Source organism: Mesorhizobium waitakense (genome assembly GCF_056431085.1).
The window spans coordinates 1-54908 of sequence record NZ_JBWKME010000076.1 but is presented as its reverse complement, the minus strand read 5'-3'; the positions used below and the strand labels follow the sequence as shown (position 1 = coordinate 54908).

Here is a 54908-nt window from a genome sequence, read left to right as displayed (position 1 = left end):
GGTATGCGGTTCTTACCGATGGCAGCCCGTCCTGCGGCAGTAGTTTCATCTATGACGGGCGTTTTTCGGGTAACCGGGTGGCTGGCCATGGCACGACCACCGCGCTGCTGGAAGCGAACGGCATTCGCGTCTTTTCGGAAGACGGCATTGGCGAGCTTGATGACCTTCTGACCGGACCGGGCCCGGCCGGCGCCGCGGCCTGACCCATGGCAGAGAAAGCCCAAGCCAGGACCACCGACACCGTTATCCGGCCCGGCCGCATCGACGATGTCGACGCCATCCATGCGGCGATCCTGAAACTCGGGACACACATCGGCGCGCCCGACGAGATCATCTCGACCGCAGACGACCTCAGAACCTACGGCTTTGGCGAGAAACCCGCCTTTTCCACCCTGATTGCCGAAGTGGACGGCGAATTCGCCGGCCTCTGCCTGCATTTCCCGATCTTTTCGACCTGGATGGGCCGGCCTGGCGTGTATGTGCAGGACCTCTACGTCGAGGACCGGTTTCGCGGCCGCAAGATTGGCGAGCGCCTGCTGCGGCACGTCGCGGCACAGTGCCGGAAAGAAGGCGGCGTCTATCTCCGGCTGTCCGTCGACACCGAGAATGAGGTCGCCAAGGCATTTTATGAAAGGCTGGGCATCGCCTGGTCGAGCTACGAGCAGACGCAGAAGATCATTGGCAAGGCCTTCTTTGCCTTTGCCGACGCGCCGCAGAATGGGGAGCAGGAATGAAAGCCTTCTATGCCGAGGAACAGAAGCGCCACGACCCCAAGGCCTTTCTTTCGAGCGGTGCCGCGAAGCCCAATCCGGAAATGCCCGAACGGGTCGAACGATTGTTAGCCGGCGCATTATCTGCCGGCTGCACGATCGAGCGGCCGCGCAATCACGGGCTCGGCCCGGTCTCGGCGGTGCACACGCCGGAATATCTCGACTTCCTCGAGCACATTTTCGAGCGCTGGCAGCGCATCGAGGGCGCTTCTGCCGAAGTGATCCCCAACATCCACCCGATCGCGCGGTCAGGCAGCTATCCGGCCTCGGCGGTCGGCCAGGCCGGCTATCACATGGCCGACACCGCTTGCCCGATCTCGGGCGAGACATGGCAGAGCGCGCTGTGGAGTGCATGGAGCGCCGTCGAAGCCGCTGAAGCCGTGACATCAGGCGCGCCGGCCGCCTATGCGCTGTGCCGCCCGCCCGGCCACCATGCCTTTGCCGATGTCGCCGGCGGCTTCTGCTTCGTCAACAATTCGGCGGTCGCCGCACAGACCTTGCGCAAGCAGGCTGCGCGGGTGGCGATCCTCGATGTCGACCTGCATCACGGCAATGGCACGCAAGGCATCTTCTATGCGCGGCCGGATGTGCTCACCGTCTCGCTGCACGCCGATCCGGTGCGCTTCTATCCATTCTTCTGGGGCCATGCCGACGAGCGCGGCGAAGGCCCGGGCCTCGGCTACAATTTCAACCTTCCGCTGCCGCGCAAATCCGCCGATACGGCGTTTCTCGAAGCGCTTGCGGTGGCGTTCCAGCGTATCCGCGCCTTTTCGCCGGACGCGCTGGTCGTGGCGCTTGGCCTCGACGCGTTCGAGGGCGACCCGTTCGGCGGGCTTTCGGTGACGACACCGGGCTTCTCACGCATTGGCGAGGCCATCGCCAGGCTCGGCCTGCCGACCGTCATCGTCCAGGAAGGCGGCTACCTCTGCGACGAACTCGGCGACAATTTGACGGCCTTCCTCACCGGTTTCGGTGGCAAGACGTCGTGATTGGTCAAGCTGGCGTCAGGAACGCTGCTGCCTGAGCATGGCGATGGCCCGGTGCACGCTCTCCAGCGTTTCGTCGATTTCGGCCGCCGTGTTGTAATGCGCGATGCCGATGCGCACGACCCCATGTTCGGCCGGAATGCCGAGCTGGTGGACGATCTCCCAAGCGTAGTTGTGGCCGGACCACAGGAAGATGTTTTCGGCGTTCATCTGCCGAACGATCGTCTCCGGCACAATGCCGTCGACGGTGAAGGACACTGTCGGCACACGTTCGGCGAGCCGCTTGGGATCGGTGATGCCGTGAATGGTCAGGCCTGAAATGTCCGACAGCCCTTCGATCAGCCTTTGCGCCAGCGGGTTTTCGTAGGCGATCGACACCTCGAACGCCTTGGCGATCTTGCGCCTTCGCGACCCACCCTCGCCCGCTGCCGCACCCAATCCTGAGAAATAATCGACCGCGGCCGTGAGGCCCGCCATCAGCTCGATCTGCGGCGTGCCGAGTTCGAACCGCTCCGGCAGGCCATCCGACGAACAGCGGCATTTGTAGGGTTGCAGGCCATCGATGACATCACGCCGGCCCCACAATATGCCCATGTGCGGACCGAAGAATTTGTAGGCCGAGCAGATCAGGAAATCGCAACCGAGATCTTTGACGTCGATCAGGCCATGCGGCGCAAACTGCACGGCATCGACGTAGACCAGGGCGCCGGCATTCCTGGCGATGGCGGTCAACGCCTTCACCCGGTTGATCGAGCCGGTCAGGTTGCTGGCGTAGTTCAGCGCAACCAGCCGGGTCTTCTCCGAAAGCAGATCCGCCAGCGTCGCCTCTTCGACCTGCCAGCTCTTTTCATCGAACGGCAGCCAGCGCACCACCAGGCCAAGGTCCTCGGCCAGTTGCAGCCAGGGCGAGACATTGCCCTCATGGTCCATGCGGGTGAGGATGATCTCGTCGCCGGGCCTCATCGTGCGGCCGAGCGTGCGCGACATGTGATAGGTCAACGTCGTCATGTTGGCGCCGATGATAATTTCCTCAGGGGTTTCCGCACCGAGGAAATCGGCCATCGCCTGATGCGCCTCGTCGACGACGGCCTGCGCTGCGACAGTCGTTTCGAAATAGCCGCCAAGGTTGGCGTTGGTGGTCAGAAGGCAGCGCGACACGGCGTCGGCGACTGCCTGTGGCACCTGCGTGCCGGCAGGATTGTCGAGATAGATGCGCCGCCGCCCCTTGTCGGTCAGGGAGAGCGCCGGAAACCTTCCACGCACTGCCTCGATCGGAAAATCCACCATTGTCTCCACCCCCCTCTGACATTCCTGGATAATTCTGTCCCCTATCAAGGACAGGGATTGCCGACGCGCTGATGGATCGCGTCCACCGCCTTCTGCATCTCTTCGGTCCAGACGACGTCGACCGAAGACAACGCCATGTCGAGCTGCGCAAGGGTGGTCGCGCCGACGATGTTCGAGGTGACGAAGGGCCGGCTCGATACATAGGCATTGGCAAACAGCGCCGGTTCGAGGCCAAAGGAGCGCGCCAGCTCATTGTATTCGAGCTGTGCCTCGGCCGCATTGGGTGTCTCGTAGCGCTGGCCGCGGTTGAAGAGCTGCGTGCGCGACCCCTGAGGGCGAGCGCCATGGTCGTATTTGCCGGTCAGATATCCCTGTGCCAGCGGCGAATAGGGAAGCAGCGACACCTGTTCGCGCTCGCAGACCTCGGCGAGGTTCACTTCGAAGGTGCGGTTGACGAGATTGTAGGCGTTCTGGATCGACGCGACGCGGGGACCGACGCCTTTGTCCGCCTCCGCCAGGAACCGCATCACGCCCCAGGAACTTTCGTTCGACAGGCCGAAATGGCGGATCTTGCCGACCTTCACCAGTTCGTCGAACACCGCAAGGGTCTCGGCGATCGGTGTTTCGTTGGTTGGTGCGCCCACGGAATCGGCGCGGCGCGGTACGGCGCCGACGCGCGTCGGGTTGGCGCCCCAGGGTATGTCCCGTTCCGGCCAGTGGATCTGGTAGAGGTCGAGATAGTCAGTGCCGAGCTTGGCCAGCGATTTGTCGATAGCGTCAAAGATATCGGCGCGTACCAGTTGCGACGGCCTGTCGCCGCGAAACCAGCCGTTGGCGGTGCGGCCGACGACTTTCGAGGCCAGGATCACCTTGTCGCGGTTGCCGTTGGCCTTCATCCAGCTGCCGATGATCTTCTCGGTCCGCCCTTGCGTCTCCGCCTTGGGCGGGATCGGGTAGAGCTCGGCGGTGTCGATGAAATTGACGCCGCGCGAGAAAGCCAGATCCATCTGGGCGTGGCCATCTGCCTCGGTGTTCTGCTGGCCCCAGGTCATGGAGCCCAGGCAGATCTGGCTAACAAGAAGATCGGTCCGACCGAGACGGCGTTTGTGCATGGAATTCTGCTCCGGAGGGAAAGCTTGCGTGGCGGCGTGGGAAGGAAGCCGCATCTATAGGGAAAGCAGAGGCGCTCTCCAAGCCTCGCCAGCCCGACTTTTGGGTGAACAAGTGGCGTTTAGCGGCGAGCGCCGGCCAGCGCGCGGCGCTTGGCCTCGTCGATCAGCATATTGGCCACCTGCATGCGGATCATGGCGCGCTGGCGCAGGTGCGGAGCGACACGGTCCGGATGGTTGGCAAAGGCGAAGCTGCGGCGCATGCGGCCAAAATCGGCGACCTGCTTGGGCTGATTGAGGCCAAGTTCGACTGCAATGGATTCCGGATCGATCGGCGGCAGGCTTTCCTCGGGCTTCAGCTCTTCGCCGGCGAGTGCCAGTCTGGCATGCTCGAGCAAGGCGGCGAATTCGGTCGCCAGATCGGCGCCGGCCTCGCGGTATTCAGTGGAAAAGCTGCTGCCCGAAACCTTGATGCGGCCGGAATGGAGTTCATCGGCCACCGAGAGATAGTCGAACGGGATGGATGGGCGAGCGCCGGACTCCTCGCCCTCGATCCCGTCGAGCTTGTCTGAAGCGACGAAGAGGTCGTCGAGCAACGAAGCGAAATCCCGCTTGGCGCCAGTAGCGATGTCAGCCTCCCCCTTGCTCGACTATCCAAGCTTCAGACCATAAAACCGGCTCGTTAAAAATGCATGCCACCGATGTTAACGAATTTAGCCGTTGCCGGGACCAAAGCTGCGGTGTCTGCCGTCCCAAAACGAAAAGCCGGACTGCAATTTCGTGCAGTCCGGAATTCGCCAGGAGTGGCGAGGAAAAGCCGGCCATGTGCCGGCGTTCAGCGTACGGTGCGCATCGGGAAAAGGTTTCACCCGCTCGCAAAACTATGCTCTGAAAAATCATCAGGACATGGCAGGCATGCAAATGCTGCACTGCACAATTGTCACGATTCACCTATATTAGGAGCCGTGGAGGAATCAACCAGGAGCCTGAACCATGGGTTTCTTCACTGAAATGTTCGCCCGGCCGCGGCCGCAGGAACATCTGAGATACCGCTCCGCACTCGCACTGCTTCATTCGATGAGCAATGCCGACCGCGCCGACATCGGCATGAAGCCCGCCGACTTTCCGCGCATCGCCCGCGAAATGTCCATTTGCTAAACACATACGCTCGCGAGATGTCCCGGATCCGTCCAGGACATCTCAAAAACCTCAAGTCCTCAGCGCGCGCCGAGGAACGTCGCCTTGCCCAATGGCACGCCATTGTGGCGAAGGATGTCGTAGGCGGTGGTGAGGTGGAAATAGAAGTTGGGCATGGCCACATGCAGGAGATACTGCAGGCCGGGCATCGAGCGTTCGCGCCCGCCAAGCTTCAACTCGATCACCTTGTCGTCCGACCCGTCGAACTCCGCGGCTGAAAATGTCGCCAGCAGGTCCAGGGTCTTGGTGATGCGCGCCTGGATATCGGCAAAACTCGCCTCGTTGTCCTCGTAACTCGGCACTTCGCGACCGGCGAGCCGCGACGGCGCACCCTTGGCATGGTCGGTGGCGATCTGCACCTGCCTGGTCAGCGCAAACATGTCGGGCGCCAGCCTGGAGGTCAGGAACACCTGCGGGTCGATCTTGCGCTCAAGCGCATTCTGTTCGGCTGCCGCCAGTATGGTGGAAAGGGCTTTCAGCCTCTCCGTAAACACAGGCACGGATACCTCATACATCGATATCGTCACGTCAAATCTCCTTGTCCGGCCGGAACGCCGGCGGATGGACGTAGCGCCTTCAGGCACGATTCTTCAAGCACCACCAGCGCCGCGTCACCACGATGCCGCAATCGCCATAGTAGAATCTCCCCATCGAGCGGAGATTCCCGATGAGACGCGCCCTTTTCGCAGCGACTGCCTTTCTCTCCCTTGCTACAGCAGGCCAAACAGTACTGGCCGCCGACGATACACCCGAAGCGCCGTATGTCGACGATCGATCAAGCGCCGACGCCGTCGTCCGCTCACTTTACAGCGCGATCAACCGGCATGAATTCGCTCGCGCCTGGGGTTATTTCGGAGATACAAAGCCGGCAAAGGACTTCGACAGTTTCGTCAAGGGCTATGACGGCACCGAGAAGGTCGAGGTCGAGACCGGTGCAATTTCAGACGAAGGCGCTGCCGGCAGCATTTTCTACAATGTCCCTGTCGCCATTCGCGCCACCGACAAGACCGGCGGCGAAAAGGTCTTTGCCGGCTGCTATACGCTGCGCCAGGTCAATGCACAGATCCAGGCGGCGCCGCCCTTCGATCCCATCCACATCGAAAAAGGTGCGCTGAAACCCTCCACCGCCGATTTCGAGGAGGCGCTGCCGCCAAGCTGCGGCGACGGGCCGCCACCTCCGAAGAAGGACACGGCACTGGAGCAGGCCAAGAAGGCCTTCCTGGCGACTTATGGCGACCAGTGCGACAAGCAGTTCCTGGCCGGTGAGCCGACCGTTTTTTCGATCAAATACAAGGACAAGGATGCAGCGCCCGGCGACCCCGACAAGGAAACACGGCTGTTCCATTTTTCCTGCTCCGCCGCTGCCTACAATGAAAGCTCGGTCTACTACATGACCGACGAGCTATCGGCCGTGCAGCAATTGCAGTTCGCCGAACCCAAGATGGATATCCGCTACGAGAACAATAACAGCGACGGCAAATTGCTGGGCATGAGCATCGTCGGCTTCCAGACGACCGGCTGGGCGGTCAATTCCGACTATGACGAGGAAGCCCACACGATCACCACCTTCAACAAGTGGCGCGGCGTCGGCGACGCATCCGACTCGGGGACCTATCTGTTTCGCAACGGCAGTTTCTCGCTGGTCCAGTTCGACGTCGACGCATCCTATGACGGCGAGGAAAATCCGCAGACGGTTGTCGACTACAATACCGCGCCCTGAGGGTTAGCCCGGCTTCCCGCAGCGTCGATCAAGGTGCCTTCGACAGCATCCAGTTGAGGGTGCCGCGCCAATCGGTCATGCGGATCGGCGTGCCGTGGGTGCCTGTCTCGAAACGGACGAAGCGGGTCGGATATGCCTTTGATTTGGCGATGATGGAGCGGAAGAAGGCTTCCTGCTTTTCCACCGGGAAAACCACGTCATGGCTGCCCTGGCCGAAAAAAACCGGGACATGACGCTTGAAAGCGGGACTGGCGAAAAAACTCTCATCCCACAGCGAGCCGAGCAGCAGCAGCCCGTTGACGCGCCGGCCGGTGTCGTTGCGGGCGGCAAGCTTCCAGCACAGCGCGCCTCCCATCGAGCCGCAAGCGACAAAGATTTTCGCGCCTGGCGATTGTTCGGCGTAGTGGTCGATCAGCGCCGCCACCTGGGCCGCGCCCTTGTCGCCGAAATCGGGAAAGTCAGGGCTGAGATAAAGGCCGCCATTGCCGGCCATCAGGTTCTTGAGGCGGTTGAAATTGCCGCCGAAGGTAAAGTCGTCGACGCCTTGCTTGCGACTGCCGCCCTGCCCGTGCAGGTAAAGCACGATGATGCCCGCGCCCTCGGTCTTGCCAACGGCTACGTGCCTGACGTCGCCGGCATCGGTCTTCAGCAGCAGATCCTGCTGGACCTTGCGCACGCTGGTGTCCGTGTATTGGGCGCGCACCCTGCGCTCCGGCACCTCGTCACGCTGGTTTATGTCGCGTAGCTCATGGTAGTCGAGGACCCTGTAGGCGCCGCTGGTGTCGGACGACAGCACGGCCGGATAGGCGAAGAGATCGTCCTTGAAGGGTTTGAGTTCGAGAGCATTGGCATGGGCGGCGACACAAAAAACCAGCGCTGCAGTCAGAAAGGCGTAGAGATTTACGAAGACCCCCCTCTGGCCTGCCGGCCATCTCCCCCTCAAGGGGGGAGATTGGAGGTCATTTCGGCCTTCGCCAATCTCCAGGATTGCTGAATGTGCACTGTCGGCGAAACTGCTGATCTCCCCCCTTGAGGGGGAGATGGCCGGCAGGCCAGAGGGGGGTGCAACGGTACGAGTAGCCATGCCAGCAGGCATGCGTTTTTCAGCTTCCGTTTGTCAATCCTGCAATACGCCGCCGGCGCCTTCCAGCGCTTCGCGGGTGTCGACATCGACGGACGCCCCTGCGCCGATCTCGACATCGATGACATCGAGCCCTTCGGCCTCGACCAGATGACGTGCACCGGTGTCGCCTTCCAGATGGGCGATCGCCGGAAACAGCGAGCGCGGCAAAAGCACCGGGTTGCCGCGTTTGCCGTCATGCGAGGCGCGCACCACCGAATTGCCGCCGGCCTTGCGGAATGCATCGATCAACCTGTCGAGGTCATCAGACGAGACACCCGGCATGTCGCCGAGAACGATCATCACGCCGGCGGAGTCTTCGGGCAGATAGGCAATGCCGGCCTTTAGCGAGGTGGACAGGCCGTCGGCGAAATCGGGATTGTCGGCGAAAGCCACATCCAGCCCCGCCAACGCCGCCTGCACCCGCTCGCGCTGGTGGCCGGTGACGACAATCGTGCCCGACGCCTTCGAGCCGAGCGCGCGTTCGGCGGTGCGGCGCACCAGCGGCTTGCCGTCGAACAGGGCCAAGAGCTTGTTCGGCCCGCCCATGCGGCTCGACCGGCCCGCCGCCAGAAGCACGATGCCAACCTTGAGCTTGTTTTTGGGCGGCAGCGGTTCGCGCGGCTGCGGCCGGGTCGGGATTTCCATCAACAGCCCGCCGACGCCCATGCCGGCGATATCCTTGGCGGTCACGTCAAGGCCAGCGATCAACCGGTCCAGCACCCAGTCGAAGCCATTTTCCTTGGGGCTGCGGGCGCAGCCGGGTGCACCGATGACACGCTTGCCGCCGAGCGTACCGAGCACCAGCAGATTGCCGGGATCGACCGGCATGCCCGCGCGGATAACAGTACCACCCGCCCTCTCGATCGCCGCCGGAATGACATCGGCGAAATCACTCATCGCCGACGCGCCGAAGATCACCACCATGTCGTTGTCGCGCGCCAGCAAGGCCGCGGCCTCCGCCACCGGAGCGATCTCGTGCGGGGTGCGACGCTCCGCTGTCAGCCTGCCGCCGGTGCGCGCCAGCCGCGCTTCGGTGACGCGCAGCGTCTTGTCGAGCACGCTCGGCTTGATGCCCGGCAGGACGGTCTGGATGACGCCGACACGCACCGGCTGATAGGCGTTGACGGCAAAGATTTCCCCGCCGGCGCAGATTTTCGTGACCGCATCGACCAGCGCAGAGCTGACCGCGAAGGGAATGATCTTCACCGTCGCGACCATCTGGCCTTTCTCGACCGGCGCATGCTGCGCCAACGTGGCGATAGTGATGGCGGGATCGACGGCGTTGATGGCGTCGATGACAGCGGCATTGACGGTGAAGATACCCGCTGACCCGGCGTGGAGATTGACCCGCCCGGTCGCGGCCGGCCGAGCGTCGATGCCGCGAAAGGCCATGCTCTCGGCTATTTCCCGCGCGGCGGCGTCCTCACTGAGATCGTCGGCGGCCAGCACGGCCGCTACGACCTGGGAAATGCCGGCGCCCCGCAGCAAGGCGACGTCTTCGGCGTTCAGCCTGTGCGCCTTGCGAAAGTGCCGTTCGCCGGCCGTGGTGGCATGCGCCAGCACCGCACCTTCGGCCGCTTCGATCGGAATCGGGCCGAATTTCACGCTGCCGCGCCTTTCACTTCCAGACCGCGCGAGCGGAAGGCATGGACGACCTGCGCCAGCACCGCGACCGCGATCTCGGCAGGGCTGGCGGCACCGATGTCCAGCCCGATCGGCGCGTGAATGCGGGCGATCTGGTCGGCGCTCGCGCCCAGCGCCAGCAAGCGTTCGACACGCTTGGCGTGGGTTTTGCGACTGCCAAGCGCGCCGACATAGAAGCAGTTGGCATCGAGCGCTGCCTTCAGTGCGAAATCGTCGATCTTCGGATCATGGGTGACGGCGGCAAGCGCCGTGTAGCTGTCAAGCGGCTGGCGCTTCAGCACGTCCTCCGGCCATTCGGCATGCAGGGTGACATCGGGAAAGCGGTCTGATGTGGCAAAGGCGGTGCGGGGATCGATGATCTCCAGGGGATAGCCTGCGATCCTGGCCATCGGAGCCAGCGCCTGGCTGATGTGCACAGCGCCGACGACAACCAGCCGCGGCTGCGGCAGATGCGCGTTGAGAAAGAAGGTCCGTCCCTCGGCCTCGACCGAACCGGAATTGCCTGATCGAAACGCCCTGGCGACCGCAGCGCCGAGATCGCCGGCAACCTGATCGCCTTCGCGCACGATACGGTCGCGGCCGTCACCGACATCGGTGACGAGGATCGCCGCGCGGCGGGCGCGGCGTTCGACGTTCAACATCTTGAGCGCATACGGGTCCATAAAAGGTCAGCCCAATCTTTCAACATAGACCTTGATGCGGCCGCCGCAGGACAGGCCGACCTGCCAGGCGGTTTCGTCGGCGACACCAAACTCGAGCATCCTGGCCTTGCCTGTGTCGATCACATCGATCGCTTCGGTAACCACCGCGCCTTCGACGCAGCCGCCAGAGACGGAGCCGTGAAAATTGCCGTCGGCATCGATGACCAGATGGCTGCCCACGGGGCGAGGCGCCGATCCCCAGGTCTCGACCACCGTGGCGATGGCGACATCCTTGCCGTCCTTCATCCAGCCTTCCGCGATGATCAGCGGATCGCGGGCCTCGTCGAGATAGATGCTGTTTTCCATGATCGCTTCTCTTGGAGTCTGTTTATGATCTGGGCACCGCCAGTTCGCGCAAGCGGGTTCGTCGTGATCCACTTGGCGCGTGCCACCCGTATGGTCAATCAATCACCGCGACTGCGTCAACTTCGATCAGGTAGTCGGGGGACAGGCTCGCCACGCCAAGCACCACGTCAGCTGGTTTGTGATCTCCGAACAGCCCTACCCGAGCCTTTTCGATGATCGGCAGGCATTCATCGCGATTGTAGTTGACGACATAGATCGTGATCCTGGTGACCTGCGTAGGCGCCGCACCGGCGGCGGCAAGTGCTCGGCCGAGATTGGCAAACACCTGGCGCGCCTGAGTCGCAAGATCACCACGGCCAACAAGCTTGCCATGTAGGTCTTCGGGCTCCCGGCCCGAGATGAACACCAACTTGCTCCCTGTCGCAACGACGACCTGGCTGTACGTCTGCGGAATTGGCAGATCCTTGGGGTTGATGCTTTGGAGCGTCATCGATCGGGCCTCCTGTGCGGTGATTTCAATTTTTTCTGGGAGTCTGTTTTCCGATGGATAGACATATGGCTATGCGGCGCGCCTGACACCAGCGTCCAGCCATCGGCGCGGGTCAACGGACTGCACAGATTTCTTGTCCAGCGAGGCACAGAGATCGGCGAGTGCATCGAGATTGTGCACCGAGCGGAACTCGTCGACATGCGGCAGCATCGCCTTGACGCCGCGGGCGCGCGCCTGGAAACCGTCGAAGCGCAGCAACGGGTTCAGCCAGATCAACCGCCGGCAGGATTTGTGCAGGCGCTCCATCTCCTCCGAGAGGCCGACGACATCGTCGCGCTCCAGCCCGTCGGTGATCAAAAGCACCACCGCCCCCTGCCCCAGAACGCGGCGCGACCACAGCCGGTTGAACTCGGCCAGCGTATCGCCAATGCGCGTGCCGCCCGACCAGTCCTTGACCGCCGCCGAGCAGTCGGCCAGTGCGGCATCCGGATCGCGGTGGCGCATCTGCCGGGTCAGATTGGTCAGCCGGGTGCCGAAAACGAAAGTGTGGACACGGCGGCGCTTTTCGGTCAGCGCATGCAGGAAGTGCAGGAAGATGCGCGTGTACTGGCTCATCGAGCCGGAAATGTCGGCCAGCACCACCAGCGGCGGGTGAACCTCGCGCTGTGAGCGGAATTTCGGCAGGATCAGTTCGCCGCCGGTGCGGGCGGCCGAACGCATCATGGCGCGCGGATCGATGCGGCGGCCATGCGCATCGGCCTTGAAGCGCCGGGTCCGCACCATGTCGAAAGGCAACCGCAACTGGGCGATCGCCTTCTTGGCATCCGCCATCTCGGCTGCGTTCATCTGGGCAAAGTCCTTGCCGCGCAGCACCTCGTTGCCGGAAAAAGTATAGCGGGCGTCGACCTCGATTTCGGGGATTTCCTGCGTCGGCTGGTTCTTCTGATGGCCCTCGAACATCGCCTGGCTGACGCGGTTTTCGGCGGCGCGCGGCTTCTGTTTTTCCCTGGTGTCGGGCGCCACCGGCGAGAACATCGCCAGCATCTTCTCGATCAGTTCGCGCGACTTCCAGAACAGCCGGAAAGCTTCGTCGAAGATGGCGTGGTCCTCGTGACGGGACACAAGCACGGCATGCAGCGTCCAGTAGAAATCATCGCGCGAACCGATGCCGGCGACGAGCACCGCCTCGATGGCATCCTTGACCGACGCCGGTCCGACCCGCATGCCGGCCTTACGCAAAGTGCGGGCGAAATAGACGATATTGTCGGCAATCCGACCGTCCACTGTCGCCTCTTTCGGCTCGGGGCGCGGCATCGCCTACTCCGCCGCCGAAAGCTCAGCCTTCACCTCGTTGAGGATGCGCCGGCCTTCGCCCTGTTCGATACGGGCAATGTCGTCCTGGTATTTCAACAGCACGCCGATGGTGTCCGATACGGTTTCCGGATCAAGCGCCACCTTGTCGAGTTCCGTCAGCGCGCCGGCCCAGTCGATGGTTTCGGCGACGCCCGGCACCTTGAACAGCTCGATCTGGCGCAGCTTCTGGATGAAGGAGACCACCTCGGCCGAAAGCCGCTGGTTGGCCTGCGGCACCTTTCGGCGCACGATCTCCAGTTCGCGCTCGGCATTGGGATAGTCGACCCAGTGATAGAGACAGCGCCGCTTCAGCGCGTCGTGGATCTCGCGGGTGCGGTTGGTGGTGATGATGACGATCGGCGGTTCTTCCGCCTTGATCGTGCCGAGTTCAGGCACTGTCACCTGGAAATCGGACAGGATTTCGAGCAGGAACGCCTCGAAGGCCTCGTCGGTGCGATCGAGTTCATCGATCAGGAAGACCGGCGCGGCACCCGTCTTGCCGGTCAGCGCATCGAGCACCGGGCGACGGATCAGGTATTTTTCGGAGAAAACGTTGCGCTCCATGTCGGAGCGGTCGACCTTGCCGGCCGCCTCCTCCATGCGGATCTCGATCATCTGCGCAGCGTAGTTCCACTCGTAGACGGCAGACGAGACGTCAAGGCCTTCATAGCACTGCAAGCGGATCAACCGGCGGCCAAGTGCTTGCGCCAGCACCTTGGCGATCTCGGTCTTGCCGACACCGGCCTCGCCCTCGAGGAACAGCGGCCGTTTCATGCGCAACGACAGGAACAGCACGGTTGCCAATGACCGGTCCGCCACATAGTCCGCACCGGTCAGGAGATCGAGCGTCTCGTCGATCGTCCGCGGCGCGGCACGCGGTTTCAACTCGTTCATTCTTTCTCCGTGAACGCCGCCGCCCCGCTGTCCAGAACATGGTAGCCGCGGGCGTGATAGATCAGCGGCCGCAAATTATCGCCCATGCGCAGGCCTGTCACCTTGCCAAAAAGCACACGATGCGTGGCCAGGTCCTTGCTGTCGATCAGCTCGCAGTCGAACACCGCGAGCGCGCCCTTCAGCGTCGGCGCGCCGGTCGAAATCACGTCCCATTCGCCCAGCGCGAAGCGTTCCTCGACCGGCAGGCCGGTGATGCCGGAAAAGCCGATCGAGAGCGGCTCCTGATGCGAAGCCAGCGTGTTCAGGGCAAATCTGCCGTTTTTCACGAACGGCTCATTCTTGGGGTTTTCGCGGTTGAGGCAGACGAGAATCGTCGGTGGCGTGTCCGACACCGAACAGGCCGCGATCACCGTCGCGCCGCGCTTGCCCGCCGGCCCATCGGTGGTGACCACATGGACGTGGCCGGCAAAATGGCTCATCGCGTCGCGATAGGCCTGCGGCCCAATGTCATTCTTCTTCAGCACCGGAAATTGTCCACAGCCAGAAACCTACCGCTATATATGGCGACATACGACATGCCACAAGCGAAGTGCTTGGCCCATATCGTGAAATTCGCGTGTTGCACCAAGGCCGGCCAGCCTTTAGGTCTTGGCGGGAATTGGCGGCTGCGAGATGTCGCCAGTTGGGAGGAATTCATCACCAGAATGCGCCCCGGGGTAACGATATCTGCCGCACTGGCCTGGCTGTTCATGGCCGGCGTCGCCAGCGCCCAGACGCTGCTGGTCGGCGTGGCTGTACCCTTGTCCGGACCATCTGCCATCCTCGGCAAACAGATCGACGCCGGCACCGGTATCGCGGCCGAAGCGAACGGCGTCGAACTCAAAACCATCGATGACGCCTGTACCGCCGATGGCGGAGCCGCCGCAGCCAGGGAATTCGTGGCGGCCAAGGTCACTGTGGTGGTCGGCTTTCTCTGCACCGACGCGATCGAGGCGGCGATGCCGATCCTGAAAGACGCCAACATTCCGGTCATCACCGTTGGCGTGCGAACCGAAAGCCTGACCGACCGGCGCGCCAAGACCGGCTGGCCAATCTATCGTCTCGGGCCACGCGGCGACGACGAGCGCAATGCGGTCGCCGCCAGCCTCACCCGCCTGTGGCAGGACGAACTGTTCGCCATCATCGATGACGGCACCATCTATGGCCGCGAAATGGCCGAGACGTTTCGGGCGGCCGCCGAACAGGCGGCGCTGAAGCCGGTTTTCGTCGATACGTTCCGGCCGCAGCTCGACAACCAGATCGGCCTGGTCGGCCGGCTGAAGAAGGCCGGCGCGACGCATGTCTTTGCGGGCGGCGACGGCGACGATGTCGCCATCATGGGCCGTGACGCGGCGCAACTTTCCGCCGGTATCGTGTTCGCCGGGGGCGAAAATCTGCGCACGCCGCCCGGCGATGTGCCCTATGCGACGGGCACGCTGATGATCGCACCGCCTGAATGGGCCGATGTCGCCGATCCAAAAGTGCTGGAAAGCTTCTCCGCACGGAGGATCGTGCCGGACGGCTACACACTGCCGGCCTACGCGGCGGTCGAGATCGCCAAGGCAGCATCAGGCCTGGCCGAAACTTCAGCCAAGCCGCTGGCCGACGCGCTGACCGGGCATGATTTCACCACCGCGATAGGCACGGTCCGCTTCGACGCGAAAGGCGACCTCAGCCAGAGCCCGTACCGCGTCTTCCGCTTCGACGGCACACGTTTTGCGCCTTTGGAAAGCAACTGATGTTTCGCACCGGCCCGCGCAATCTGATCACCGATGTTGCCGGGCTGCGGGTCGGCAACGCTTCCGACGCCAGGCTGAAGTCCGGCGTCACGACCATCCTTTGCAACGAGCCGGCGGTGGCCGGCGTGCAGATCCTGGGCGGTGCGCCGGGCACCCGCGAGACCGATCTGCTCGAACCGCACAATTCGGTCGAGGCGGTCCACGCGGTGGTGCTTTCAGGCGGTTCGGCTTTCGGTCTCGATGCGGCATCCGGCGTGCAGGCGGCCCTGCGCGAGCGCGGCATCGGGTTCGAAGTCGGTGGCTTTCGCGTGCCGATCGTGCCAGCGGCGATCCTGTTCGACCTGCGCAATGGCGGCGACAAGGACTGGGGCCGTTATCCACCCTACCGCGACATCGGCTATGAGGCAGCGCAAGCCGCCTCAGCCGATTTCCAGCTCGGCACGATCGGCGCCGGAACCGGTGCACTCACCTCCGGTTTGAAGGGCGGCCTCGGCTCGGCCTCGACGCTGCTCGACAATGGCATCACCGTCGGTGCGCTGGCCGCCGTCAACCCGACCGGCTCGGTGACCGTCGGCCGAACCCGCCATTTCTGGGCGGCACCCTTCGAAATCGGCGACGAATTTGGCGGACTTGGCTACCCATCGCCGATGCCGGACGACGCGAAACGGATCCTGTTGAAATACCGCGACAAGCATGTCGACGGACAGATGGAGACCGGTGGCAACACCACCATCGCCGTTATTGCCACGGACGCGGTTCTCACCAAGGACGCCGCAAAACGACTGGCGATAGCAGCGCATGACGGGTTCGTGCGCGCCATCTGGCCGACGCACACCCCGGCCGACGGCGACCTGGTGTTTGCGCTGGCGACGGGTACCAGTGGTGTCGAGCTTGCGGCCGATGCGGCGATCGACCTCTATGCCGCGGCCGGCGCCACGATGGCGCGCGCCATCAGCCGCGGTGTGTTCGCCGCGACGCCTGCCGATGACGACCTGTTTCCGGTCTGGTCGTCGCGCACGGGGTGAAGCAGCCGATCAGACGGGATCGGACTTTTCTTCCTCGAAGGTCACCGCGACATCGGAATTCGCCGACAGCCACACCTTCTTGCCATCGACCTCGGCAACCAGAGCCAGGGAAATGTAGTGGTGATGGCCCTTGTGAGCGCCCTCGCCGCTGTCGGCCTTGGTCAGCTTGATCCGCTTCCCATCGACCTTGTCGACGGTGCCGACATGCACGCCATCGGCGCCGATGACTTCCATATGCTCACGAATTTTGCTGGTGTCGGTCATGGTGGTTCTCCATTGGATTGCCGACAATAACAAATGACCAGCCGATTGGATGCATCGGCTCTCGGACTGCACGACGTTTTGATTCCGTCGTGCTAATGCATGTCGCGCAAAAGTGGTCCCGGTTTTGGGAGAACGACATGCATAGAAGGAAATATCTAAAGCGCGTCGCCTGAATCCGTTCAACTGCGACGCGCCTTAGGGGATTGAAACGATCACGGCTGCCGGAGTGAAAACCGATGCGACTGCTCTTCCTGTTTGTCGCTGCCATGCTTGCACAATTTGCGACGTCGATCGGCGCCCATGCCGGCGATGTCGCCGAGCTTGAAATCCTCGGCTTCACCAAGGACGGCGGCGTCTTCGCCTTCGAGGAATACGGCGTCCAGGACGGCTCGGGATTCCCTTATGCCAACCGTTACTATATCGACACGAACGACGACAGCTTTCTCAAGGGAACGCCGATCAGGGTCCGGATCGACGATGAGAATGCCACGCTCGAAGCCGCCCGTCTCGAGGCCCGGCAAAAAGGTGAAGCGATCGTCAAACAGGCTGAGTTGACGGCGAACAGGGGCATCACCGCGGGCTTCAACCCGGTGACCGAGTTTTCGGCCGATCCGCACCGCATGGCGGTCAACCCACGCCCGATCTTTTCACCGGTCGACCAGCCGCTTGAATTCCGGCTCGACGAGGTCGGCATGAACAACACCGAAGGTTGCGAGAGCCAGGGCGAGATCAACGGCTTCCGGTTGCTGCGCATCGAGGCGCAGGATGGCGGCACGACCAAGCTGTTGCACGAGGACAAGTCGATCCCCAAGAGCCGGGGTTGCCCGAACGGCTACCGGATCGGCGCGGTGCAGACGTTTTCAATGGACAGTCTCAGCGGCTATGCGGTGCTGATCAGCGTGCGCCAATACGGCTTCGAGGGGCCGAATTTTCGCTGGATCGCAGTGACCGGCCGCCTGTGACATCGCTTGTTCAACCCGCTGGGCGCAATCGTGCCCTGAGCCGCCTTCGCCGCGCTAAACCGGCGTCGCGAACAGCGCTTTTCGGCGCCTTGTTGTGGGCCGTCGCGATGGGCGCCAGTGCGCTCGTCACCCTGCTGTTGGATGGCTGGGAGACGCCTGAAAAGATCGGCACCGTGTCGCTGCTCTATGCCTGCGGCGGAGCACTTGCCTTTCCGCTTGGCCTGTTCGCGGCGCGGCTGGTCTCGCTTGGAAGGCGCTGGGAGGTTGCGTTCGCAGCCGCGTTCGTGTGCCTGCTCGGTGCAACCATTGGCCTGACCGGCGGGCTGTATGCCTTGCAATACCGCTCCTATTATGCCGAGTGGCATGCACCGGCTTTCACCCGCAACTGGGCTATCCAGTTCGTCTTCACGGTGTTGATTGCGCTCTACCAGTTCGTGGTGCTGGGCATCCGGCTCTATTTTCCGCTCGGTTTCGCCGCCTTGCTTGCCGCGAGCGTCTGGTTTGCGCGGCAGCGGCGTTGAGCATTTTGCCCGCCTCTGTTAGGACGCGGGCAAACTCCTCGACAAATCAGGACTGACCGATGATCCCTCGTTATTCCCGGCCGGAAATGGTCGCCATCTGGTCGCCCGAAACCCGGTTCCGCATCTGGTTCGAGATCGAAGCTTATGCGTGCGATGCGCTGGCCGAACTCGGTGTCATCCCCAAGGAAGCAGCAAGAACCATTTGGGAGAAGGGCGGCGCGGCAAAATTCAACGTGGAAGCGATCGACGAGATCGAGCGCGTCACCAAGCATGACGTCATCGCCTTCCTCACCCATCTTGCTGAATTCGTCGGACCCGACGCCCGCTTCATCCACCAGGGCATGACCTCATCGGACGTTCTCGACACCTGCTTTGCCGTGCAGCTTAGCCGGGCCAGCGACATCCTGCTCGCCGACATCGACGGCCTGCTTGCGGCACTCAAGCGCCGTGCCTTCGAGCACAAGGACACCGTCACCATCGGCCGCAGCCATGGCATCCATGCCGAGCCGACGACCTTCGGCATCAAGCTGGCGCAGGCCTATGCCGAGTTCTCGCGCTGCCGCGAGCGGCTGGTGCACGCGCGGGAAGACATCGCCACCTGCGCCATTTCGGGCGCGGTCGGCACCTTTGCCAACATCGAGCCCTATGTCGAGGAACATGTGGCGGCAAAGCTCGGGCTGAAGCCGGAACCGGTGTCGACGCAAGTGATCCCGCGCGACCGCCACGCCATGTTTTTCGCCACGCTCGGCGTCATCGCCTCGTCGATCGAGCGGCTGTCGATCGAGATCCGACACCTGCAGCGCACCGAAGTGCTGGAGGCGGAAGAGTATTTCTCGCCGGGTCAAAAGGGGTCGTCGGCGATGCCGCACAAGCGCAATCCGGTGCTGACCGAAAACCTCACCGGCTTAGCCCGCATGGTGCGGTCCATGGCGCTGCCGGCGATGGAGAATGTGGCGCTCTGGCACGAGCGCGACATTTCGCACTCCTCTGTCGAACGCATGATCGGCCCGGACGCCACGGTGACGCTCGATTTCGCCTTGTCACGGCTGACCAGCGTCGTCGACAAGCTGCTCGTCTATCCCGACAACATGCTGAAGAACATGAACAAGTTCCGCGGCCTCGTGCATTCGCAGCGCGTCATGCTGGCGCTGACGCAGGCCGGCCTGTCGCGAGAGGACTCCTACCGGCTGGTGCAGCGCAACGCCATGAAGGTGTGGGAGCAAGGCGCTGATTTTCTTGAAGAACTATTGGCCGACAGGGAAGTGACCGCCGCCCTGCCCGAAGCCGAGATCCGCGAGAAATTCGACCTCGGCTATCACACCAAGCATGTCGATACGATCTTCAAGCGGGTGTTCGGCGAAGCCTGAGGCGAACTTTCCCTTCTCCCCGTCACTATGCGGGAAGAAGACGCTCTCCAAATGGCAATCAGGCCTTGCCGGGAACGGTGTTGATCACGGTCCCCCACGGGTCTTCGCGGGTTACCGGGCTGGTTACATCGTCCGAACGCATCTCGACCCAGGCCAAACCCGCCCGGCTCGGATCGCGGCGGCCGGCGCCGGGGCTGCGCCAGGCATTGGCGCCGATGTGGTGGTGATAGCCGCCCGACGACAGGAACACCGCCTGGCCGCCATATTTCGCCACAGTGTCGAAGCCGAATTCCTGATTCCACCAGGCTTCGGCGTCTTCCGGCCTGCCGACGCGCAGGTGGACATGGCCGACAATGCTGTTTTTCGGCGCGCCCTGCCAACCGGCGTCACCCGCCGCCACCTCGGCAACGATAGACGGAATGTTCAGCCGCTCGGTCGCCATGGCAATCTTGTCGCCATTCCACTTCCAGTCGTGCGGACGGCGGTCGGCGTAGATCTCGATGCCGTTGCCTTCCGGATCGGTCAGGTAGAGCGCTTCGCTGACCAGATGGTCGGAAGCCCCCTCGATGGCGATCTTGTCGGCAATGGCGTGGTTGATCCAGCGGCCGAGATCGGCGCGGCTGGGCAGCAGGAAAGCGGTGTGGAACAGGCCCGCACTTTGCGGATCGTCCGGCTTTGCCGCGGCATCCGCCTCGATGACCAGCAACGGACGGTTGCCGGCCCCGAGCGTGATCGCGCCATCGGCGCGGCTCAGTTCCTGTAGGCCGACGACGCTGCGATAATAGGCGGCAAGACTTTCAGCGTCGCGCGCCTTCAGCCCGACGCGGGCAACGCTGACGGGAGTGGTGGCGGCAAAAGGCAATTCGCTCATCAAATTCTCCGTTCGGCCGGCCGCGGTTAAACTTCCAAGGCAAAGAGCCCCACGCCGCCAATCATAGTACGCCGCGTAGGCTTCCCGCACACGGCTGTTTCTCTCCACACGACAAATCGTCGATCGGCATCGTTCACACAAGACGTGAAGAAGCGAACATCGTGTTCACTATTTGTGATCAAGAGCGCGATTCATGGCCGTTGCACGAAGCGACGCCGCTCGCTATTTCAGCGCCATGAAGGTCAAGGAAGCAGATATTCTCATCGTGCCGGGCTACACCAATTCCGGCCCGGACCATTGGCAGAGCCGCTGGCAGTCGAAGCTGTCGACGGCGCGCCGCGTCGAGCAGGCGGAATGGTCCAAACCGGTGCGCGAGGACTGGACGGCGAGCGTGGCCAAGGCGGTCAACGAGGCCGAGCGGCCTGTTGTCATCGTTGCGCACTCGCTTGGTGTGGCCGCGGCAGTGCAGGCCATGCCGCAGTTCCAGAAGCCGGTCGCAGGCGCCTTCTTCGTGGCGCCGCCCGATGTCGCCAACCCCGGGATCAAGCCCCGGCACCTGATGACCTTCGGTCCTTATCCGCGCGAGCCGCTGCCGTTTCCTTCGATCGTGATCGCCAGCCGCAACGACCCGTTCTGCGCCTTCGATGTCGCCGAGGACATTGCAGGCGCCTGGGGCTCGCTGTTCATCGACGCCGGCGAAACCGGTCACCTCAACGCGGATTCAGGCTTTGGTCCGTGGCCCGAGGGCTCGATGACCTTCGCCAAGTTCCTGACCGATCTGAAACCCTGAGTTCTCTCAGGCGTCGATCGAATCCCTGACGCTCTTCAACAGGGTTTTTGCGCCGAGCCCGATCAGCGCGTGCTCCGAGCCCATGGCCAGCAGCCGATAGCCCATCGAGACGACGCGACCGGCAATTGCCGGCTCGACGACATAGATCGCCGCATGTTTTCCCGCCTTGCGGGTGCGCTCGGCGACAGACGCCACCGTTTCCATCATGCTTTCCAGCGTCGAATTGATGGTCGCGCCGTTGCTCCAGGCGATCGAGAAATCCGACGGGCCGAGGAAGATGCCGTCGACGCCCGGCGTGTCGAGGATGCCGTCGAGCGCATCGAGAGCAGCACGCGTCTCGACCATGGCGAAGGCCATGGTGCGCTGATTGGTGTCGCGCAGCCATTCAGCCTGGTCGCCCTTGCCGTGGCGCGGAAAGGCATAGGTCGGGCCCCACGAGCGCTCGCCGAGCGGCGGGTATTTCATGGCGGCGGCGAACAGTTTTGCATCGGCCACCGAGTTCACCATGGGCGCAATGACAGCCTCGGCGCCGAAATCGAGCGCGCGGCTTGCCATGTCGAAGCGGCCGACCGGAATGCGCACCAGCGCCGGCTTGTTTGCAGCGAGTACCGGCACCAGACCGCGCAGCACGCTGTCCTCATGATGGCCGCCATGCTGCATGTCGAGGGTGACCGCATCGAAGCCCTGCTTGGCGACGATCTCGACGGTCAGGGCATCCGGCACGCCGGACCATGCGGTGAACAGCGTTTCATCGGCGGCAAGGCGGGACTTCAGGGACATCTACACTTTCCTCGTTAAGGATCGCAGTTTCAGCCGGAAACCGCTGCAAGGCAAAGAAAAACCGCCCGGATAGGTCGGGCGGTCGATTGGTCCAGCGTGTGGTCACATCAGGTGTTCTTGATCTCCTCGATCGCCTGCGCCATCAGCTCGTCCATTGTGCGGCGGATCTGATGGTCCGACTGGTCGACACCGGCGTCGTCGAAATCCTTGCGTATCTTGCGGAACACGTCGTGATCGCCGGCTTCCTCGATGTCGGAGACGACCACTTGCTTGGCATAGGCGTCGGCGTCGGCGCCTGACTTTCCAAGCTTTTCGGCCGCCCACAGGCCGAGCGCCTTGTTGCGGCGCGCCAAGGCCTTGAACCGAAGTTCCTCGTCGAATGCGAATTTGCGTTCAAAGCCCTCTTCGCGATCCTTCATGCTGCTCATGGCATCCCTCCGATGGAAATCGATTCGCTGGTGATGACGTATATGTGTTGGGGAAGCACAAACCAAAAGGTCGCGAGCCGGTCAATACGCTTCGTTGCATGCTGCGCTGCGGCATTTCAGTCCCGAAAGCGGTTGATTGGAAGGATTTGCCGATTGAGCAAACGATGTGATTGGGATAGACCCGGCATTGAACCCTACAGTAGCCGCACTATTTCAGGCAGACGGACAGGAAATGGTCGATTGCCGCCTGTCTGGAACCCCAGAGAAAAAATCAGATGAAAAATCGCCGCCGCATTTATGAAGGCAAGGCCAAGATCCTCTATGAGGGACCCGAGCCGGGTACGCTCATCCAGTTCTTCAAGGACGACGCAACCGCGTTCAACAAGAAGAAACATGAAGTCGTCGACGGCAAGGGCGTGCTCAACAACCGTATTTCCGAGCACATCTTCAACCATCTCAACCGGATGGGTATCCCGACCCACTTCATCCGCCGGCTCAACATGCGCGAGCAGTTGATCAAGGAAGTCGAGATCATTCCGCTCGAAGTGGTGGTGCGCAATGTCGCCGCCGGTTCGCTGTCGAAGCGCCTAGGCATCGAGGAAGGCACCGTCTTGCCGCGCTCGATCATCGAATTCTATTACAAGGCCGACGCGCTGGACGATCCGATGGTGTCGGAAGAGCACATCACGGCGTTCGGCTGGGCGAGCCCGCAGGAAATCGACGACGTCATGGCACTCGCCATCCGTGTCAACGACTTCCTCTCCGGCCTGTTCATGGGCGTCGGCATCCAGCTCGTCGATTTCAAGATCGAATGCGGCCGCCTGTTCGAAGGCGACATGATGCGCATCGTCGTTGCCGACGAGATTTCGCCGGATTCCTGCCGCCTGTGGGACGTGGCGACGCACGACAAGCTCGACAAGGACCGTTTCCGCCGCGATATGGGAGGCCTCGTCGAAGCCTATCAGGAAGTCGCCCGCCGCCTCGGCATCATGAACGAGAACGAGCCGCCGCGCCCCACCGGCCCGGTGCTTGTTGCGTCGACCGATGGCGCCAAAGGCAAGCCGCACTGATAGCGGCTTGCGTCCCGATATTGAGAACAGGAGCATGTCCAGCGTGATCAAGGCCCGCATTACCGTCACCCTGAAGAACGGCGTGCTCGACCCGCAAGGCAAGGCAATCGAACACGCGCTGTCCGGACTGGGTTTCGACGGCGTCGGCGCGGTGCGGCAGGGCAAGGTGTTCGACGTCGAGCTTTCCGAGACCGACCAGGCCAAGGCCGAGGCCGATCTGAAGGCCATGTGCGACAAGCTTCTGGCGAATACGGTGATTGAGAATTATAGTGTGACACTTACCTGAGGTTGTGTCGGAGGCACTATGTCTGAAGTCACGAATGAATTGATGTTCGAGCTTCTGAAGCGCGTGCATCACGAAATCGGTGAGCTTCGTCAGGATGTTTCCGAGACGAAACGGGAGTTGAATGTGATGCGGGGCCACATGGTGGCAACGCAAAGCGATATCCACAATGTCTACGGCATTCCAACCCGACAAGACGAGCGTCTTGAACGCATCGACAGACGTCTCGACCTGCGCGAACTTGCCGAAGCACAAAAGCCTTATGAGCCGACGTGACACCAGTTCGGCAATTGGGGCTGAAACCGCATTGCCGCCATGCCGAACGACACACAGATATCGAAATTCATGAGCCTGGTCCTGCGGCACGCGCCGCATGAGGCAGGGCTGTCGCTTGACGAAAACGGGTGGGGTGATTTCGGCGTGCTCTGCGCGATCATCCAGTCGAAGTTCGGCGCGTCCGTCGCCGATGTTGCACGCATCGTCGAAGAGAATCCGAAAAGGCGCTTTGCCATCGATGGAAATCGCATCCGTGCCGTGCAAGGCCACAGTCTCGATATCGATCTCGGCCTGCCGCCATCGGTGCCGCCCGCGATCCTCTACCACGGCACCAAGGAAGAGTTTCTCCCCAGCATTCTCCGCGAGGGCCTCACCAGCCAGTCACGCCAGCATGTTCACCTGTCAAGGGACGTCGAAACAGCTCTGATCGTCGCCCCGCGTCGCAATGGAAAAAGTGTTATCCTGCAGGTCGACTCGGCAACCATGACCAAGGACGGGGCGTCATTCTTTCTCTCCGACAACGGCGTCTGGTTGACCAACCACGTTTCACCCCGGTATCTGGTTCAGATGCTCGAACGGGAATTGCCATGAAATCCGCCGTCGTCCTTCTGCCTGGCCTCAACCGCGACCGCGACATGATCGCGGCGCTGACCAAGATTTCCGGAAAACCGCCGGTCACCGTCTGGCAGACCGATACCAAAATTCCGGATGTCGACCTGATCGCCATTCCCGGCGGCTTTTCCTTCGGCGACTATCTGCGCTGCGGCGCCATCGCCGCGCGCATGCCGGTGATGCGGGCAGTCGCCGAAAAGGCGGCCAAGGGCGTGATGGTCATCGGCGTCTGCAACGGTTTCCAGATCCTGGTCGAGGCCGGCCTGCTGCCGGGAGCGCTGATGCGCAATACCTCGCTGAAATTCGTCTGCCGGCAGGTCAAGCTGCAGATCACCAACGCCAACACCATGTTCACCCGCCGCTACCAGCCGGGCCAGGTCATCCGCGCGCCGGTGGCGCACCATGACGGCAACTATTTTGCCGACGCCGACACGCTTGCCCGTCTCGAAGGCGAAGGCCAGGTGGTGTTCCGTTATGCCGACGGCACCAATCCCAACGGCTCGATCAACGACATTGCCGGCATCATCAACGAACGCGGCAATGTGCTCGGCTTGATGCCGCACCCGGAAAACCTGATCGAAGCAGCCCACGGCGGCAGCGACGGCCGGGCGCTGTTCGAGGGCGCGCTTGGCATTGCTGCCTGATATCATCAAGGCGAACAGCCTGAAAACAGCCGGACATTCCAGCCCATTTTATTGGGTAAGTCCGCTTCATGAGGGAGAGAGACGGTCATGAAACTCTATTCGCGGCCGTTGTCGCCCTACTCGTCGATCGTGCGGGCGCTGGCCTACATCAAGGATGTACCGCTCAAGATCATCGCGCCGCCGCCCGGTTTTCCGATCCCGGAAGAGTTTCGCGCCATCTCACCGCTCAACCGGATTCCGGTGCTGATCACCGGTTCGGGTGAAACGATCGTCGAATCGGTGGTCATCGCCGAATATCTCGAGGAGCGCTTTCCTGAACCGGCGCTGCTGCCGCCGGATTCCAAGGACCGCGCGCTGGTGCGCATGTTTGCCCGCATCACCGATCTCGACGTGCTGACCCCGACGATGAAGCTTTTCGAGCTTCATTTCGTGCCCAAGCGAAACAATGCCGAGATCGACGCCCAGTTCGCCCGCCTGCATCACGGGCTGGCGGCGATTGAGGAACGCATGGCGCAAGGCCCCTTCGCGCTTGGCAACGACATCAGTTTCGCCGATGCGTGGCTGACGCCGACGCGGTTCATCTTCAACAATTTCCGGGCCATGACAGGACGTCACGACTTGCTCGACGCCTATCCCAAATTCGATGCCTATGAACAGATCGCCTCGCAGCATCCGGCATTGTCGCGAGTGTGGGGCGAAATGACCGATGGCCTAAAGATTTTTCTGTCCGAACTTGAGATGGGTGCCGCTTGAGCAGGAGCAAGACGATCGCCTTGGTTGCGGCTGCGGGTTTCGCCCTGGCGTCCTGCCAATCGAGCCCGAAGAGCGCACCTGCCCTCTCAGGCAAAAGTGCCGCGTTGCTGGCCATGGAACAGGTGGCGATATCGGCCCACAAATGCTGGATCGCCAGCAAGGATCCGGCCTTCAAGCAATACCAGATGGCCAATGAGTTGAATTCGTTCAGCGGCACGCCGCGTTTCCTGCTTGTGCCGGCCAAGCACTATGGTGGCAAACCGTTGCTGGTCGTTCAGGCACAAGGCAATTCCAGCCGCGTCGACGTGTTCGGACCGCTCATGAACGACCCGCTCGGCGCGCGCATCGGCTCCGACATCGCCCGCTGGCAGGCAGGCAATCCCTCCTGCGCGGCGGCCGCATAGGGCAATGGGCCGGTTCCTGCAGATTGCGGGTCTGGTCATCGGTCTGGCCGGACTCGTCCTGCAGTTCTGCATCAGCATTCCGGCGTCGATGGAAGCTGGCCGCAGCCTGCTCGGTTCCATCATCTTCCTTTTCAGCTTCTTCACCATCCTGACCAATATCGGCGCTGTGCTCGTCCACACCTCGCTGCTGTCGTCCACCGGCTATGCATGGCTGCCTGCCTTCGCGGGATCACGGATGCGCGCGGGCATCGCCGTTTCGATCGCCCTTGTGTTCATCGTCTATGCGACGGTGCTGGCGCAGCTCTGGCAGCCACAGGGCCTGTTTCTGCTCTGCGACGTCCTGCTGCACTATGTGACGCCGGTGCTGTTCGTGCTGTGGTGGCTGGTCGCTGGCGCCGACGGCAGGACGCGGTGGAGCGACATCTCCTGGTGGATGCTCTTTCCCGTGGCCTATCTGATCTATGCGCTGACGCGGGCCCCGTTTGCCGGCGAGGTGCCCTACCCCTTCCTCGATGTCGCCAAGAATGGCGCAGCCAGCGTCGCCATCTCGGCGGCGGCCATCACGGGGCTTTTTCTGGTGCTGTGCGTGATCGCAGTCCTTGTCGACCACGGCGTTGCACGCATCAGAACATCGAGCGTCCGTTAGTTATGCGGACTCCGGTTCCGCGTCTTGGCATCATGGTCAGTCCCAGAACCGCCTGATGGCCTCGCGGTGAGCGTCGCAGCGCGAGACACCGATATCCTTGAGCTGGTCATCGGTCATCTCAAGCAATACCAGCCGGCTGCGCCGGCGCTCCAGCAGATAGTCGATCCATTTCGCCAGCGACCGGACCACATGCACCAGACGGCCGGCAAAGCCGCGCCTGCCCGATGGGCGTGTGGATCGACCCGATGACTCGGCTCTCGAATGGCTGATTGTCGCGATTGTATTCATTTTCTTTCTACCGGAGTTCCAATTTGCACCCTTCTTAGTGCGTGATTGATATGTATTGACTCACAATTCGGTGCAATATACAAAATTGTCACCATGACAAATTGGGTTCCAGATCTCACCGCCGGCTCCGGGCCGCTGTATCAACGGCTTGCGGATTCCATCGAAACGGACATCGACCGGGGGGTGATCGATGCGGGGGCAAAGCTGCCGCCGCAACGCGACCTCGCCTACGACATCGGCACCACCGTCGGCACGGTCGGCCGGGCCTACCAATTGCTGCGCGAACGCGGGCTGGTGAGCGGCGAAGTCGGGCGTGGAACCTATGTGCTCGGCCAGCGCGCCGATGATGCGAGGCCGAGCTCGCTGGCCCCAGACGTCACCGGCGAAGGCACACGCTATATCGATGCACCGCGCGGCAAGCTGCGTTTCGACAGCACGGCCGCGCCCGACATCGGCCAGGGCGCCATAGTCGCCGATATCCTGACGCGCGCGGCGCAGGATTATCCGCATGAGATTTCAAGCTACACGCGGGATTTTCCGGACCGCTGGTATGAAGCCGGCGCCCGCTGGCTGTCGCGCAATTCGTTTCGCCCGAACGCCGACGCCATCGTTCCAACGCTGGGCACCCATGCCGCAGTGATGGCGGCGATCGCAGCGCTGACAACGCCCGGCGATTATGTCGCCTTCGAGCACCTCACCTACTCACAGATTTCCCGCAGTGCCGGCCTGATCGGCCGGCGCACCGCGCTGGTGGCGTCGGACGACCAGGGCATCGACCCGGCCGATTTCGAGCGCGTCTGCGCGCAAAAGCATCCCCGAATGATCTTCCTGATGCCGACGGCGCAGAATCCCACGCTGGTGACGTTGTCGGTGGCGCGCCGCGAGGCGATCGCGCGTGTCGCACGCGAATACAATGTCGTTCTCATCGAGGACGATCTCTACGGCAACCTGACTGATGATCCGACGCCGCTGCTGGCCGAATACGCGCCCGAACGCACCATTGTCGCCGGCGGCCTGTCGAAATCGGTCGCGGCGGGTGTGCGCGGCGGCTGGCTGTCCTGCCCGCCCGCCTATCGCCATCGCATCCGCGTCGCCCACAAGATGATGACCGGCGGCATGCCTTTCCTGCTGGCGGAAGTGAATACAAGGTTGGTGCTGTCCGGCCAGGCGGACGAGATACGCAAACGCAGTATCACCGAAATCGGCGCCCGGATTGCCATCGTGCGCGAGACGCTGGCCGGATTCGCGTTCAAGTCACACGAAACGGTTCCCTTTGTCTGGCTGACCCTGCCCGACCCCTGGCTTTCCGGCACCTTCAAGAACGCTTGTCTCGAACATGGCGTTCTGATCGACGACGAGGACGAGTTCAAGGCCGGTCGCTCCGAGCAGGTTTTCCACGGCGTCCGCTTCGGTGTTTCGCAGCCGAGGCAGCGAAAGGACATCGCCGAAGGCGTCGCGGTCATCAGGCGTCTGCTGGATGAGGGCCGCGCCGGTTACGACAGCTTCTCCTGAGCCACAAGGCGCCTTGGCGCGAGGGATCGCTGCCTGCTTGGGATTGGCCTGTGGTTTTGTCCGGCTTTCGCGCGTTTTTCGTCGATCCATGGGGTGTATCGGCCGCAAGGCTTGCGATAAGACGGGACTCAAATCCCAACGCTCCGGATACAAACCGCCGCCCATGACCATTTCCAATTCCGTGCCGATCACCCCCGAGCTCATCACCGCGCATGGGCTGAAGCCTGACGAGTACCAGCGCATCCTCGACCTCGTCGGCCGCGAGCCGAGCTTCACCGAACTTGGCATCTTCTCGGCGATGTGGAACGAGCACTGTTCGTACAAATCCTCGAAGAAATGGCTGCGCACCTTGCCGACCACGGGCCCGCAGGTCATCCAGGGACCGGGCGAGAATGCCGGCGTGGTCGACATCGGCGACGGCGACTGCGTCGTCTTCAAGATGGAGAGCCACAACCATCCCTCCTTCATCGAGCCCTACCAGGGTGCGGCGACCGGCGTCGGCGGCATCTTGCGCGACGTCTTCACCATGGGCGCACGGCCGGTCGCGGCGATGAATGCGCTGCGCTTCGGCGCGCCTGACCATCCCAAGACCAGGCACCTGGTCTCCGGCGTGGTTTCCGGCGTCGGTGGCTACGGCAACGCCTTCGGCGTGCCGACGGTGGGCGGCGAGGTCAATTTCGACGCCCGCTACAACGGCAACATCCTGGTCAACGCCTTTGCGGCCGGCATAGCCAAGACAGACGCCATCTTCCTGTCGGAAGCCAAGGGCGTCGGCCTGCCGGTCGTCTATCTCGGCGCCAAGACCGGCCGCGACGGCGTCGGGGGCGCCACCATGGCGTCGGCCGAATTCGACGACAAGATCGACGAGAAGCGCCCGACCGTGCAGGTCGGCGACCCCTTCACCGAAAAGTGCCTGCTGGAAGCCTGCCTCGAACTGATGGCCTCGGGCGCGGTCATCGCCATCCAAGACATGGGTGCGGCCGGCCTCACCTGCTCGGCGGTCGAAATGGGCGCCAAGGGCGATCTCGGCATCGAGCTCGATCTCGACAAGGTGCCGGTGCGCGAAGAGCGCATGAGCGCCTATGAGATGATGCTGTCGGAAAGCCAGGAGCGCATGCTGATGGTGCTGCGCCCCGAAAAGGAAAAGGAAGCCGAGGCGATCTTCCACAAATGGGGCCTCGACTTCGCCATCGTCGGCAAGACCACCGACGATCTGCGTTTTCGCGTGCTGCACCAGGGCGACGAGGTCGCCGACCTGCCGATCAAGGATCTCGGCGACAAGGCACCGGAGTATGATCGCCCCTGGGTCGAACCAACGAAGCCCGCGCCGCTTGCCGCCAGTGACGTTCCCCAGGCCGATGTCGCCGAGGCGCTTTTGAAGCTGCTCGGCGGACCGGATCTATCGTCGCGCCGTTGGGTGTGGGAGCAGTACGACACCCTGATCCAGGGCAATTCGCTGCAGCTTCCCGGTGGCGATGCCGGCGTGGTGCGCGTCGACGGCCATGCCACCAAGGCGCTCGCCTTCTCCTCCGACGTGACGCCGCGCTATTGCGAGGCCGACCCCTATGAAGGCGGCAAGCAGGCGGTGGCCGAATGCTGGCGCAACCTGACTGCCACCGGCGCGCTGCCGCTGGCGGCCACCGACAATCTCAATTTCGGCAACCCGGAACGGCCTGAGATCATGGGCCAGCTGGTCGGCGCGGTGAAAGGCATTGGCGACGCCTGCCGCGCGCTCGGCTTCCCGATCGTCTCCGGCAACGTCTCGCTCTACAACGAGACCAACGGCCAGGGCATCCTGCCGACGCCGACCATCGGCGGTGTCGGCCTGATCGCCGACTGGTCGAAGATGGTGCGCACCGGTTTTGCGGCGCAAGGCCAGATGATCCTGCTGGTCGGCGCGCCCGCTTCCTGGGGAACGCATCTCGGCCAGTCGGTCTATATGCGCGACATCCATGGGCGCAGCGACGGTCCGCCGCCGCTGGTCGATCTCGAGCATGAAAAGCGCGTTGGCGACCATGTGCGCGCGCTGATCGCATCCGGCATCGTCACGGCGGCGCATGACGTTTCCGACGGTGGCATCGCCGTGGCGCTGGCTGAGATGGCGATGGCGTCGAGCATCGGCGCCACGGTTCCCGGGCTTGTCGGCACCAACCCGATCCCGGTCTGGTTCGGCGAGGACCAGGGCCGCTATCTCCTGACGCTGTCGATCGATCCAGATAGCGAAGAATGGGACGCCATTCGAAAGCAGCAAGGCGAACTCGGCATCTTCGCGCCGTGGATCGGTTCGACCGGCGGCAGCGCGCTGAAGCTTGGCGAGGCGCGGGCGATCCCGGTCGGCGAACTGAGCGCGGCGCACGAAGGCTGGTTCCCCCGCTTCATGGATCAGGCCAGTTGAGCAGACTGGCTGTCCGGGCGCTGCTTGCAGTCGTTTTCTGGCCGTCGCTGTTCTTCTTCTGGTTCCTCGGGCCGTTCGTCCTGTTCCTGCTGTCAACGACCTCGAGCGAGGTTTGCGCGCGGCTGGAAACACGTGCCGAGTTCCTCGCCGCGGCCAGCGGCACCATTCCGATGCTTGTCGCCCAGAACTTCATCTACGCGGTTCCGATCGTTTGCCTGGTGTTGTGGGGCCGCCTTGCGCCGGATCCGGCACGTGCAAAGCATATTGGCACCTGCATCAAGCTTTTCGCCGCCGCGATGGTTGTTGGAGCACTGTGGGAATATGGCTCCTCGCTTGTCTGCGATGGCTACGGCCGGCCATTCTTCTCGCCCGCCTGGCAAATGACGAGCTATCTCCCCATCGTCAGCCTGATTCTTAATGTTCCGCTCTATGTCCTGGCCTTCAGCCTTGGTCGCGCCTTTTCGACGCGCGAGGATGCTGCCGAGGACCAAGCAAGCCCGCCAGCCTAAGTCTGCCCCTGAAGCCCCAGGACCTTCTTGCCGGTGGCAAGGTCTGAACGGCTTCAATCCGGACCAGAAAGGCTTTAGGCTCACCCGACTCTTAACTTATGGCCGGCCGCCGGCCGCTCGAAACAGGATTTTGCCATGGCAATGGATGCCCACGACATCGAAAAACTGATCAAGGACGGCATTCCGGACGCCAAGGTGACGATCCGCGATCTGGCCGGTGATGGTGACCACTATGCCGCCGAGGTGGTGGCCGAGAGCTTTCGCGGCAAGAGCCGGGTGCAGCAGCACCAGATGGTCTATGACGCGCTGAAGGGCAATATGGGCGGCGTGCTACATGCGCTCGCCCTGCAGACCAGCGTTCCCGACTAATCCGCACCAGAACAAGACCGCCGCGATGACCGGCAGCAGCGAAGACCGCTTGGCCCAAAACGGCCCATCCTTTGCGCCATTTCAGCTACGGCACGGCTAACGTCTTGTTTCGAGCAATCGTTGGGTTTATTTGAAAGGTATGTTTCGAGCCTGACTCCCACAGGCGGGAAAGGATATTTTATGAGCGGCATCAACGACTACATCGACAATGAAGTGAAGGGCAACGACGTCGTCCTTTTCATGAAGGGCACGCCCGGCTTTCCGCAGTGCGGATTTTCCGGCCAGGTCGTCCAGATCCTCGACTATATCGGCGCCGACTACAAAGGCGTGGACGTGCTGACCTCGGCCGAGCTGCGCCAGGGCATCAAGGAATACTCCAATTGGCCGACGATCCCACAGCTTTACGTCAAGGGTGAATTCGTTGGCGGCTGCGACATCATCCGCGAAATGTTCCAGGCAGGCGAACTGCAGACGTTCCTCGTCGAGAAGGGCGTCGGCGTAAAAGGCGCCGCCTGATTTCTGTTTTTGCATGAACTGAAAATCGACGTCGATTTTCGGTTCATGCACCAGGCGCCCGGGCAGCCCCACCTCGGCAATTTTTTGTCCCGGATACCGGGACCAAGACGAGCCAATGCGCCGGCCCGCCGGCGCGTTTTCGTTTGAGAGATCGGACTTGCCGTGGACCAGCCAACAGCAGCGCCGCTATCGGCAAGCAAACTGCCCATTCCGCGCTGGGAGTTCATCGCGCTGTGCGCCGCGCTGATGGCGCTGAACTCGCTGGCCATCGACATCATGCTGCCGGCCCTGCAGCAGATCGGCGCCTCGCTCGGCGTCGAGAATGAAAACCATCGGCAATATGTCATAACAGCCTATATTCTGGGCTTCGGCGGCGGCCAGCTCTTTTTCGGTCCGCTCTCGGATCGGTTCGGACGTCGTGCGCCGCTGGTTGCCGGGCTGGTGATCTATGTCGCCGCGGCTGCGGCGGCAGCTGTTGCGCCAAGCTTTGAAACACTTCTGCTGTGCCGCGCCGTGCAAGGCATTGGCGCTGCCGCCACACGCGTCATCGCCATCTCGATCGTGCGCGATACGTTCGACGGCCGTCGCATGGCCGAGGTGATGTCGCTGATCTTCATGGTGTTCATGGCGATACCCGTCATTGCGCCGGGGATCGGCCAGTTCATCATGCTGTTTGCAAGCTGGCATTGGATCTTCGTCACCATGGCTGTCGGCGCGCTGATCGTGTCGGCGTGGTCGCTGCTGCGCCTGCCCGAGACGCTGCATCCGGAGTATCGCAGGCCGCTGACCGTTTCATCCGTTGTCGGCGGCTTTCGCATCGTGCTGACCAACCGCATGGCGCTCTGCTACGCCTTCGCCAGCACTTTCATCGTCGGCGCCATGTTCGGCTTCATCGCCTCGGCGCAGCAGATTTATGTCGACGTCTTCAATGTCGGCGAGATGTTCCCCGTGATCTTTGCCGGTGTCGCCGGCGTGCTCGCCTTTTCCAACTATTTGAACTCACGCCTTGTCGGCCGCATCGGCATGCGCCGACTGTCGCAGAGCGCGCTGCTGCTGTTTTTGACCATCAGCATGGTCTGGCTGGTGGTTTCCCTGGAAATCAAGATGCCGCTCTGGCTGTTCATCACCCTTTTTGCCAGTGCCATGCTTCCGTTCGGTGCGCTCGGCGCGAATTTCAATGCGCTCGCCATGGAACCGCTCGGCCAACTGGCCGGCACGGCGTCATCCATACTGGGCTTCATGCAGACCTTTCTCGGCGGCATTCTCGGCACGCTGATCGGCCAAGCCTTCAACGGCACGGTAACGCCATTGGCCGCCGGCTTCTGCAGCGTCTCGGTGGCAGCACTTCTGATGATCCTGATCGCCGAACGCGGCAAGATGTTTCAGCCACACAACCCGCCGGTTTGAGGCGACCCCCGCACGGGAGCCGTGCGACTACTCAGCCCAGAGTTCGTGACGCAGGACCTGCCAGCTTTCCCTATCCGGCGCGACAAGCAGACCGCCGCCGACATGTGACGGCAGATAGGCGCTGCCGTCGAAACGCGCGGCGTGGCCGCCGGCCTCGACATGGATCAGCACACCGGCCAGATGATCCCACGGCATCAGCTTGTTGTAGACGACGAAATGAGCATGGCCGCTGGCCAAGAGGCGATATTCGTGCGCCGCGCAGCGATAGGCGAATTGCGACAGGATCTTGGTCTGGTTGCGCGCCAGCCGCGACCGCTCCGGTTCGGGCATGTATTGCCAGGAGACAGAGCCGGTCATTTCCGAGATCGGCGCGGGCGCCGCGACGTGCACCTTTTCCAGGCTGCCATGCGCGTGCCGGATATGGCTGCCGGCGCCCTTGGCGCCGATCAGCCAGTCCTTGCCGACCGGATCGTGGATGATGCCGGCAACGGTTTCGCCCCTGACCACCACCGCCAGCATGACGCCGAACAGCGGCACGCCGGACGCGAAATTGAAGGTGCCGTCCACCGGGTCGATGACGAAAGCAAGATCGGCCTCGCCCAGGCCATCAAGCAGCGCCGGATTGTCGGAACAGGCTTCCTCGCCGACCACCATCGCCGAGGGATAGCGCTTGCGCAGCTTGGCGGTGATCAGGCGCTCGGCATTGACGTCGGCCTCGGTCACCAGGTCGGCGGCCGAGGTCTTCTGCCGGATGTCACCCTGCCCCAGCCTGCGAAAGCGCGGCATGATCTCGACCTCTGCCGCCTCGGCCAGAATGCTGGACAGCCAGTCGATCGCGGTGTCGTCAAATGTCATTGGAAACATCTTGCCTGGTGGTGAGGGTGTCGTTGAGCGCGGCGAAGTCGAACAGTTTTCTGTCGAGCAGGTGCGACGGCCTGGTGTTGGACAGCGCACGGATCATGGTGTCCTTGCGGCCGGGCATGCGCTTTTCGATATCCTCGAGCATCGCCTTCATTGCGTTGCGCTGCAGGCCTTCCTGACTGCCGCAGAGATCGCAGGGAATGATCGGGAACCGCATCGCCACGGCGAACTTCTCGAGGTCGGTTTCGGCGCAATAGCTCAGCGGCCGCAGCACCATGACGTCGCCCTCGTCGTTGAGCAGTTTCGGCGGCATGGCGGCAAGACGGCCGCCATGGAACAGGTTCATGAAGAAGGTCTCCAGAATGTCCTCGCGATGGTGGCCGAGCACCAGCGCCGAGCATCCCTCTTCCCGCGCGATGCGATAGAGATGGCCGCGCCTGAGACGCGAGCAGAGCGAGCAATAGGTGCTGCCCTCGGGCAGCTTGTCGGTGACGACGGAATAGGTATCCTGATACTCGATCCGGTGCGGTATGGCGTGGCTGTCGAGATAGTCCGGCAGGATGTGTTTGGGGAAATTCGGCTGGCCCTGGTCCAGGTTGCAGGCCAGCAAATCGACAGGCAACAGCCCGCGCCATTTGAGGTCGAGCAGCACCGCGAGCAGCCCGTAGGAATCCTTGCCGCCCGACAGCGCTACGAGCCAGCGCTGGCCGGGCTTGACCATCGAGAAATCCTCGATCGCCTGACGGGTGAGACGCAGCAGCCGCTTGCGCAATTTGTTGAACTCGACCGAGGACGGCACATCGGCAAACAGCGGATGGAAGCCGCCTTCGCCGTCGGCAATCGGTTCAAGCGTTTCGATATCTGGCAGCATGTTCATGGCATGTCGCTTTCGGTGGACACTTTGTTCGGAGCAATTCCGGGCGGAAAACCGGTTCCCACTTTTCCTGGAATTGCTCGGAGCGCCCGGATTAGCGGACATGGCAGACAAAGAAAAGGCCGCCTCGATGGGCGGCCTTTGGATGGTGTCGCAAAATGCGTTCGCTTGGCGCGAATGGAATTCGTCGCTTAGCGCGAATAGAATTCGACGACCAGGTTCGGTTCCATCTGCACGGCGAACGGAACGTCAGCCAGGCCGGGAATGCGCGAGAAGGTCGCGACCATCTTGTTGTGATCGGCTTCGATGTAGTCCGGCACGTCGCGTTCGGCCAAGCCCACCGATTCCAGAACGATGACCAGCTGCTTCGACTTTTCGCGGACTTCGACGACGTCGCCCGGCTTGCAGCGGTACGAGCCGATGTTGACGCGCTTGCCGTTGACGTTGACGTGGCCGTGGTTGACGAACTGACGGGCGGCGAAAATCGTCGGCACGAACTTGGCGCGGTAGACAACCGCGTCGAGACGCGACTCGAGCAGGCCGATCAGGTTTTCGGAGGTGTCGCCCTTGCGGCGATCGGCCTCTTCATAGACCTTTCGGAACTGCTTTTCAGAAACGTCGCCATAGTGACCCTTCAGCTTCTGCTTGGCGCGCAGCTGCAGGCCGAAATCGGAAAGCTTGCCCTTGCGGCGCTGACCATGCTGGCCCGGGCCGTATTCACGCTTGTTGACCGGGGACTTCGGGCGGCCCCAGATATTTTCGCCGAGACGGCGGTCGATCTTGTACTTCGCGGATTCGCGCTTGCTCATCGCATTCCCTTTTCAAAACAACACACCCGGAACCTCATGGTCCGGGTGAAGGAAACGCGCCCTCCTCTGGCCCCCGTTTTCGAGACCTGACAGGGCTTTCCCACGCAACGCGGCGGAAAACCCACGGGACACGTCATTTCAAACAAGATCAGAAACGACTAGGCATCCTGATCCTGCGCATACAAAACAAACACCGGACATCGCTGCCCGGTGGTTGTGACGGCTGGTTAAACCGAGATTCAACCGGTGTCAAGCTTGTGACTGGCATAGGCCCGGCGACGAGATACCCGTTTTCCCGCGTAGATGCAGTGCCGGATGTGGCGGGAGTAGTTGCGCCAACGGCATCAGGAACGGACTGGAGCGAGGAGCGCAAGACTTATGAAGAAATTCTTCCTTACCCTGGCAGGCGCTGCGGTGCTTGCGGGCTCGATGGCGGTGGCGCCGGAACCGGCGATGGCGCGTCATTGGCACGGACACAAACAGGTTTGCCGCATCATCGTGACGAAGAGAGTGGTGTGGCGGCATGGTCACCGCAGGGTGATCGTCCACAGGGTACGGCGCTGCCACTGGTGGTGATACCAGCCTGGGCCCGGTTGACCGGGAAATAGCCCATCCATCGCAATGACCGAAGCCCGCGGTTCATCCGCGGGCTTTTCACTTGGTGCTTCTTTCCAGACGACACGCGACCAGGGTCAGCTGTCCGACTTCCTTTCCGGCAGTCCCTTGCGCTTCGTCTCGGCGAACTCCTCGAGCTGCTTTTCGCTCATCGATTCATACATTCCCTTCGAAGCGCCTTTGAGCTCGCTCTTTTTGGTCTCGCCGCGCTTCGCCGACAAAGCGGCGCCGGCGGCTTTCTGCTGGGCTCTCGAGGTGGCTGGCATGGCTGTTGCTCCGTTGCTCTCAGAAGAAACGCCACGCTTCGGTGACGGTTCCAGCCCCGGTGGCTCGGGTCCCGGCCTGCTTGGCGCCAGTTCGCCACGTGGTCAGGCTTGGTGATTTTCGTTGGCAGCCTTCCCGTGTCTGGAACCCCAGTGTAGGACGGCTGAATGAAATCTCTGACCGATCCCTCACAAGCTCTCTCCACTGGCCTGGCGAAAATTCGCACCGAATTCCACGTGCCAGATGGATTTCCGGTGGGCGTAGTGGCCGCCGCGGAGGCGGCGGCCAAACGTGTGCCCAACCAGCATGCCGATCGGACAACGATGCCCTTCGTCACGCTCGATCCGGCGAGTTCCACCGATCTTGATCAGGCGTTCTCAATCGAGGCGAGCGGCGGCGATCTTCTGCTGCATTACGCCATTGCCGACGTAGCCTGGTTCGTCGAGGACGGTGACGCGATCGATCTCGAAGCCTGGACGCGGGGCGAGACGCTTTACTTGCCGGACGGCAAGGCCGGACTCTACCCGCCGGTAATTGCCGAGGGTGCAGCGAGCCTGTTGCCGGATGGATCGCGGCCAGCGGTTGTCTTCACTGTCCGGGTTGCGCAGGACGGTGCCACGAAGTTGGACGGCGCGGAGCGGGCAATCATTCAAAGCCGCGCGAAGCTCGCCTATGACAGTGTTAAGGCCTCCGACGTTCCGGCCGGCTTCGCCGAAATGGCGCGACGCATGGCAATGAACGAAGAGCGTCGTGGTGCTTCGCGCGTCGACCCACCCGAGCAGGTGGTTGAAAGGCTCGCCGATGGTACATTCCGGCTTTCGTTCAGACCGCTGCTGCAATCCGAGCAAGACAACGCCGCGCTATCGCTGGCTGCAAACATGGCGATTGCCGACGCCATGTTTGCGCACCATACCGGGTTGTTTCGGGTGATGTCGGAGCCAGATGCTTTCAGGGTGCAAAGACTGCGCAGCGCGGCACGGGCTCTCGGGCTGTCTTGGCCGGCCTCCACCAGCTTGCGCGACTATCAGCGAACCCTTGACCCGACCGATCCGCAACAGGCGGTGCTGATGCTGGAAATCCGCCATGCAAGCGCCGGCGCATCCTACCAACCCTATAAGCAAGGTGTTGTGCCTTGGCATGAGGCGATGGCAGCGACCTATGCCCATGCAACGGCGCCACTCAGGCGACTGGCCGATCGCTACGTCGTGCGCTGCGCGCTGGCCATCGCCAATGGCCAGCCGGTGTCCCAGGCTGTCACCGACGCGTTCGCCAGATTGCCGCAGGTGATGGGGCGTGCGGATAGCCACGCTTCGCGGATCAACCACGCGGCTATCGACCTTGCCGAGGCGGTAATGCTGAAGGGACGCGAGGGCGAGACGTTCAAAGCTGCTGTCACCGACGTCGTCGACCATGGCGTGCGCGTTCAGCTTGCCGACATGCCTGTCGTTGCCAACGTAAAGGCCTACGGGCTTAGACAGGGCGACGGTCTGACGCTAAGGCTGGTCTTGGCCGATCCAGATCAACGCAGCATCGTCTTCGAACCTGTTTAAGTGGCAGACGTTTCCGCCGCCATCTGGCTCACGACCAGCCCGAACCCCTGCATCAGCCGGCTGGTGGCGAAATCCGCCTTGCCGGAGGTGAAGACCGCAATGTCAGGCTCACCCACCGGCAAGGGCCCGTCGACCGGCGCCAGCAGCGACATGGCGCGGCGGGCGATCGCTTCGGCCGGATCGATCCAGTCGACCGGCCAGGGCGCGGTCTTGCGCATGCGATTGGCCAGGAACGGATAGTGCGTGCAGCCGAGCACGACGATGTCGGTCCGGGCGCCGTCCTTCTCGACGAAGCATGGCGCGATCTCCTGGCGGACGATCTCCTCGTCGACGAACCCCTCGCGCATGTAGATTTCCGCCAGCGGCGCCAGCCGGTCAGAGCCGACGAGCCGCACATGACATTTCTGCGCCCATTTGCTGATCAGGTCGCGCGTGTACTGACGCTTGACCGTGCCGGGCGTCGCCAGCACCGAGACGAGGCCTGAGCGCGTGCGCTCGGCGGCCGGCTTGATCGCCGGCACCGTGCCGACAAAAGGGTGACCGGGGAATTTCTCGCGCAACGCGTCGATCACCAGCGTCGATGCGGTGTTGCAGGGGATGACCGAAATCTCGGGCTGGAATTTTTCCAGCAGCGCGCCGAACAGGCCAAGGATATGGGCGTTGAGGGCCGGCTCCTCCCAGGCGCCATAGGGGAACGCGGCATCGTCGGCGACATAGACAAAGCGGCGGTCGGGCATCAGCACGCGCGCCTCGCGCAGCACGGTGAGCCCGCCGATGCCGGAATCGAACATCAGGATCGGCCGCTCAGTCATTATCGGTTCCCTTTCCGCCGAACGGCGGCATGTCGTCGTCCTTGCCGGTGCCGTCTGCCTTGTCTGCCAGGCGATCGCCTTCCGCCTTGCGGGCGCGCGCCACGGCCGCCGGCAATCGTCTTGGATCGTCGCCCGGCGAACCCTCGCCACGCGGCATCGCCGGTGAAAACCTGTCCAGGGACGAAATGATGCCGCGCAGCACCTTCAGCTCCGGCTCGGCAAAGCCGGCACGCGTCAGCACGGCGCGCAGGTTGTCGACCATCTTCGGCTTCTTAGGTGCGGGGCGGAAATAACCGCGCGCTTCCAATGCGCCTTCGAGATAGGCGAACAGGCCGTGCAGCTCTTCCTTGCTTGCCGGCTTCATGTCCGGGCCTGAAAAATTGGTTTTGGTCTCCTCTTCCAGGCCGGACTTCATCCACTCGTAGGACATCAGCAAGGCCGCCTGGGCGATGTTGAGCGAGGAGAAATCGGGATCGACGGGGAAGGTGACGATCTCGTCGGCAAGGCCGACCTCGTCATTGTAGAGGCCGAAGCGCTCGCGGCCGAACAGGATGCCGGTGCGCTGCCCCGTTGCATGACGTGCCCGAAGCACCCTGCCCGCTTCCACCGGGCCGCGCACGGATTTGAAGCCGTCGCGCTGCCTGGCCGTGGTTGCGAAAACAAAGTTCAGATCGGCGAGCGCCGAGGCCAGGTCGTCGAACACCTTGACTGCGTCGATGACATGGTCGGCGCGGCTGGCGGCTGCGCGCGCCTTCTCGCTCGGCCAACCGTCGCGAGGGTTGACCAGGCGCAGTTCCGACAGGCCGAAATTGGCCATGGCACGAGCCACCATGCCGATGTTCTCACCGAGCTGCGGCTCGACGAGGATGATCGCCGGGCCAGCGGTCGTGAGGCCGTGCTGAAAGTCCGTTCCGGTCATGTTTTCCAGGTGAATGCGCCACGAAGTCTCCGCGTCGTGCCATATCGATGCGGCTTTTTGAAGAGTTATCCGCCACTTGGCCGACAAATAGCCTTGTGCCGTCTCCTCGGGAGATTGGCGGGATGCGGCATCGCACTCGTGCCCTCAACCAAAAGACATTCGACCTCGTTGCTGCGTGATGGCTCGACCATGGCGCCCCAAACCGCCGGCAAATGGAAACACGGGTCCTCGCTGTTGCTATTGACGATATTTCCCATTTTTAGAAATCATCTACGATCCGAATGCATATTTATTTACGATGACCCATCTCGTCGGTGGAAAATCAAACTAGAAAAAGGTAATCTCCCGCTCGCTTGGGTCCAGCGTGTATTGACGAATGGTATTGAGAAGACGGAGCGTGTCTTGCACACTCCCGTCATCTATTTATGCCCCAAGCATTTCATCACGGATTTCAACGGCCGACGCAGGCGTTGGCCAAATCTAGGAGGGGCAAATGAAAATCGTACGGTTTTTCCTTTCACTCGCGGTGTTGCTTGCAGCGTCAGTCTTCCTGATCGCGCCGGCTTCCGCACAGGCGACACGGACGTGGGTTTCTGGCGTTGGCAATGACGCCGATCCATGCAGCCGAACCGCACCGTGCAAGACGTTTGCCGGTGCCATCTCGAAGACTGCGACAGCCGGCGAGATCAACTGTCTCGATCCGGGCGGCTTTGGCGCGGTCACCATCACCAAATCCCTCACCATCGACTGCAGAAATACTGAAGCCGGTGTGCTTTTTACGCTCGGCTCGAACGGCATCATCGTCAACACACCGGCCGGCTCGATAGTGCATCTCCGCGGCCTTGATTTAGACGGTGTAGGCACAGGCGCCGACGCCGTGCGTATGCTTGGTCAAGGTCAACTGCATATCGAGGACTGCAACATAGAGCGGGTGACCAGCAACGGCGTCGAATTCGCCGCCAACGCGAACAGCGAACTCTACATAAGCAACACGCGGATAGCCGAGGCAGGCGCCGAAGGTGTTCTTATCAAATCGTCCGTCGCTGCTGGTATCAACGCCATCCTTTCGAAGGTGGAAATCACCAACAGCGCCAGTGGCATTCTTATCGACGGCACAGGCAACACCGTGGCCATGAACCTGACGCTGACCAACAGCCTGATCAGCGGCAATACCGGCAACGGCGTGGTGGTCAAATCCGTCGCAGCGGCATCGCCGGTGCGCGCGACGATTACCGGCAACACGATCAGCGCCAACGCCGGCACCGGCGTCAACGCCAACGGTGCAGCAGCCAGCGGCAATGGAAGCGCCATCGCCTTTCTCGGCGGATCGACGATCTTCGGCAATGTCACCGGGGTCAGCAATACCGGGAGCGGCGCCGTCCAGTCGTTCAAGAACAACATGATCTCCGGCAACCTGACCGACGGCACACCGCTCACCGCGTTCCCGGGCCCTGGCGGCACGCCGCTGCAATAAGCGAACGCCGCCTCCCCGGCGGTATGAAACGAGGCGATGCCGCCTGCCCTTCAATGGAAGGCTGCATCGCCTCGTTGTTCTTGACTGCCACCACGGGGCCTGCGTCTTCCGCTACCCTGGTTGCACCGCTCGACCATGGCGGCCCAAACCGCCGACAAATGGACCCGCTTGCTGCCGGCATTGACGATATTTTCCATTTGTAAAAATCATCTACGATTCGAATGCATATTTATTTACGATGACGCATCGCGTCACTGGAGAATCAAACTAGAAAAAGGTAATCTCCCGACCGCTTGGGTTTTCAATGTGTATCGACGGTTGGTATTTGGAAGATGGAGTGTGTCCTGCACGCTCCCGTCATTTATTTTTGCCCCAAGCATTTCGACACGGATTTCAACGGACGACGCAGGCGTTGGCCAAAATCTAGGAGGGGCAATTGAAGATCGTACGGTTTTTCCTTTCACTCGCCGTGTTGGCTCTGGCGTCAATCTTCCTGATTGCGCCAGCTTCCGCGCAAGCGACACGGACGTGGGTTTCCGGCGTTGGTGACGACGCCAATCCATGCAGCCGAACCGCACCCTGCAAGACGTTTGCCGGTGCCATCTCGAAGACGGCGACGGCCGGCGAAATCAACTGTATCGACCCGGGCGGTTTTGGCGCAGTCACCATCACCAAATCCATCACCATCGACTGCAGAAACACTGAAGCTGGCGTGCTCGCGTCCCTCGTGAACGGCATCATCGTCAACACGCCGGTCGGCTCGGCGGTGCATCTTCGCGGCATCGATATAGACGGTATAGGCAACGGCCTCGACGGCGTGCGGATGGTTGGCCAAGGTCAACTGCATATCGAGGACTGCAACATAGAGCGGATGGGCGGCAACGGCGTCGAATTCGCCGCCAACGCGAACAGCGAACTCTACATAAGCAACACGCGGATAGCCGAGGCAGGCGCCGAAGGTGTTCTTATCAAATCGTCCGTCGCTGCTGGTATCAACGCCATCCTTTCGAAGGTGGAAATCACCAACAGCGCCAGTGGCATTCTTATCGACGGCACAGGCAACACCGTGGCCATGAACCTGACGCTGACCAACAGCCTGATCAGCGGCAATACCGGCAACGGCGTGGTGGTCAAATCCGTCGCAGCGGCATCGCCGGTGCGTGCGACGATTACCGGTAACACGATCAGCGCCAATGCCGGCAGCGGTGTCAACGCCAACGGTGCGGCTGCCAGCGGCAACGGAAGCGCCATCGCCTTTCTCGGCGGATCGACGATATTCGGCAATGTTACCGGGGTCAGCAATACCGGGAGCGGCGCCGTCCAGTCGTTCAAGAACAACATGATCGCCGGCAACGTAGCCGACGGCACGCCGCTCACCGGCTTCCCGGGCCCTGGCGGTGCGCCGCTGCAATAAGCGACCGCCGCTTCCGCGGCAGCATGAAACAAGGCGATGCCAGCTGCCCATCGGAGGCAGTGCGGCATCGCCTTTTTTGTTCTCGATTGCCAGAGCGGTTCACCGTTTCACGGAAGCGCCGAACCGCTCTATCTTTTTTGTTTTTGTCGCAATTCCCTAAGGGAAAGCGCTACGCGCTTCTCCCGAGAAAACCGCTTCACACTTCTCTTGGAATTGCTCTTGCAGCAGCCTGCGTCGGCGTCGTCCCGGTTTGCACCGCTCTGATCGCTTTGCTATAGGCGAAGTCCCTACTCTGGCGAGGTCTGCCCCGCCATCACCCAACTGTTGAACGAGGCATTCTTTCCATGGCGAAGATCAAGGTGGCGAACCCGGTCGTCGAACTCGACGGCGACGAGATGACCCGCATCATCTGGCAGTTCATCAAGGACAAGCTGATCCACCCTTATCTCGACCTCAAGCTTGAATATTACGACCTCGGCATCGAGCACCGTGACGCCACCAACGATCAGGTGACCATCGATTCGGCCAACGCCATCAAGAAATACGGGGTCGGCGTGAAATGCGCGACGATCACGCCCGACGAGCAGCGCGTCGAGGAATTCAAACTGAAGAAGATGTGGAAGTCGCCGAACGGCACCATCCGCAACATCCTCGGCGGCACCATCTTCCGCGAACCGATCATCATGAAGAACGTACCGCGCCTGGTGCCGGGCTGGACCAAGCCTATAATCGTCGGGCGTCACGCCTTCGGCGACCAATACCGCGCCACCGATTTCCGCTTTCCCGGCAAGGGCAAGCTGACGATCAAGTTCGTCGGCGAGGACGGCAAAGTCATCGAGCACGATGTCTACGATGCGCCGGGCGCCGGCGTCGCCATGGCCATGTACAATCTCGACGATTCCATCCGCGAATTCGCCCGTGCTTCGCTGAACTACGGCCTGCTGCGCAACTATCCGGTCTATCTCTCGACCAAGAACACCATCCTCAAGGCCTATGACGGGCGCTTCAAGGACATCTTCCAGGAAGTCTACGAGGCCGAGTTCGAGGCCGAGTTCAAGTCGAAGAAGCTGTGGTACGAGCACCGGCTAATCGACGACATGGTGGCGTCCAGCCTGAAATGGTCCGGCGGCTATGTCTGGGCCTGCAAGAACTATGACGGCGACGTCCAGTCCGATACCGTTGCGCAAGGGTTCGGTTCGCTCGGCCTGATGACCTCGGTGCTGATGACACCGGACGGCAAAACGGTGGAAGCCGAAGCCGCCCACGGCACCGTCACCCGCCACTACCGGCAGCACCAGAAGGGTGAGGAGACCTCGACCAATTCAATCGCCTCGATCTTTGCCTGGACGCGCGGCCTCGCGCACCGCGCCAAGCTCGACGACAATGCCGAACTGAAGCGCTTTGCCGAGACACTGGAAAAGGTCTGCATCCAGACGGTCGAGAGCGGTTTCATGACCAAGGACCTGTCGCTGCTGATCGGCCCCGACCAGCCCTGGCTCTCGACCACCGGCTTCCTCGACAAGATCGACGAGAACCTGCAAAAGGCGATGGCGTAACCGGCCAAGACCGGAGGGGTACCATGGGCAAGCCCGTCGTCTACGGCGCGGACTACAGCGTCTATGTGCGCATCGTGCGGCTCGTGCTCGAGGAGAAAGGCATCGACTACGGGCTCGTGCCGGTCGATGTCTTTGCCGCCGAGGGCATTCCCGCCTGGTATTTCGAGCATCACCCGTTCGGCCGCATCCCGGCCTTCGAGCATGACGGGTTTCGCCTTTTCGAGACGAGCGCGATCGCGGGCTATGTCGACGAAGCCTTTGACGGGCCGGCGCTGCAGCCGAAGGATCCGCGCGGCCGTGCGCGGATGAACCAGATCATCGGCATGCTCGACGCCTATGCCTATCGGTCGATGGTCTGGGATGTCGCCGTCGAGCGGCTGGAGAAGGAGGCACGCGACGAGGCGTTGATCGCCAACGGGCTTTCGCAGGCGAGCAAGGCGCTTCGGACGCTCTCCTCACTGAAAGCGCCGGGTCCATGGTGGCTTGGCGACCAGCTGACGCTCGCCGATCTGCATGCGGCGCCGATCATCGGCTATTTCGTCAAGGTCGCCGAAGGGCAAAAGCTGCTCGCCGAGTTCCCAGAGGGTCAAGCCTGGTGGGACCGGATCGCGGCCCGTCCAGGCTTTGCCGCGAGCGGTCCTGCGGCCTGATCAGCCTGCGCCCGTTGTTCATTCTGGAAGATAGATTTCCGCCTTCATGAAGGTCTTGGCGCGACCCAGGATTAGCACGCGATCGCCTGCCAGGTCACACAAAAGATGCCCGCCGCGCTGTGAGCACTGGAAGGCGGACAGGTGGGTCTTGCCGAGTTTTTCAGCCCAGTACGGCACCAGCGTCGCATGAATGGAGCCGGTCACCGGATCCTCGGGGATGCCGGCTCCGGGAACGAAATAGCGGGAGACGAAATCATGCGTTTGGCCGCGCGCGGTAATGACAAGGCCGAGCGGGTGAAAAGCCCCGATCCTGAGCAGATCGGGAACGAAGGACCGGACGGATTGCTCGTCGGCAAGCTCGACGAACAGGTTCTCAAAATTGCGAAAGCCCGCAACCGGATGCGGCGACAATATCTCCTGCAGCGCCAGCATGGTTTCGCCGTCGACAGGCTGCGGCGGAAAGCATGGCAGATCGAGCTGGTAGGCGCCTTGCCGCTGAGAGACCCGCAACTCGCCCACTCGCGTGGCAAAGGCCATGTCATCGGCCACATCGTGTTGCGAGGCCAGCACATGGGCGGTCGCCAGAGTGGCGTGTCCGCAGAAGTCGACTTCATGAACCGGTGTGAACCAGCGCAAGTCCCAGCCCTTGCCGTTCGGCCGCGCAAAGGCGGTTTCGGCAAGATTGTTCTCGTTTGCGATGGCCTGCATCACCTCGTCCGCCAGCCAGTCCTGCAAGATGAGGACGGCAGCGGGGTTGCCCTGAAAGGCGCGCTCGGCAAAAGCATCGACCTGGTACATGGTCAGCGTGGGCACATCATCCTCCGAAAAAACTGATCTCCGGCCGGGCGACCATCAGCCAAAGGATGGCAAGCACGGCAGCGAAGGCCGGAAAACCGCAAGCGAACCAGATGCGAAAAAGGCGCTTTTCCTCGGCGGGCAGCGGTCGATTTTCGATAACCGCCTGTCGCGCCAGATTTCGCATCCGAATCTGGATCCAGACCACCGGCAGCCAGAACAGACCCGTCACGACATAAAGCAGCAGCGACAGTACAATCCAGCCCTCGGACAGCGGCCACCCCAATGCCCGAGCAAGCAATACGCCGGTGATGGGCTGCACGACGACCGCGGTTGCCGTGAATATGGTGTCGGCGATGACAACCGTGCCCGCGACATGGGCGACGAGCTCGGCGCGACCGGTGCGCGGCGCCATCAGCATGAAGAAGGCAATCCCGGCGCCGGTGCCAAAGAGAACCGTGGCGCCAATGACATGCGTCCAGCGCAGTATGTCGGCCCAGAGGTTCATCGCTCGTCGACGACCGCCAGCGCCACAAGCACCAGGCACAGCATGGGGATCGTCTTGACCAGCGGCCCCAGCGGCGCGAGCCATAGATCGGGAACGAGAAGCGTCGACGCCGCCAGATAAAACAGCGTGATTGCTATCATCGCCAGCAGCGCTGGCCGGGCAAAAGGCCGGACTAGAACCGCCGCGCCGGCAAGGATATCCGCAGCGCCGCCGACAAGAACCGCCACGTCCGCAAAATTCGCCGACACGCCGCGTGACACAAGAATGGAAGCGGCTTCGTCTTGCCGGACCAGGCTGATGATGCCCGAAGCAAGCCAGAACAGGGCCAGGCAGCCGAAGATGACAGGTTTTGCCAGCCAGAGGCGCGCGAACCATCGCTCCTGGACATGGGCCGGCATGGCGGCCAGCGTTGCTTCCAGCGGCTGAAGCGGATGGCCGCAAATCTGGTTCCAAGGCCGGGCATTGCCAGTCACGCCACGCGCCAGCGCGGCAAGGGCTGCGCTGCGCAAAGGCGATCGCCAGCCAAGGAGGCCCAGGCCATCGGCGGTTGCGGCAGCAAGACGGCCGACAATGGCCGGCATCGGTACGACCTTCGCCCGCGGCAGGCCAAGCCATGCCCGAAAGGCCAGGAGAACATCGGCGAGCGGTCTGGCTTGCGCCTCGACGAGATCGACGGCAGTACGGGGCGGCAGCGATCCGGCGACCGCGCGCGAGAGCGCTTCAGCAACGTCGGTGACCGCCACGGTCTGGATCGGCTGGCGCGACATGACGGCAGGGATAAAACCGGGGAAGGCCGCAAGGGCGCGCAAAAGTGCCGTCCCGCCATAGGCGGCGGGCGCGATCACCAAACCTGGGCGCAGGATCGTCCACTCCAGCGAAGAGCCTGCGACAGCCCTGTCGCCTTGCGCCTTGCTGTTGAAGAACGCGTCGGCGGAGGACAGGTCGGCGCCGATCGCGGAAATCTGCGCAAAACGGCGCACGCCGGCCTGTTCGCAAGCCGCGACCAGCGCCACCATCGAATCCCGGTGGATGGCGTCGAGGCGATCGCGCGGGCCGTCCTGCAAGGCGCCTGCCGCATTGACGATTGCGTCCATGCCGGTGACGACCGGCAGCCAGTCCTCGGCGGCAAGCAGCCGCGACATGTCGGCGGCGATCCAGCGTACCGCCGGCCAGCGCCGCTCGGCATCCACGACATCGCGACCAAGGCCGGCCACATGATGACCGTCGCGAAGCAGACGGCCGACGACGGCTTCGCCGATCAGACCGTAGCCGCCAAGGACGAGCACCTTCATGCAGGGACTTTCAGGCTGCCTCCAGCGCCGCCTTGACCGCGGCGATCGCATCACCGGCTTTCGAGGCGTCCGGGCCACCGGCCTGCGCCATGTCGGGCCGTCCGCCGCCACCCTGACCGCCCAATGCTGCGGAGGCCACGCGCACCAGATCGACGGCGCTGAAACGGCTTAGCAGATCATCGGTGACAGCGACCACGACGCTCGCCTTGTTGTCGTCGCCGGCGCCGACGAAGACGACGACGCCGGAACCGAGCGAGCTCTTGCCGGCATCGGCCAGCGGCTTCAGATCCTTCGGCGAAACACCCGAAACCGCCTTGCCGAGGAAGCCGACGCCGGCGACAGTTTCGTTCTCCGACGGTGCACCCGCCGCGGCACCGCCGCCCAGCGCCAGTTTCTTGCGCGCTTCGGTCAGTTCCTTCTCGAGCTTCTTGCGCTCGTCGAGCAGCGCCTCGACGCGCGCCGGCACGTCGGCCGGCGAGATCTTCAGCGTCGCGGCCACCGATTTCAAACGCCGGTCCTGCTCGTCGAGATGCTTGCGCGCGGCCTCGCCGGTCAAAGCCTCGATGCGGCGCACGCCGGCGGCGACCGCGCTGTCCGACACGACACGCACCAGGCCGATATCGCCGGTCGCCCTGACATGCGTGCCGCCGCAGAGTTCGACCGAATAGGGCCGGTTGGCCTTGGCGCCATGCAGGCCCGTGCCCATCGACACGACGCGCACCTCGTCGCCGTACTTCTCGCCGAACAGCGCCATGGCGCCCTCGGCAATGGCGTCGTCGACCGACATCAGGCGCGTGCTCACCGGGCCGTTCTGGACGACGATCTCGTTCGCCATGCGCTCGACCTCTTCGAGATCCTCGGGCGAAATGGGCTTGTTGTGCGAGATGTCGAAGCGCAGGCGCTCGGGCGCAACCAGCGAACCCTTCTGCGCGACATGGCTACCCAGCACCTCGCGCAGCGCCTCATGGATCAGATGCGTCGCGGAATGGTTCGCACGCAGCCTCGAGCGTCTGTCATGGTCGACCTTGAGCTCGACGACAGCGCCGGTCTTGACCGTGCCGCTGGCCATCTTGCCGATATGGACGAACAGCCCATCGGCCTTCTTCTGCGTATCGGAAACATCGATCGAGAAGCCTTCGCCTGACATGATTCCGGTGTCGCCCATCTGGCCGCCGGACTCGGCATAGAACGGCGTCTGGTTGACGACCACGGCAACCGCGTCGCCCTTGCTTGCGCTGTCGACGGTCTTGCCGTCCCTGACAAGCGCCTGGATGAGGCCTTCCGCCTGCTCGGTCTCGTAACCGAGGAATTCGGTGGCGCCCGCCTTCTCGCGCACCGGGAACCAGATCGTCTCTGTGGCGGCGTCGCCGGAGCCTGCCCAGTGAGCGCGCGCCTCGGCCCTCTGCCGCTCCATGGCATTGGTGAAGCCAGCCAGATCGACCGAGATGCTGCGCTGGCGCAGCGCGTCCTGCGTCAGATCGAGCGGGAAGCCGTAGGTGTCGTAGAGCTTGAAGGCCGTCTCGCCATCCAGCATGTCGCCGGCGCCCAGTTTTTCCGTCGCCTCCGAAAGCAGGCCGAGGCCACGCACCAGCGTCTTGCGGAAACGGGTTTCCTCGAGCTTCAGGGTCTCGGTGATCAACTGCTCGCCGCGCACCAGCTCCGGATAGGCCTGGCCCATCTCGCGGACCAGGGCCGGCACCAGGCGCCACATCAAGGGATCGCGGGCACCGAGCAACTGCGCATGACGCATGGCGCGGCGCATGATGCGACGCAGGACATAGCCACGGCCTTCGTTCGACGGCAGCACACCGTCGGCGACCAGGAAAGACGACGAGCGCAGATGATCGGCGATGACGCGGAAGGACGCGACCGTCTCCTTGTCGGGACCGTGCCCAATGGCGGACGACGCCGCGTCGATCAGGTGACGGAATAGATCGGTTTCAAAGACGCTCTCCACCCCCTGCAGGATAGACGCCATGCGCTCCAGCCCTAGGCCGGTGTCGATCGACGGGCGCGGCAGGTCGATGCGCTCTTCCTTCGTCACCTGTTCATACTGCATGAACACCAGGTTCCAGAATTCGAGGAAACGGTCGCCATCTTCCTCCGGGCTGCCGGGAGGGCCGCCCCAGATGTGTTCGCCGCGGTCGATGAATATCTCCGAGCACGGCCCGCACGGTCCGGTGTCGCCCATCGCCCAAAAATTGTCCGAGGTCGCGATGCGAATGATGCGGTCGTCGGAAAACCCGGCGATCTTCTTCCAGAAGCCAGCGGCTTCATCGTCCGTGTGATAGACGGTGACCAGAAGTTTGTCCTTGTTGAGCCCGAATTCCTTGGTGATCAGGTTCCAGGCAAGCTCGATGGCGCGCTCCTTGAAATAGTCGCCAAAGGAGAAATTGCCGAGCATTTCGAAGAAGGTCAGATGGCGTGCGGTGTAGCCGACATTGTCAAGGTCGTTGTGCTTGCCGCCGGCGCGAACGCTCTTCTGCGCGGTCGAGGCGCGCGAATAGGGCCGCTTCTCCAGGCCGGTGAAGACGTTCTTGAACTGCACCATGCCGGCGTTGGTGAACATCAGCGTCGGATCGTTGCGCGGCACCAGCGGGCTCGACGCGACGATCTCGTGACCCTCCTTGCGGAAGTAGTCGAGAAATGTCGACCGGATCTCGTTCACGCCACTCATGAATGCTGCCTTTTCGAGAAAACCGCCGGCAAACCGGCGGAAAATGGGCTCTGGGTCTCAAAGCGCGTCGCGCTGAAAACGGATTCAGTCGACGCGCTTCAAGTTTTTGCTTCCATGCATGTCGCTGTCCCAAAACCGCTGCGCACTTTTGGGCGACATCCATAAGAAAATAGACTTGGCCTTTTAGCGGTCGCACCGCACCCTGTCCAGAAACACGGAATTGGTCCAAATCGCCAGCTTGCCGACCATCAGCGCCAGCCAGAAAACGAAAAACCGCCGGCTCGAAAGCCGGCGGTTTGGAACGCGAAAACACTGAACTCAATTACATAAGCTTGAGATAATAGAACAGGATTATGGCCGATCTTCGGCCGGCATCTTGTGCACGAGTTTGCTACATCGCGCCGGATTCTTCCTCGAACCCGTCGTCGCCGCTCTCGGCGCCGCCATTCTCGAGGAATTTCTCGGCGATCAACCCGGCATTCTGCCTGAGCGCTAGTTCGATCTCGCGCGCCGTGTCGGGATTGTCGCGCAGGAACAGCTTGGCATTCTCGCGGCCCTGGCCGAGACGCTGCGAATTGTAGGAGAACCAGGCGCCCGACTTCTCGACCACGCCGGCCTTGACGCCGAGGTCGACCAGTTCGCCGGTCTTGGACACGCCCTCGCCATACATGATGTCGAACTCGACCACCTTGAAGGGCGGCGCCAGCTTGTTCTTGACCACCTTGACGCGGGTCTGGTTGCCGACGACCTCGTCGCGGTCCTTGACCGAGCCGATGCGGCGGATGTCGAGGCGGACCGAGGCGTAGAATTTCAGCGCGTTGCCACCCGTCGTGGTCTCGGGCGAACCGAACATGACGCCGATCTTCATGCGGATCTGGTTGATGAAGATGACCATGGTGTTGGAGCGCGAGATCGAGGCGGTCAGCTTGCGCAGCGCCTGGCTCATCAGGCGGGCCTGTAGGCCGGGCAGCGAATCGCCCATCTCGCCTTCAATTTCGGCGCGTGGCGTCAGCGCCGCGACCGAATCGACCACCAACACGTCGATTGCACCGGAGCGCACCAGCGTGTCGCAGATTTCCAGCGCCTGCTCACCGGTGTCAGGCTGCGAGATCAGAAGGTTTTCCAGATCGACGCCAAGCTTGCGGGCATAGACCGGATCGAGCGCATGCTCGGCATCGACGAAGGCGCAGATGCCACCCTTCTTCTGGGCTTCCGCAACAGTGTGCAGCGCCAGCGTTGTCTTGCCCGAGCTTTCCGGCCCGTAGATCTCGACGATGCGGCCGCGCGGCAGGCCACCGACGCCAAGCGCGATGTCGAGGCCAAGCGAGCCGGTCGGCACGGTTTCGATCTCGACGACCTGCTCGTTCGCGCCGAGCCGCATGATCGAGCCCTTGCCGAAAGCCCGCTCGATTTGCGACAGCGCCGCATCCAGAGCCTTTGATTTGTCCACCGCTTTGTCCTCTACCAGCCGCAAAGAATTCTGAGCCATGATACATCACCCCTTGGTCGTCAATGAAGGCCGGACAATCCGTAATCCCTGTCTATTTGTACCTTTTTTGTTCTCGTTTGGCAAGGGGGTTCAAATATCTGAAAAACAATCAATATCCGGATCTGTTCTTTTTTTGTCCTAGGGATTCGATCAGGGATGCACCTCGCAATGGGCCAGGCGGCTCGATTGTTTCGATCGGCCGAATCGCTACCCTGCATGCGAAGCTTCGTCACACAGCCTAGCGCTTGTGCGGCTGGAATTACAAAGGTCATATCGCCGGCATGCTGAAATCCGCGAAAGTACTGGCCGTAGGTGGCGCCCATATCGACCGGCGCGGCCAGGTGTCCGGCGCTTACGTGCCGGCCGCGTCCAATCCCGGCACGATGCGCGAGGATGTCGGCGGCGGCGTTTTCAACGCGTTGCGCAGTGCCGTGCGGCACGGCGTTTCGGCCTCGCTACTGTCGGTGCGCGGCGGCGATGCCGCCGCCGATACGGTTTCACGAGCCATCGCGAAAGCCGGTATTGTCGACCTGTCCGCCGTGTTCCTCGATCGCACGACGCCGAGCTATACGGCGCTGATCGACAACGAGGGCGAATTGATCGTCGGCTTCGCCGACATGGCGCTCTATGAGCTGGCATTTCCCAAGCAGGTCAGGCGCTCGAAGGTGCGAGAGGTGATCGCTGCCGCCGATGCCGTCTTCTGCGACGCCAACCTGCCGACGGCGGCACTGGAGCGGCTTGTGGCACTCGCCGCCGGTAAACCCGTCTTCGCCATTGCCATTTCGCCGGCCAAGATCGTGCGCCTGAGGTCGGTGCTCGGCAATCTGGCCGTCGTCTTCATGAACCGGCGCGAGGCGGTCGCACTAGCCGGCCTGGACAGTGCGGCCTCAGGGCAGGACATCGTCGACGGGCTGAAAAGCGCCGGGCTCAAAAGCGGCGTGGTGACAGCGGGCGGCGCTCCTATGCTGGGCTTCGATGAAGCCGGCACCTTCTCGATCCTGCCGCCGGCGCCAAGAAAAGTCGCTGACGTCACCGGCGCCGGCGATGCGCTGGCGGGTGCGACGGTCGCTGCCTTGCTGCGCGGCGTGCCCTTGCGCGCGGCCCTGCGCGAAGGCATTGCCGCGGCGACGCTGGCCATCGAAAGCGCCGATGCCGTTCCCGATTTCACCACGGCGAGCTTCACCGAGGCGCTGGCCCTTGTGCCGGATGCGCAGGAAGTGGCATGAGACCGGGCCAGTTCATAGTGCCGGAGTGTTTTCGCGCCTCCAGGTGGATGCGCATAGCTCCGGATTGGAGATCAGGATGACACCAGAGACCGCCCGCCCCTTCATCGATATCCACGCGCCGGTCGCACAGGCTCTGGCTGCTGGCCGGCCGGTGGTGGCGCTGGAGAGCACCATCATCACCCATGGCATGCCCTACCCCGACAATGGCGCCATGGCGGCCGATGTCGAAAAGATCATCACCGACGGTGGCGCCGTGCCGGCGACGATCGCCGTGGTTGGCGGCCGCATCAAGATCGGGCTTTCGGACGGCGAGCGCGAGTCCCTTGCCATGACCGGCGACGCCATGAAGCTGTCGCGCGCCGACCTCGGGTTCGCGGTGGCGCAAGGGCGCACCGGTGGCACCACGGTCGCCGCCACGATGATCGCCGCGCATATGGTCGGCATCAAGGTGTTCGCCACCGGCGGCATCGGCGGCGTGCACAAGGGCGCGGAAAAGAGTTTTGACATCTCAGCCGATCTCGACGAGCTGGCCCGCACGCCGGTCATCGTCGTATCGGCCGGCGCCAAGGCCATCCTCGACATCGAAAAGACGCTGGAAGTGCTGGAAACGCGCGGCGTGCCCGTGGTCGGCCATGGCTGCGAGACGATGCCGGCCTTCTGGTCGCGGCATTCGCCGTTCCGCGCGCCGCTGACCTTGCACATACCGGAAGAGATCGCGCATTTCTACCAGACCCGGCAGGCGCTGGGGCTCGCCGGTGGCATGCTGATCGCCAATCCGGTGCCGGAAAACCACGAAATCCCAGCCGAAGAGATGGCTGGCTATATCGAGGCCGCGCAGAAGGCCGCGGAAGCACTCAACGTGACCGGCAAGGCGGTGACGCCATTCCTGCTGGGGAAGATTTTGGAGCTGACTGGCGGCAGGAGCCTGAAGACCAACATCGCGCTGGTGGAGAACAACGCAAGGCTGGCGGCGCGGATTGCGAAGGCGCTTTAAGTCGCGCCGCCCCTCGTCGCCCTGCCTGTGTCCAGCCGATAGATGGGTAACACTTTGAACCGGATACATGGGTTACAGT

Annotated in this window: 61 protein-coding genes (1 of these 61 running past the window's edge); 33 read left to right on the top strand and 28 right to left on the bottom strand. The window is 62.6% G+C overall.

What is annotated here, in order from left to right:
- The 3 genes in view from AC07FD_RS17595 to AC07FD_RS17585 are tightly spaced (at most 3 nt apart) and all read left to right on the top strand, a layout consistent with a single transcriptional unit that may run on beyond the window.
- A protein-coding gene (locus tag AC07FD_RS17595) for a 2-thiouracil desulfurase family protein (RefSeq protein ID WP_478350870.1) crosses the window boundary here: on the top strand, positions 1–203 show its 3' end. 307 nt of this gene lie to the left of the window's left edge; 203 of the gene's 510 nt are visible here — the last part of the coding sequence; its start codon lies beyond the left edge, outside the window; its stop codon occupies positions 201–203.
- A gap of 3 nt (positions 204–206) precedes the next feature.
- Entirely contained in the window at positions 207–734 is a 528-nt protein-coding gene (locus AC07FD_RS17590) for an N-acetyltransferase family protein (protein ID WP_478350869.1), read from the top strand.
- The gene (locus AC07FD_RS17585; RefSeq protein WP_478350868.1) at positions 731–1759 is read left to right on the top strand and encodes a histone deacetylase family protein; all 1029 of its coding nucleotides are present in this window, start codon (positions 731–733) and stop codon (positions 1757–1759) included. Before AC07FD_RS17590 ends, AC07FD_RS17585 begins: the two co-directional genes overlap by 4 nt.
- A 15-nt stretch (positions 1760–1774) precedes the next feature.
- On the opposite strand, the gene AC07FD_RS17580 is transcribed toward AC07FD_RS17585, so the two are convergent.
- The 3 genes from AC07FD_RS17580 to AC07FD_RS17570 form a co-directional block, all read right to left on the bottom strand.
- The gene (locus AC07FD_RS17580; protein ID WP_478350867.1) at positions 1775–3043 is read right to left on the bottom strand and encodes a cysteine desulfurase-like protein; all 1269 of its coding nucleotides are present in this window, start codon (positions 3041–3043) and stop codon (positions 1775–1777) included.
- Positions 3044–3087: 44 nt separating this feature from the next.
- Positions 3088–4155, bottom strand: coding sequence for an aldo/keto reductase (locus AC07FD_RS17575; RefSeq protein WP_478350866.1), 1068 nt, complete (start codon positions 4153–4155; stop codon positions 3088–3090).
- A 119-nt stretch (positions 4156–4274) separates the two neighbouring features.
- Complete coding sequence (locus AC07FD_RS17570) at positions 4275–4748, bottom strand: hypothetical protein (RefSeq protein WP_095085555.1); 474 nt, start codon at positions 4746–4748, stop codon at positions 4275–4277.
- 397 nt (positions 4749–5145) lie between these two features.
- Here AC07FD_RS17570 and AC07FD_RS17565 point away from each other — a divergent pair, with 397 nt between their 5' ends.
- A complete protein-coding gene (locus tag AC07FD_RS17565; RefSeq protein ID WP_478350865.1) occupies positions 5146–5310 on the top strand; it encodes a hypothetical protein in 165 nt (54 codons plus the stop codon).
- Positions 5311–5369: 59 nt separating this feature from the next.
- On the opposite strand, the gene AC07FD_RS17560 is transcribed toward AC07FD_RS17565, so the two are convergent.
- Positions 5370–5876 (bottom strand): DUF1993 domain-containing protein, encoded by a 507-nt coding sequence (locus tag AC07FD_RS17560; RefSeq protein ID WP_477394873.1) that lies wholly within the window; start codon positions 5874–5876, stop codon positions 5370–5372.
- A gap of 140 nt (positions 5877–6016) precedes the next feature.
- Here AC07FD_RS17560 and AC07FD_RS17555 point away from each other — a divergent pair, with 140 nt between their 5' ends.
- Positions 6017–7069 (top strand): DUF1176 domain-containing protein, encoded by a 1053-nt coding sequence (locus tag AC07FD_RS17555; protein WP_478350864.1) that lies wholly within the window; start codon positions 6017–6019, stop codon positions 7067–7069.
- 28 nt (positions 7070–7097) lie between these two features.
- Here AC07FD_RS17555 and AC07FD_RS17550 read toward each other — a convergent pair whose 3' ends face one another.
- The 8 genes from AC07FD_RS17550 to AC07FD_RS17515 form a co-directional block, all read right to left on the bottom strand.
- Positions 7098–8012 (bottom strand): alpha/beta hydrolase family protein, encoded by a 915-nt coding sequence (locus AC07FD_RS17550; protein ID WP_478350863.1) that lies wholly within the window; start codon positions 8010–8012, stop codon positions 7098–7100.
- Positions 8013–8186: 174 nt separating this feature from the next.
- Positions 8187–9797, bottom strand: a complete 1611-nt coding sequence (locus tag AC07FD_RS17545) for an NTP transferase domain-containing protein (RefSeq protein ID WP_478350862.1) — start codon at positions 9795–9797, stop codon at positions 8187–8189.
- On the bottom strand, positions 9794–10498 hold the full coding sequence (locus tag AC07FD_RS17540) for an XdhC family protein (protein WP_478350861.1): 705 nt from the start codon (positions 10496–10498) through the stop codon (positions 9794–9796). Before AC07FD_RS17540 ends, AC07FD_RS17545 begins: the two co-directional genes overlap by 4 nt.
- A gap of 6 nt (positions 10499–10504) precedes the next feature.
- Entirely contained in the window at positions 10505–10843 is a 339-nt protein-coding gene (locus AC07FD_RS17535; RefSeq protein WP_095085542.1) for an XdhC family protein, read from the bottom strand.
- A 94-nt stretch (positions 10844–10937) separates the two neighbouring features.
- Entirely contained in the window at positions 10938–11333 is a 396-nt protein-coding gene (locus tag AC07FD_RS17530) for a RidA family protein (protein ID WP_478350860.1), read from the bottom strand.
- A gap of 69 nt (positions 11334–11402) precedes the next feature.
- Complete coding sequence (locus tag AC07FD_RS17525; protein ID WP_478350859.1) at positions 11403–12647, bottom strand: vWA domain-containing protein; 1245 nt, start codon at positions 12645–12647, stop codon at positions 11403–11405.
- A gap of 3 nt (positions 12648–12650) precedes the next feature.
- The gene (locus tag AC07FD_RS17520) at positions 12651–13580 is read right to left on the bottom strand and encodes an AAA family ATPase (protein ID WP_095085532.1); all 930 of its coding nucleotides are present in this window, start codon (positions 13578–13580) and stop codon (positions 12651–12653) included.
- The gene (locus tag AC07FD_RS17515) at positions 13577–14104 is read right to left on the bottom strand and encodes a flavin reductase (RefSeq protein ID WP_095085520.1); all 528 of its coding nucleotides are present in this window, start codon (positions 14102–14104) and stop codon (positions 13577–13579) included. The genes AC07FD_RS17520 and AC07FD_RS17515 overlap by 4 nt, the downstream gene beginning before the upstream one ends.
- 180 nt (positions 14105–14284) lie before the next feature.
- On the opposite strand from AC07FD_RS17515, the gene AC07FD_RS17510 reads away from it, so the two are divergent.
- Together AC07FD_RS17510 and AC07FD_RS17505 are read left to right on the top strand one after the other, a co-directional pair.
- Entirely contained in the window at positions 14285–15358 is a 1074-nt protein-coding gene (locus tag AC07FD_RS17510; RefSeq protein WP_478350858.1) for a branched-chain amino acid ABC transporter substrate-binding protein, read from the top strand.
- A complete protein-coding gene (locus AC07FD_RS17505; protein ID WP_478350857.1) occupies positions 15358–16383 on the top strand; it encodes a P1 family peptidase in 1026 nt (341 codons plus the stop codon). The genes AC07FD_RS17510 and AC07FD_RS17505 overlap by 1 nt, the downstream gene beginning before the upstream one ends.
- 9 nt (positions 16384–16392) lie before the next feature.
- On the opposite strand, the gene AC07FD_RS17500 is transcribed toward AC07FD_RS17505, so the two are convergent.
- Positions 16393–16647 (bottom strand): DUF2171 domain-containing protein, encoded by a 255-nt coding sequence (locus AC07FD_RS17500; protein WP_184870741.1) that lies wholly within the window; start codon positions 16645–16647, stop codon positions 16393–16395.
- 236 nt (positions 16648–16883) lie between these two features.
- Between AC07FD_RS17500 and AC07FD_RS17495 the strand changes: the two genes are divergently transcribed.
- The 3 genes from AC07FD_RS17495 (at position 16884) to purB (ending at position 19497) form a co-directional block, all read left to right on the top strand.
- Complete coding sequence (locus tag AC07FD_RS17495; protein WP_478350856.1) at positions 16884–17609, top strand: DUF2259 domain-containing protein; 726 nt, start codon at positions 16884–16886, stop codon at positions 17607–17609.
- Between the two features lie 107 nt (positions 17610–17716).
- The gene (locus AC07FD_RS17490; RefSeq protein WP_478350855.1) at positions 17717–18130 is read left to right on the top strand and encodes a hypothetical protein; all 414 of its coding nucleotides are present in this window, start codon (positions 17717–17719) and stop codon (positions 18128–18130) included.
- Between the two features lie 59 nt (positions 18131–18189).
- Entirely contained in the window at positions 18190–19497 is a 1308-nt protein-coding gene (purB, locus tag AC07FD_RS17485) for an adenylosuccinate lyase (protein ID WP_478350854.1), read from the top strand.
- 58 nt (positions 19498–19555) lie between these two features.
- Here the strand turns inward: purB and AC07FD_RS17480 are convergent, their stop codons facing one another.
- Positions 19556–20368 carry a VOC family protein gene (locus tag AC07FD_RS17480; protein ID WP_478350853.1) on the bottom strand — a complete coding sequence of 271 codons (813 nt, stop codon included), beginning with the start codon at positions 20366–20368 and terminating at the stop codon, positions 19556–19558.
- Positions 20369–20603: 235 nt separating this feature from the next.
- Between AC07FD_RS17480 and AC07FD_RS17475 the strand changes: the two genes are divergently transcribed.
- Positions 20604–21158 carry an RBBP9/YdeN family alpha/beta hydrolase gene (locus AC07FD_RS17475; protein WP_478350901.1) on the top strand — a complete coding sequence of 185 codons (555 nt, stop codon included), beginning with the start codon at positions 20604–20606 and terminating at the stop codon, positions 21156–21158.
- Between the two features lie 6 nt (positions 21159–21164).
- Here AC07FD_RS17475 and AC07FD_RS17470 read toward each other — a convergent pair whose 3' ends face one another.
- Entirely contained in the window at positions 21165–21938 is a 774-nt protein-coding gene (locus AC07FD_RS17470) for an HpcH/HpaI aldolase family protein (protein ID WP_478350852.1), read from the bottom strand.
- A gap of 107 nt (positions 21939–22045) precedes the next feature.
- A complete protein-coding gene (locus AC07FD_RS17465; RefSeq protein ID WP_478350851.1) occupies positions 22046–22366 on the bottom strand; it encodes a DUF1476 domain-containing protein in 321 nt (106 codons plus the stop codon).
- Between the two features lie 275 nt (positions 22367–22641).
- On the opposite strand from AC07FD_RS17465, the gene purC reads away from it, so the two are divergent.
- The 8 genes from purC (at position 22642) to AC07FD_RS17425 (ending at position 27054) form a co-directional block, all read left to right on the top strand.
- A complete protein-coding gene (gene purC / locus AC07FD_RS17460) occupies positions 22642–23436 on the top strand; it encodes a phosphoribosylaminoimidazolesuccinocarboxamide synthase (protein ID WP_095085488.1) in 795 nt (264 codons plus the stop codon).
- A 43-nt stretch (positions 23437–23479) separates the two neighbouring features.
- Complete coding sequence (gene purS / locus AC07FD_RS17455; protein ID WP_478350900.1) at positions 23480–23722, top strand: phosphoribosylformylglycinamidine synthase subunit PurS; 243 nt, start codon at positions 23480–23482, stop codon at positions 23720–23722.
- A gap of 18 nt (positions 23723–23740) precedes the next feature.
- Positions 23741–23995, top strand: a complete 255-nt coding sequence (locus AC07FD_RS17450) for a hypothetical protein (protein ID WP_478350850.1) — start codon at positions 23741–23743, stop codon at positions 23993–23995.
- Between the two features lie 39 nt (positions 23996–24034).
- A complete protein-coding gene (locus AC07FD_RS17445) occupies positions 24035–24586 on the top strand; it encodes an RNA 2'-phosphotransferase (RefSeq protein WP_478350849.1) in 552 nt (183 codons plus the stop codon).
- Positions 24583–25251 carry a phosphoribosylformylglycinamidine synthase subunit PurQ gene (gene purQ / locus AC07FD_RS17440; protein WP_478350848.1) on the top strand — a complete coding sequence of 223 codons (669 nt, stop codon included), beginning with the start codon at positions 24583–24585 and terminating at the stop codon, positions 25249–25251. Before AC07FD_RS17445 ends, purQ begins: the two co-directional genes overlap by 4 nt.
- 87 nt (positions 25252–25338) lie before the next feature.
- A complete protein-coding gene (locus AC07FD_RS17435) occupies positions 25339–26004 on the top strand; it encodes a glutathione S-transferase family protein (RefSeq protein WP_095085469.1) in 666 nt (221 codons plus the stop codon).
- Positions 26001–26408: a hypothetical protein gene (locus AC07FD_RS17430; RefSeq protein ID WP_478350847.1), complete on the top strand. Its 408-nt coding sequence runs from the start codon at positions 26001–26003 to the stop codon at positions 26406–26408. The genes AC07FD_RS17435 and AC07FD_RS17430 overlap by 4 nt, the downstream gene beginning before the upstream one ends.
- Positions 26409–26412: 4 nt before the next feature.
- Positions 26413–27054, top strand: coding sequence for a Pr6Pr family membrane protein (locus AC07FD_RS17425; RefSeq protein WP_478350846.1), 642 nt, complete (start codon positions 26413–26415; stop codon positions 27052–27054).
- A gap of 36 nt (positions 27055–27090) precedes the next feature.
- On the opposite strand, the gene AC07FD_RS17420 is transcribed toward AC07FD_RS17425, so the two are convergent.
- Complete coding sequence (locus AC07FD_RS17420; protein ID WP_478350845.1) at positions 27091–27342, bottom strand: DUF1127 domain-containing protein; 252 nt, start codon at positions 27340–27342, stop codon at positions 27091–27093.
- A 93-nt stretch (positions 27343–27435) separates the two neighbouring features.
- Here AC07FD_RS17420 and AC07FD_RS17415 point away from each other — a divergent pair, with 93 nt between their 5' ends.
- The 6 genes from AC07FD_RS17415 to AC07FD_RS17390 all read left to right on the top strand — a co-directional run bounded on the left by AC07FD_RS17415 (position 27436) and on the right by AC07FD_RS17390 (position 34050).
- Complete coding sequence (locus AC07FD_RS17415) at positions 27436–28854, top strand: aminotransferase-like domain-containing protein (RefSeq protein WP_478350844.1); 1419 nt, start codon at positions 27436–27438, stop codon at positions 28852–28854.
- A gap of 163 nt (positions 28855–29017) precedes the next feature.
- A complete protein-coding gene (gene purL, locus AC07FD_RS17410) occupies positions 29018–31249 on the top strand; it encodes a phosphoribosylformylglycinamidine synthase subunit PurL (protein ID WP_478350843.1) in 2232 nt (743 codons plus the stop codon).
- Entirely contained in the window at positions 31246–31758 is a 513-nt protein-coding gene (locus AC07FD_RS17405; RefSeq protein WP_478350842.1) for a hypothetical protein, read from the top strand. The genes purL and AC07FD_RS17405 overlap by 4 nt, the downstream gene beginning before the upstream one ends.
- Positions 31759–31893: 135 nt before the next feature.
- A complete protein-coding gene (locus AC07FD_RS17400) occupies positions 31894–32127 on the top strand; it encodes a BolA/IbaG family iron-sulfur metabolism protein (protein WP_010909092.1) in 234 nt (77 codons plus the stop codon).
- A 180-nt stretch (positions 32128–32307) separates the two neighbouring features.
- Positions 32308–32643 (top strand): Grx4 family monothiol glutaredoxin, encoded by a 336-nt coding sequence (gene grxD / locus AC07FD_RS17395; protein ID WP_095085430.1) that lies wholly within the window; start codon positions 32308–32310, stop codon positions 32641–32643.
- A 162-nt stretch (positions 32644–32805) separates the two neighbouring features.
- The gene (locus AC07FD_RS17390) at positions 32806–34050 is read left to right on the top strand and encodes a multidrug effflux MFS transporter (RefSeq protein ID WP_478350841.1); all 1245 of its coding nucleotides are present in this window, start codon (positions 32806–32808) and stop codon (positions 34048–34050) included.
- A 27-nt stretch (positions 34051–34077) separates the two neighbouring features.
- On the opposite strand, the gene AC07FD_RS17385 is transcribed toward AC07FD_RS17390, so the two are convergent.
- The 3 genes from AC07FD_RS17385 to rpsD all read right to left on the bottom strand — a co-directional run bounded on the left by AC07FD_RS17385 (position 34078) and on the right by rpsD (position 36594).
- The gene (locus AC07FD_RS17385) at positions 34078–34905 is read right to left on the bottom strand and encodes an inositol monophosphatase family protein (protein ID WP_478350840.1); all 828 of its coding nucleotides are present in this window, start codon (positions 34903–34905) and stop codon (positions 34078–34080) included.
- Positions 34895–35788: a tRNA 2-thiocytidine(32) synthetase TtcA gene (gene ttcA / locus AC07FD_RS17380; RefSeq protein ID WP_478350839.1), complete on the bottom strand. Its 894-nt coding sequence runs from the start codon at positions 35786–35788 to the stop codon at positions 34895–34897. The genes AC07FD_RS17385 and ttcA overlap by 11 nt, the downstream gene beginning before the upstream one ends.
- A gap of 188 nt (positions 35789–35976) precedes the next feature.
- The gene (rpsD, locus tag AC07FD_RS17375; RefSeq protein ID WP_013895883.1) at positions 35977–36594 is read right to left on the bottom strand and encodes a 30S ribosomal protein S4; all 618 of its coding nucleotides are present in this window, start codon (positions 36592–36594) and stop codon (positions 35977–35979) included.
- Positions 36595–36972: 378 nt separating this feature from the next.
- Between rpsD and AC07FD_RS17370 the strand changes: the two genes are divergently transcribed.
- The gene (locus AC07FD_RS17370) at positions 36973–37170 is read left to right on the top strand and encodes a hypothetical protein (protein ID WP_477287841.1); all 198 of its coding nucleotides are present in this window, start codon (positions 36973–36975) and stop codon (positions 37168–37170) included.
- A 116-nt stretch (positions 37171–37286) separates the two neighbouring features.
- Here the strand turns inward: AC07FD_RS17370 and AC07FD_RS17365 are convergent, their stop codons facing one another.
- Positions 37287–37475 (bottom strand): DUF3008 family protein, encoded by a 189-nt coding sequence (locus AC07FD_RS17365; RefSeq protein ID WP_478350838.1) that lies wholly within the window; start codon positions 37473–37475, stop codon positions 37287–37289.
- 165 nt (positions 37476–37640) lie between these two features.
- On the opposite strand from AC07FD_RS17365, the gene AC07FD_RS17360 reads away from it, so the two are divergent.
- Positions 37641–39023, top strand: a complete 1383-nt coding sequence (locus AC07FD_RS17360; protein ID WP_478350837.1) for an RNB domain-containing ribonuclease — start codon at positions 37641–37643, stop codon at positions 39021–39023.
- On the opposite strand, the gene murI is transcribed toward AC07FD_RS17360, so the two are convergent.
- Together murI and AC07FD_RS17350 are read right to left on the bottom strand one after the other, a co-directional pair.
- Complete coding sequence (gene murI / locus AC07FD_RS17355; RefSeq protein WP_478350836.1) at positions 39020–39835, bottom strand: glutamate racemase; 816 nt, start codon at positions 39833–39835, stop codon at positions 39020–39022. The two genes, AC07FD_RS17360 and murI, sit on opposite strands and share 4 nt — an antisense overlap.
- Positions 39828–40754, bottom strand: coding sequence for an RNA methyltransferase (locus AC07FD_RS17350; RefSeq protein ID WP_478350835.1), 927 nt, complete (start codon positions 40752–40754; stop codon positions 39828–39830). Before AC07FD_RS17350 ends, murI begins: the two co-directional genes overlap by 8 nt.
- A 493-nt stretch (positions 40755–41247) precedes the next feature.
- Here AC07FD_RS17350 and AC07FD_RS17345 point away from each other — a divergent pair, with 493 nt between their 5' ends.
- From AC07FD_RS17345 to AC07FD_RS17330, 4 genes are all read left to right on the top strand, one after another.
- A complete protein-coding gene (locus AC07FD_RS17345; RefSeq protein WP_478350834.1) occupies positions 41248–42228 on the top strand; it encodes a right-handed parallel beta-helix repeat-containing protein in 981 nt (326 codons plus the stop codon).
- Between the two features lie 436 nt (positions 42229–42664).
- On the top strand, positions 42665–43642 hold the full coding sequence (locus tag AC07FD_RS17340) for a right-handed parallel beta-helix repeat-containing protein (RefSeq protein ID WP_478350833.1): 978 nt from the start codon (positions 42665–42667) through the stop codon (positions 43640–43642).
- 344 nt (positions 43643–43986) lie between these two features.
- On the top strand, positions 43987–45198 hold the full coding sequence (locus AC07FD_RS17335) for an NADP-dependent isocitrate dehydrogenase (RefSeq protein ID WP_095085403.1): 1212 nt from the start codon (positions 43987–43989) through the stop codon (positions 45196–45198).
- Positions 45199–45221: 23 nt separating this feature from the next.
- Positions 45222–45848 carry a glutathione S-transferase family protein gene (locus tag AC07FD_RS17330; RefSeq protein WP_478350832.1) on the top strand — a complete coding sequence of 209 codons (627 nt, stop codon included), beginning with the start codon at positions 45222–45224 and terminating at the stop codon, positions 45846–45848.
- A gap of 18 nt (positions 45849–45866) precedes the next feature.
- Here the strand turns inward: AC07FD_RS17330 and AC07FD_RS17325 are convergent, their stop codons facing one another.
- The 5 genes from AC07FD_RS17325 to recA all read right to left on the bottom strand — a co-directional run bounded on the left by AC07FD_RS17325 (position 45867) and on the right by recA (position 52609).
- Positions 45867–46661: a PhzF family phenazine biosynthesis protein gene (locus tag AC07FD_RS17325; RefSeq protein WP_478350831.1), complete on the bottom strand. Its 795-nt coding sequence runs from the start codon at positions 46659–46661 to the stop codon at positions 45867–45869.
- Position 46662: 1 nt separating this feature from the next.
- Entirely contained in the window at positions 46663–47151 is a 489-nt protein-coding gene (locus AC07FD_RS17320) for a DUF2269 family protein (RefSeq protein WP_478350830.1), read from the bottom strand.
- Positions 47148–48443 carry an SDR family oxidoreductase gene (locus AC07FD_RS17315; RefSeq protein WP_478350829.1) on the bottom strand — a complete coding sequence of 432 codons (1296 nt, stop codon included), beginning with the start codon at positions 48441–48443 and terminating at the stop codon, positions 47148–47150. The genes AC07FD_RS17320 and AC07FD_RS17315 overlap by 4 nt, the downstream gene beginning before the upstream one ends.
- Before the next feature lie 10 nt (positions 48444–48453).
- Positions 48454–51120 (bottom strand): alanine--tRNA ligase, encoded by a 2667-nt coding sequence (alaS, locus tag AC07FD_RS17310; RefSeq protein WP_478350828.1) that lies wholly within the window; start codon positions 51118–51120, stop codon positions 48454–48456.
- Positions 51121–51511: 391 nt separating this feature from the next.
- Positions 51512–52609 carry a recombinase RecA gene (recA, locus tag AC07FD_RS17305; protein ID WP_111542534.1) on the bottom strand — a complete coding sequence of 366 codons (1098 nt, stop codon included), beginning with the start codon at positions 52607–52609 and terminating at the stop codon, positions 51512–51514.
- A gap of 281 nt (positions 52610–52890) precedes the next feature.
- Here recA and AC07FD_RS17300 point away from each other — a divergent pair, with 281 nt between their 5' ends.
- On the top strand, positions 52891–53835 hold the full coding sequence (locus tag AC07FD_RS17300; RefSeq protein WP_478350827.1) for a carbohydrate kinase family protein: 945 nt from the start codon (positions 52891–52893) through the stop codon (positions 53833–53835).
- Positions 53836–53911: 76 nt separating this feature from the next.
- Positions 53912–54829, top strand: a complete 918-nt coding sequence (locus tag AC07FD_RS17295; RefSeq protein WP_478350826.1) for a pseudouridine-5'-phosphate glycosidase — start codon at positions 53912–53914, stop codon at positions 54827–54829.
- Positions 54830–54908 lie beyond the last annotated feature (79 nt).

Excerpts from the sequence above, each read along its gene's own strand:
- AC07FD_RS17590 (WP_478350869.1), top strand. The coding sequence starts at position 207 with ATGGCAGAGAAAGCCCAAGCCAGGACCACCGACACCGTTATCCGGCCC.
- AC07FD_RS17585 (WP_478350868.1), top strand. The coding sequence starts at position 731 with ATGAAAGCCTTCTATGCCGAGGAACAGAAGCGCCACGACCCCAAGGCC.
- AC07FD_RS17580 (WP_478350867.1), bottom strand. The coding sequence starts at position 3,043 with ATGGTGGATTTTCCGATCGAGGCAGTGCGTGGAAGGTTTCCGGCGCTC.
- AC07FD_RS17575 (WP_478350866.1), bottom strand. The coding sequence starts at position 4,155 with ATGCACAAACGCCGTCTCGGTCGGACCGATCTTCTTGTTAGCCAGATC.
- AC07FD_RS17565 (WP_478350865.1), top strand. The coding sequence starts at position 5,146 with ATGGGTTTCTTCACTGAAATGTTCGCCCGGCCGCGGCCGCAGGAACAT.
- AC07FD_RS17555 (WP_478350864.1), top strand. The coding sequence starts at position 6,017 with ATGAGACGCGCCCTTTTCGCAGCGACTGCCTTTCTCTCCCTTGCTACA.
- AC07FD_RS17540 (WP_478350861.1), bottom strand. The coding sequence starts at position 10,498 with ATGGACCCGTATGCGCTCAAGATGTTGAACGTCGAACGCCGCGCCCGC.
- AC07FD_RS17535 (WP_095085542.1), bottom strand. The coding sequence starts at position 10,843 with ATGGAAAACAGCATCTATCTCGACGAGGCCCGCGATCCGCTGATCATC.
- AC07FD_RS17530 (WP_478350860.1), bottom strand. The coding sequence starts at position 11,333 with ATGACGCTCCAAAGCATCAACCCCAAGGATCTGCCAATTCCGCAGACG.
- AC07FD_RS17525 (WP_478350859.1), bottom strand. The coding sequence starts at position 12,647 with ATGCCGCGCCCCGAGCCGAAAGAGGCGACAGTGGACGGTCGGATTGCC.
- AC07FD_RS17520 (WP_095085532.1), bottom strand. The coding sequence starts at position 13,580 with ATGAACGAGTTGAAACCGCGTGCCGCGCCGCGGACGATCGACGAGACG.
- AC07FD_RS17510 (WP_478350858.1), top strand. The coding sequence starts at position 14,285 with ATGCGCCCCGGGGTAACGATATCTGCCGCACTGGCCTGGCTGTTCATG.
- AC07FD_RS17505 (WP_478350857.1), top strand. The coding sequence starts at position 15,358 with ATGTTTCGCACCGGCCCGCGCAATCTGATCACCGATGTTGCCGGGCTG.
- AC07FD_RS17500 (WP_184870741.1), bottom strand. The coding sequence starts at position 16,647 with ATGACCGACACCAGCAAAATTCGTGAGCATATGGAAGTCATCGGCGCC.
- AC07FD_RS17495 (WP_478350856.1), top strand. The coding sequence starts at position 16,884 with ATGCGACTGCTCTTCCTGTTTGTCGCTGCCATGCTTGCACAATTTGCG.
- AC07FD_RS17490 (WP_478350855.1), top strand. The coding sequence starts at position 17,717 with ATGGGCGCCAGTGCGCTCGTCACCCTGCTGTTGGATGGCTGGGAGACG.
- purB (WP_478350854.1), top strand. The coding sequence starts at position 18,190 with ATGATCCCTCGTTATTCCCGGCCGGAAATGGTCGCCATCTGGTCGCCC.
- AC07FD_RS17480 (WP_478350853.1), bottom strand. The coding sequence starts at position 20,368 with ATGAGCGAATTGCCTTTTGCCGCCACCACTCCCGTCAGCGTTGCCCGC.
- AC07FD_RS17475 (WP_478350901.1), top strand. The coding sequence starts at position 20,604 with ATGAAGGTCAAGGAAGCAGATATTCTCATCGTGCCGGGCTACACCAAT.
- AC07FD_RS17470 (WP_478350852.1), bottom strand. The coding sequence starts at position 21,938 with ATGTCCCTGAAGTCCCGCCTTGCCGCCGATGAAACGCTGTTCACCGCA.
- AC07FD_RS17465 (WP_478350851.1), bottom strand. The coding sequence starts at position 22,366 with ATGAGCAGCATGAAGGATCGCGAAGAGGGCTTTGAACGCAAATTCGCA.
- purC (WP_095085488.1), top strand. The coding sequence starts at position 22,642 with ATGAAAAATCGCCGCCGCATTTATGAAGGCAAGGCCAAGATCCTCTAT.
- AC07FD_RS17450 (WP_478350850.1), top strand. The coding sequence starts at position 23,741 with ATGTCTGAAGTCACGAATGAATTGATGTTCGAGCTTCTGAAGCGCGTG.
- AC07FD_RS17445 (WP_478350849.1), top strand. The coding sequence starts at position 24,035 with ATGCCGAACGACACACAGATATCGAAATTCATGAGCCTGGTCCTGCGG.
- purQ (WP_478350848.1), top strand. The coding sequence starts at position 24,583 with ATGAAATCCGCCGTCGTCCTTCTGCCTGGCCTCAACCGCGACCGCGAC.
- AC07FD_RS17435 (WP_095085469.1), top strand. The coding sequence starts at position 25,339 with ATGAAACTCTATTCGCGGCCGTTGTCGCCCTACTCGTCGATCGTGCGG.
- AC07FD_RS17425 (WP_478350846.1), top strand. The coding sequence starts at position 26,413 with ATGGGCCGGTTCCTGCAGATTGCGGGTCTGGTCATCGGTCTGGCCGGA.
- AC07FD_RS17420 (WP_478350845.1), bottom strand. The coding sequence starts at position 27,342 with ATGAATACAATCGCGACAATCAGCCATTCGAGAGCCGAGTCATCGGGT.
- AC07FD_RS17415 (WP_478350844.1), top strand. The coding sequence starts at position 27,436 with ATGACAAATTGGGTTCCAGATCTCACCGCCGGCTCCGGGCCGCTGTAT.
- purL (WP_478350843.1), top strand. The coding sequence starts at position 29,018 with ATGACCATTTCCAATTCCGTGCCGATCACCCCCGAGCTCATCACCGCG.
- AC07FD_RS17400 (WP_010909092.1), top strand. The coding sequence starts at position 31,894 with ATGGCAATGGATGCCCACGACATCGAAAAACTGATCAAGGACGGCATT.
- grxD (WP_095085430.1), top strand. The coding sequence starts at position 32,308 with ATGAGCGGCATCAACGACTACATCGACAATGAAGTGAAGGGCAACGAC.
- AC07FD_RS17385 (WP_478350840.1), bottom strand. The coding sequence starts at position 34,905 with ATGACATTTGACGACACCGCGATCGACTGGCTGTCCAGCATTCTGGCC.
- ttcA (WP_478350839.1), bottom strand. The coding sequence starts at position 35,788 with ATGAACATGCTGCCAGATATCGAAACGCTTGAACCGATTGCCGACGGC.
- rpsD (WP_013895883.1), bottom strand. The coding sequence starts at position 36,594 with ATGAGCAAGCGCGAATCCGCGAAGTACAAGATCGACCGCCGTCTCGGC.
- AC07FD_RS17370 (WP_477287841.1), top strand. The coding sequence starts at position 36,973 with ATGAAGAAATTCTTCCTTACCCTGGCAGGCGCTGCGGTGCTTGCGGGC.
- AC07FD_RS17365 (WP_478350838.1), bottom strand. The coding sequence starts at position 37,475 with ATGCCAGCCACCTCGAGAGCCCAGCAGAAAGCCGCCGGCGCCGCTTTG.
- AC07FD_RS17360 (WP_478350837.1), top strand. The coding sequence starts at position 37,641 with ATGAAATCTCTGACCGATCCCTCACAAGCTCTCTCCACTGGCCTGGCG.
- murI (WP_478350836.1), bottom strand. The coding sequence starts at position 39,835 with ATGACTGAGCGGCCGATCCTGATGTTCGATTCCGGCATCGGCGGGCTC.
- AC07FD_RS17350 (WP_478350835.1), bottom strand. The coding sequence starts at position 40,754 with ATGACCGGAACGGACTTTCAGCACGGCCTCACGACCGCTGGCCCGGCG.
- AC07FD_RS17345 (WP_478350834.1), top strand. The coding sequence starts at position 41,248 with ATGAAAATCGTACGGTTTTTCCTTTCACTCGCGGTGTTGCTTGCAGCG.
- AC07FD_RS17335 (WP_095085403.1), top strand. The coding sequence starts at position 43,987 with ATGGCGAAGATCAAGGTGGCGAACCCGGTCGTCGAACTCGACGGCGAC.
- AC07FD_RS17330 (WP_478350832.1), top strand. The coding sequence starts at position 45,222 with ATGGGCAAGCCCGTCGTCTACGGCGCGGACTACAGCGTCTATGTGCGC.
- AC07FD_RS17320 (WP_478350830.1), bottom strand. The coding sequence starts at position 47,151 with ATGAACCTCTGGGCCGACATACTGCGCTGGACGCATGTCATTGGCGCC.
- AC07FD_RS17315 (WP_478350829.1), bottom strand. The coding sequence starts at position 48,443 with ATGAAGGTGCTCGTCCTTGGCGGCTACGGTCTGATCGGCGAAGCCGTC.
- alaS (WP_478350828.1), bottom strand. The coding sequence starts at position 51,120 with ATGAGTGGCGTGAACGAGATCCGGTCGACATTTCTCGACTACTTCCGC.
- recA (WP_111542534.1), bottom strand. The coding sequence starts at position 52,609 with ATGGCTCAGAATTCTTTGCGGCTGGTAGAGGACAAAGCGGTGGACAAA.
- AC07FD_RS17300 (WP_478350827.1), top strand. The coding sequence starts at position 52,891 with ATGCTGAAATCCGCGAAAGTACTGGCCGTAGGTGGCGCCCATATCGAC.
- AC07FD_RS17295 (WP_478350826.1), top strand. The coding sequence starts at position 53,912 with ATGACACCAGAGACCGCCCGCCCCTTCATCGATATCCACGCGCCGGTC.